The 57671-nt window shown below is 34.8% G+C and carries 56 protein-coding genes, 4 tRNA genes and 1 rRNA gene (1 of these 61 running past the window's edge); 40 read left to right on the forward strand and 21 right to left on the reverse strand.

The features are described from left to right. Positions 1–51: 51 nt before the first annotated feature. Both DEF52_RS00005 and DEF52_RS00010 read right to left on the reverse strand, forming a co-directional pair. Complete coding sequence (locus DEF52_RS00005; RefSeq protein ID WP_151807511.1) at positions 52–441, reverse strand: DUF1284 domain-containing protein; 390 nt, start codon at positions 439–441, stop codon at positions 52–54. Then, positions 438–965 carry a biotin transporter BioY gene (locus tag DEF52_RS00010; RefSeq protein WP_151807512.1) on the reverse strand — a complete coding sequence of 176 codons (528 nt, stop codon included), beginning with the start codon at positions 963–965 and terminating at the stop codon, positions 438–440. Before DEF52_RS00010 ends, DEF52_RS00005 begins: the two co-directional genes overlap by 4 nt. Positions 966–1050: 85 nt before the next feature. On the opposite strand from DEF52_RS00010, the gene DEF52_RS00015 reads away from it, so the two are divergent. Together DEF52_RS00015 and dapF are read left to right on the forward strand one after the other, a co-directional pair. Beyond that, entirely contained in the window at positions 1051–1638 is a 588-nt protein-coding gene (locus tag DEF52_RS00015) for a nitroreductase family protein (protein ID WP_151807513.1), read from the forward strand. Next, entirely contained in the window at positions 1619–2407 is a 789-nt protein-coding gene (dapF, locus tag DEF52_RS00020) for a diaminopimelate epimerase (protein WP_179951353.1), read from the forward strand. The genes DEF52_RS00015 and dapF overlap by 20 nt, the downstream gene beginning before the upstream one ends. A gap of 8 nt (positions 2408–2415) precedes the next feature. On the opposite strand, the gene sucD is transcribed toward dapF, so the two are convergent. The 8 genes from sucD to hemF all read right to left on the reverse strand — a co-directional run bounded on the left by sucD (position 2416) and on the right by hemF (position 8148). Then, positions 2416–3291 (reverse strand): succinate--CoA ligase subunit alpha, encoded by an 876-nt coding sequence (sucD, locus tag DEF52_RS00025; protein WP_151807515.1) that lies wholly within the window; start codon positions 3289–3291, stop codon positions 2416–2418. A 3-nt stretch (positions 3292–3294) separates the two neighbouring features. Then, complete coding sequence (gene sucC, locus DEF52_RS00030) at positions 3295–4446, reverse strand: ADP-forming succinate--CoA ligase subunit beta (protein WP_151807516.1); 1152 nt, start codon at positions 4444–4446, stop codon at positions 3295–3297. 37 nt (positions 4447–4483) lie between these two features. Continuing rightward, entirely contained in the window at positions 4484–4684 is a 201-nt protein-coding gene (rpsU, locus tag DEF52_RS00035; protein WP_006279819.1) for a 30S ribosomal protein S21, read from the reverse strand. Positions 4685–4883: 199 nt separating this feature from the next. After that, positions 4884–4957, reverse strand: a tRNA-Pro gene (locus DEF52_RS00040). Between the two features lie 218 nt (positions 4958–5175). After that, the gene (locus DEF52_RS00045; protein WP_006279818.1) at positions 5176–5862 is read right to left on the reverse strand and encodes a 16S rRNA (uracil(1498)-N(3))-methyltransferase; all 687 of its coding nucleotides are present in this window, start codon (positions 5860–5862) and stop codon (positions 5176–5178) included. A 28-nt stretch (positions 5863–5890) separates the two neighbouring features. Beyond that, positions 5891–5962: transfer RNA gene (locus DEF52_RS00050), tRNA-Glu, on the reverse strand. Between the two features lie 68 nt (positions 5963–6030). Beyond that, entirely contained in the window at positions 6031–7242 is a 1212-nt protein-coding gene (locus DEF52_RS00055; RefSeq protein WP_237357306.1) for an ankyrin repeat domain-containing protein, read from the reverse strand. 81 nt (positions 7243–7323) lie between these two features. Then, positions 7324–8148 carry an oxygen-dependent coproporphyrinogen oxidase gene (gene hemF, locus DEF52_RS00060; protein ID WP_151807518.1) on the reverse strand — a complete coding sequence of 275 codons (825 nt, stop codon included), beginning with the start codon at positions 8146–8148 and terminating at the stop codon, positions 7324–7326. Between the two features lie 160 nt (positions 8149–8308). Here hemF and DEF52_RS00065 point away from each other — a divergent pair, with 160 nt between their 5' ends. The 3 genes from DEF52_RS00065 to DEF52_RS00075 all read left to right on the forward strand — a co-directional run bounded on the left by DEF52_RS00065 (position 8309) and on the right by DEF52_RS00075 (position 12570). Continuing rightward, positions 8309–10789 (forward strand): response regulator, encoded by a 2481-nt coding sequence (locus DEF52_RS00065; RefSeq protein ID WP_151807519.1) that lies wholly within the window; start codon positions 8309–8311, stop codon positions 10787–10789. Positions 10790–10879: 90 nt separating this feature from the next. Further along, on the forward strand, positions 10880–11722 hold the full coding sequence (locus DEF52_RS00070) for a ParA family protein (protein ID WP_006280226.1): 843 nt from the start codon (positions 10880–10882) through the stop codon (positions 11720–11722). Then, positions 11719–12570, forward strand: coding sequence for a ParB/RepB/Spo0J family partition protein (locus DEF52_RS00075; protein ID WP_151807520.1), 852 nt, complete (start codon positions 11719–11721; stop codon positions 12568–12570). The genes DEF52_RS00070 and DEF52_RS00075 overlap by 4 nt, the downstream gene beginning before the upstream one ends. Positions 12571–13381: 811 nt before the next feature. Here DEF52_RS00075 and DEF52_RS00085 read toward each other — a convergent pair. Then, a complete protein-coding gene (locus tag DEF52_RS00085; RefSeq protein WP_151807521.1) occupies positions 13382–13996 on the reverse strand; it encodes a hypothetical protein in 615 nt (204 codons plus the stop codon). Positions 13997–14149: 153 nt separating this feature from the next. Between DEF52_RS00085 and DEF52_RS00090 the strand changes: the two genes are divergently transcribed. The 18 genes from DEF52_RS00090 (at position 14150) to rnc (ending at position 33326) form a co-directional block, all read left to right on the forward strand. Next, positions 14150–15654 (forward strand): 16S ribosomal RNA (locus tag DEF52_RS00090). 100 nt (positions 15655–15754) lie between these two features. Beyond that, positions 15755–16132 carry a succinate dehydrogenase, cytochrome b556 subunit gene (gene sdhC, locus DEF52_RS00095; protein WP_010963112.1) on the forward strand — a complete coding sequence of 126 codons (378 nt, stop codon included), beginning with the start codon at positions 15755–15757 and terminating at the stop codon, positions 16130–16132. Further along, entirely contained in the window at positions 16129–16485 is a 357-nt protein-coding gene (gene sdhD / locus DEF52_RS00100; RefSeq protein WP_007548461.1) for a succinate dehydrogenase, hydrophobic membrane anchor protein, read from the forward strand. Before sdhC ends, sdhD begins: the two co-directional genes overlap by 4 nt. Positions 16486–16569: 84 nt before the next feature. Then, positions 16570–17808, forward strand: a complete 1239-nt coding sequence (locus tag DEF52_RS00105) for a hypothetical protein (protein WP_010082038.1) — start codon at positions 16570–16572, stop codon at positions 17806–17808. A 112-nt stretch (positions 17809–17920) separates the two neighbouring features. Then, the gene (locus DEF52_RS00110; protein ID WP_006280310.1) at positions 17921–19210 is read left to right on the forward strand and encodes a sugar phosphate nucleotidyltransferase; all 1290 of its coding nucleotides are present in this window, start codon (positions 17921–17923) and stop codon (positions 19208–19210) included. Between the two features lie 133 nt (positions 19211–19343). Next, positions 19344–20573 carry a lipoprotein-releasing ABC transporter permease subunit gene (locus tag DEF52_RS00115; protein ID WP_012673387.1) on the forward strand — a complete coding sequence of 410 codons (1230 nt, stop codon included), beginning with the start codon at positions 19344–19346 and terminating at the stop codon, positions 20571–20573. Further along, positions 20566–21297, forward strand: a complete 732-nt coding sequence (locus DEF52_RS00120) for a hypothetical protein (RefSeq protein ID WP_151807522.1) — start codon at positions 20566–20568, stop codon at positions 21295–21297. The genes DEF52_RS00115 and DEF52_RS00120 overlap by 8 nt, the downstream gene beginning before the upstream one ends. Next, positions 21294–22514, forward strand: coding sequence for a tetratricopeptide repeat protein (locus DEF52_RS00125; protein ID WP_151807523.1), 1221 nt, complete (start codon positions 21294–21296; stop codon positions 22512–22514). Before DEF52_RS00120 ends, DEF52_RS00125 begins: the two co-directional genes overlap by 4 nt. A gap of 198 nt (positions 22515–22712) precedes the next feature. Further along, positions 22713–23576 (forward strand): ATP synthase F1 subunit gamma, encoded by an 864-nt coding sequence (atpG, locus tag DEF52_RS00130; RefSeq protein WP_151807524.1) that lies wholly within the window; start codon positions 22713–22715, stop codon positions 23574–23576. 18 nt (positions 23577–23594) lie between these two features. Beyond that, positions 23595–24929: a TldD/PmbA family protein gene (locus tag DEF52_RS00135; protein WP_151807525.1), complete on the forward strand. Its 1335-nt coding sequence runs from the start codon at positions 23595–23597 to the stop codon at positions 24927–24929. A gap of 174 nt (positions 24930–25103) precedes the next feature. Beyond that, on the forward strand, positions 25104–25355 hold the full coding sequence (locus tag DEF52_RS00140) for a cold-shock protein (protein ID WP_006279919.1): 252 nt from the start codon (positions 25104–25106) through the stop codon (positions 25353–25355). A gap of 35 nt (positions 25356–25390) precedes the next feature. Next, entirely contained in the window at positions 25391–26617 is a 1227-nt protein-coding gene (locus DEF52_RS00145) for a DEAD/DEAH box helicase (protein WP_151807526.1), read from the forward strand. 203 nt (positions 26618–26820) lie between these two features. After that, positions 26821–29127: an AAA family ATPase gene (locus tag DEF52_RS00150; RefSeq protein WP_070357007.1), complete on the forward strand. Its 2307-nt coding sequence runs from the start codon at positions 26821–26823 to the stop codon at positions 29125–29127. A 63-nt stretch (positions 29128–29190) separates the two neighbouring features. Beyond that, entirely contained in the window at positions 29191–30201 is a 1011-nt protein-coding gene (locus DEF52_RS00155; RefSeq protein ID WP_007548702.1) for a hypothetical protein, read from the forward strand. A gap of 58 nt (positions 30202–30259) precedes the next feature. Next, positions 30260–31156 carry a class I fructose-bisphosphate aldolase gene (locus tag DEF52_RS00160; protein WP_151807527.1) on the forward strand — a complete coding sequence of 299 codons (897 nt, stop codon included), beginning with the start codon at positions 30260–30262 and terminating at the stop codon, positions 31154–31156. A gap of 5 nt (positions 31157–31161) precedes the next feature. Then, positions 31162–31233: transfer RNA gene (locus tag DEF52_RS00165), tRNA-Cys, on the forward strand. 130 nt (positions 31234–31363) lie between these two features. Next, entirely contained in the window at positions 31364–32440 is a 1077-nt protein-coding gene (locus DEF52_RS00170) for a quinone-dependent dihydroorotate dehydrogenase (RefSeq protein WP_151807528.1), read from the forward strand. Between the two features lie 187 nt (positions 32441–32627). Then, the gene (gene rnc / locus DEF52_RS00175; RefSeq protein WP_006279914.1) at positions 32628–33326 is read left to right on the forward strand and encodes a ribonuclease III; all 699 of its coding nucleotides are present in this window, start codon (positions 32628–32630) and stop codon (positions 33324–33326) included. Between the two features lie 338 nt (positions 33327–33664). On the opposite strand, the gene DEF52_RS00180 is transcribed toward rnc, so the two are convergent. Both DEF52_RS00180 and DEF52_RS00185 read right to left on the reverse strand, forming a co-directional pair. Beyond that, positions 33665–34207 carry a hypothetical protein gene (locus DEF52_RS00180; RefSeq protein WP_151807529.1) on the reverse strand — a complete coding sequence of 181 codons (543 nt, stop codon included), beginning with the start codon at positions 34205–34207 and terminating at the stop codon, positions 33665–33667. A gap of 109 nt (positions 34208–34316) precedes the next feature. Continuing rightward, the gene (locus tag DEF52_RS00185) at positions 34317–34847 is read right to left on the reverse strand and encodes a phospholipase D family nuclease (RefSeq protein WP_151807530.1); all 531 of its coding nucleotides are present in this window, start codon (positions 34845–34847) and stop codon (positions 34317–34319) included. A gap of 531 nt (positions 34848–35378) precedes the next feature. Between DEF52_RS00185 and DEF52_RS06400 the strand changes: the two genes are divergently transcribed. Next, positions 35379–35519, forward strand: coding sequence for a hypothetical protein (locus DEF52_RS06400; RefSeq protein ID WP_153296786.1), 141 nt, complete (start codon positions 35379–35381; stop codon positions 35517–35519). Positions 35520–35704: 185 nt separating this feature from the next. On the opposite strand, the gene DEF52_RS00190 is transcribed toward DEF52_RS06400, so the two are convergent. Continuing rightward, positions 35705–36529, reverse strand: a complete 825-nt coding sequence (locus tag DEF52_RS00190) for a hypothetical protein (RefSeq protein WP_022626161.1) — start codon at positions 36527–36529, stop codon at positions 35705–35707. 167 nt (positions 36530–36696) lie between these two features. Here DEF52_RS00190 and DEF52_RS00195 point away from each other — a divergent pair, with 167 nt between their 5' ends. Genes DEF52_RS00195 through DEF52_RS00210 form a run of 4 tightly spaced genes read left to right on the forward strand, consistent with a single transcriptional unit; the run spans position 36697 to position 38975 of the window. After that, positions 36697–37335, forward strand: a complete 639-nt coding sequence (locus DEF52_RS00195) for an HAD family hydrolase (RefSeq protein WP_151807531.1) — start codon at positions 36697–36699, stop codon at positions 37333–37335. Further along, positions 37335–37820, forward strand: coding sequence for an RDD family protein (locus DEF52_RS00200; RefSeq protein ID WP_151807532.1), 486 nt, complete (start codon positions 37335–37337; stop codon positions 37818–37820). The genes DEF52_RS00195 and DEF52_RS00200 overlap by 1 nt, the downstream gene beginning before the upstream one ends. A gap of 59 nt (positions 37821–37879) precedes the next feature. Continuing rightward, positions 37880–38356, forward strand: a complete 477-nt coding sequence (gene bfr, locus DEF52_RS00205) for a bacterioferritin (RefSeq protein WP_007549093.1) — start codon at positions 37880–37882, stop codon at positions 38354–38356. A 1-nt stretch (position 38357) separates the two neighbouring features. Continuing rightward, positions 38358–38975, forward strand: a complete 618-nt coding sequence (locus tag DEF52_RS00210; protein WP_006280475.1) for an SURF1 family protein — start codon at positions 38358–38360, stop codon at positions 38973–38975. Between the two features lie 30 nt (positions 38976–39005). Here the strand turns inward: DEF52_RS00210 and DEF52_RS00215 are convergent, their stop codons facing one another. Continuing rightward, positions 39006–40724 (reverse strand): monovalent cation:proton antiporter-2 (CPA2) family protein, encoded by a 1719-nt coding sequence (locus DEF52_RS00215; RefSeq protein ID WP_151807533.1) that lies wholly within the window; start codon positions 40722–40724, stop codon positions 39006–39008. 5 nt (positions 40725–40729) lie between these two features. After that, complete coding sequence (locus DEF52_RS00220) at positions 40730–41302, reverse strand: thioredoxin family protein (protein ID WP_151807534.1); 573 nt, start codon at positions 41300–41302, stop codon at positions 40730–40732. Positions 41303–41410: 108 nt separating this feature from the next. Between DEF52_RS00220 and tmk the strand changes: the two genes are divergently transcribed. After that, a complete protein-coding gene (gene tmk / locus DEF52_RS00225) occupies positions 41411–42001 on the forward strand; it encodes a dTMP kinase (protein ID WP_151807535.1) in 591 nt (196 codons plus the stop codon). Here tmk and DEF52_RS00230 read toward each other — a convergent pair. From DEF52_RS00230 to DEF52_RS00245, 4 genes are all read right to left on the reverse strand, one after another. Beyond that, on the reverse strand, positions 41994–42662 hold the full coding sequence (locus DEF52_RS00230; protein WP_010081999.1) for a hypothetical protein: 669 nt from the start codon (positions 42660–42662) through the stop codon (positions 41994–41996). The two genes, tmk and DEF52_RS00230, sit on opposite strands and share 8 nt — an antisense overlap. 155 nt (positions 42663–42817) lie before the next feature. After that, on the reverse strand, positions 42818–44656 hold the full coding sequence (ftsH, locus tag DEF52_RS00235) for an ATP-dependent zinc metalloprotease FtsH (RefSeq protein ID WP_151807536.1): 1839 nt from the start codon (positions 44654–44656) through the stop codon (positions 42818–42820). A gap of 12 nt (positions 44657–44668) precedes the next feature. Next, entirely contained in the window at positions 44669–45964 is a 1296-nt protein-coding gene (gene tilS, locus DEF52_RS00240) for a tRNA lysidine(34) synthetase TilS (protein WP_007548788.1), read from the reverse strand. Between the two features lie 184 nt (positions 45965–46148). After that, complete coding sequence (locus DEF52_RS00245) at positions 46149–46628, reverse strand: OmpA family protein (RefSeq protein ID WP_151807537.1); 480 nt, start codon at positions 46626–46628, stop codon at positions 46149–46151. A 275-nt stretch (positions 46629–46903) separates the two neighbouring features. On the opposite strand from DEF52_RS00245, the gene DEF52_RS00250 reads away from it, so the two are divergent. From DEF52_RS00250 to DEF52_RS00295, 10 genes are all read left to right on the forward strand, one after another. Continuing rightward, positions 46904–48316, forward strand: coding sequence for a gluzincin family metallopeptidase (locus DEF52_RS00250; RefSeq protein ID WP_151807538.1), 1413 nt, complete (start codon positions 46904–46906; stop codon positions 48314–48316). Positions 48317–48339: 23 nt separating this feature from the next. Continuing rightward, positions 48340–49416: a rod shape-determining protein gene (locus tag DEF52_RS00255; protein ID WP_151807539.1), complete on the forward strand. Its 1077-nt coding sequence runs from the start codon at positions 48340–48342 to the stop codon at positions 49414–49416. 202 nt (positions 49417–49618) lie between these two features. Then, positions 49619–50731, forward strand: a complete 1113-nt coding sequence (gene mnmA, locus DEF52_RS00260; protein WP_151807540.1) for a tRNA 2-thiouridine(34) synthase MnmA — start codon at positions 49619–49621, stop codon at positions 50729–50731. 867 nt (positions 50732–51598) lie between these two features. After that, complete coding sequence (locus tag DEF52_RS00270) at positions 51599–52822, forward strand: WD1261 family protein (RefSeq protein ID WP_151807541.1); 1224 nt, start codon at positions 51599–51601, stop codon at positions 52820–52822. A 59-nt stretch (positions 52823–52881) separates the two neighbouring features. Then, positions 52882–53388: an inorganic diphosphatase gene (gene ppa / locus DEF52_RS00275; protein ID WP_151807542.1), complete on the forward strand. Its 507-nt coding sequence runs from the start codon at positions 52882–52884 to the stop codon at positions 53386–53388. Between the two features lie 44 nt (positions 53389–53432). Continuing rightward, entirely contained in the window at positions 53433–53594 is a 162-nt protein-coding gene (locus DEF52_RS06020) for a hypothetical protein (RefSeq protein WP_153296787.1), read from the forward strand. Positions 53595–53686: 92 nt separating this feature from the next. Continuing rightward, positions 53687–53777, forward strand: a tRNA-Ser gene (locus DEF52_RS00280). Between the two features lie 184 nt (positions 53778–53961). Continuing rightward, a complete protein-coding gene (locus tag DEF52_RS00285; protein ID WP_151807543.1) occupies positions 53962–55107 on the forward strand; it encodes a SurA N-terminal domain-containing protein in 1146 nt (381 codons plus the stop codon). Between the two features lie 87 nt (positions 55108–55194). Then, a complete protein-coding gene (locus DEF52_RS00290) occupies positions 55195–55815 on the forward strand; it encodes a ferredoxin reductase domain-containing protein (protein ID WP_151807544.1) in 621 nt (206 codons plus the stop codon). Next, on the forward strand, positions 55799–56350 hold the full coding sequence (locus DEF52_RS00295) for a 5-formyltetrahydrofolate cyclo-ligase (RefSeq protein WP_151807545.1): 552 nt from the start codon (positions 55799–55801) through the stop codon (positions 56348–56350). The genes DEF52_RS00290 and DEF52_RS00295 overlap by 17 nt, the downstream gene beginning before the upstream one ends. 44 nt (positions 56351–56394) lie before the next feature. Here DEF52_RS00295 and DEF52_RS00300 read toward each other — a convergent pair whose 3' ends face one another. Next, a complete protein-coding gene (locus DEF52_RS00300) occupies positions 56395–57468 on the reverse strand; it encodes a hypothetical protein (protein WP_151807546.1) in 1074 nt (357 codons plus the stop codon). Positions 57469–57604: 136 nt separating this feature from the next. On the opposite strand from DEF52_RS00300, the gene elbB reads away from it, so the two are divergent. Further along, positions 57605–57671 carry the 5' portion of an isoprenoid biosynthesis glyoxalase ElbB gene (gene elbB / locus DEF52_RS00305; RefSeq protein WP_039963711.1) on the forward strand. Its footprint extends 641 nt past the window's final position, so 67 of the gene's 708 nt are visible here — the first part of the coding sequence; its start codon is at positions 57605–57607; its stop codon lies beyond the right edge, outside the window.

Below are 57671 nucleotides of genomic sequence, written 5' to 3' on the forward strand. Positions count from 1 at the left end.
GATTTTCACCAACTGTTCCTTACGCACTTCTTGGCGCACACATTTTGTCAACTACCTTTGTAGATTTAAAAGGGCATTTTTACATATTCCATATGGCTGCCAGTTGCACCCCTCGCATGCGTACTCGAATTTCTTTAAAGACATTTTCTCTCTAATCTTTTCTACCGCTTCACTCCAGGTCAAAGTCTCGCCAATTTTAATTCCTAAAATTTCCATATGCCTTCTATCTAGCTCTAAAACTTTAGCTTGTTCGGTGCATTTACCTTGTTTAGTCTGGTTTGGGCAAGCACTACAAATACTATCAAGGTTACCAACTACTTCGATTTGAGTACTAACCACTTCACTTGCTATCTTCCTATAATTTTCTACAAAACCCTGAGAATACCCATATCCCCGAAACGCGAGGGTGCACATAAAATGATGAGGGCGAAATTTTATCATTTTTTCAAATATTGCAAAGCTGCTACAAGTAGAAAAATTTTTATCAAACCAGGAAGGATAAATGGTAAAACACCCACCATTATTGCTTGTTCCAGACCCAAGTAAACAGCAAGCCAACTAACACCACAAATAAAGATTACAACTGTACCAGCCAGACAACTTAAAGAATTACATACAAATGATTTATACTTAGAGTTCAGTAATTCATTTACTTTGCTCATTACCATAACAGCAGCTAAACAGCCAATTAAATATCCACCTGTTGGTCCAAGGAGAGCGTGATAACCACCAGAAAAATTTGCAAGAACAGGCAATCCTGCTGCACCAAGTGATAGATATGTAAGCACAGAATAGAATGCTGTTCTGCGGTTAAATTTAAGCCCAATAAGCATTACTCCTAAAGTTTGCAATGTGATAGGCACAGGCTGCAATGGTATACTTATTTGAGCCATCAAGAATAAAAGTAAAACGCAAGACAATATTTCAGCCAGTGTTGATCTGCTGCTAGATTGTGTTATAAACATACCTTCCCAATAAAAATAACTTATTAAATGTAATATATGTGTATGAGAGGTTTTGCAATTTAAATTTTGCTTATATTGTGCTACAATGAATTATTTATGCACTATTAAATTAAAAATGATGAGTAAACAAGATCTATTATCGTTGATGAAAGCAAGACACAGCGGACGTTCATACGATCCTACAAGAGCAATATCTCAGGAAGACATGGATATTTTAATGGAAGCTGTAAGGCTGACTCCCTCATGTTTTGGTGATGAACCCTGGAGATACGTAATATGCAACAAACAGAACAATCAAAGCGCATGGGAAAAGCTGCTAAATTGCCTTGATGAATCTAATCAAAAATGGGCAAAAGATGCACAAGTGTTAATCATATCTTTAAGTGCTAAAAACTTCCGTAAACAAGGTAAAGGAGAAAATCTTTGGGCTAATCATGATACTGGTGCAGCAAATTATGGACTTATGTTACAAGCTGCAGTTATGAACTTAATGGCCCATCAAATGGGTGGATTTGATAGAGATAAAATAGTGAAAGAGTTCAATATACCCAATGACTTTAACGTAATGTCAGTGATAGCGGTTGGTTACGAAGAAGAGGGCGCTGAAACAAGTAAGAAAAAAAGGAGACCAATAGAAGAAATGTTTTTTTATGATGAGTGGCCAAGGTCCTGAAAATTTTATCAAAATGCACGGCACTGGTAACAACTTCGTTATCATAGACTCACGTTCAACAAACAATTTAGACTGGAACCATAGACAAATTGCTGATCAAAGCAGTTGTGATCAAGTGATAATTATAACAATGTCTAATGCTGCAGACTGTTTTATGCATATCTATAATGCTGATGGCAGTCGAGCTGAAATGTGCGGAAACGCAGCACGCTGTGTTGGATATTTGATAATGTCAGAAAAAGGTACTGAGTATATCACTATTGAGCTGGTAAACAAACGCATTTTAGAGTGTTTTAAAGTGGGTGATAAATCCATAAAGGTTAACATGGGCAAACCTTTGCTAAAATGGCATGAAATTCCCTTGTCTACTGAGTGTGACACTCTTCACTTACCTATAGAGCTTGAAATGCTAAAAGATCCTGTTGCAGTAAATATTGGTAATCCTCACATAGTTTTTTTTGTTGATAACGTAAATGAAATACCATTGCAAAGTTTAGGATCAAAGTTGGAAAGTCACGTATTATTTCCTCAGAAAATTAATATTAGTATTGCACAAGTTGAAAAGTCTGGAGAAATAGCTTTAAGAGTTTGGGAAAGAGGTACAGGCATTACTGCATCATGCGGTAGTGCAGCCTGTGCAGCACTTGTTACATCCACACTACGTGGATATCTGACTGTCCAACAGACTTCAGTAAATTTACCAGGAGGGAAGTTATTAATCGAATGGGCAAATAACGTATTCATGACCGGTGATATAGGGTTTTTGTGACCCTAATTCTAGTGATGCATTACTTCCAATACCTTCTTACCAATTACTGCAGGGGTTTCAGCAATTGCAATCCCGGCACTCCGCATAACTTCTAGTTTTGCACCAGCACTTCCACCGCTGGAAGAGATGATTGCTCCAGCGTGTCCCATACGTCTTCCTGGAGGTGCCGTTTGGCCTGCTACAAAACCAACGATTGGCTTTTTAGTTTTTTCTGTTTTCACAAAATGTGATACATCTTCTTCTTCGTTTCCACCTATTTCACCAATAACTACAATACCATGAGTATCGTTATCTTTTAAAAAGAGCTCCATACAGTCAACAAATGTCATACCATGAACTGGATCCCCCCCAATTCCGATACATGTGGATTGACCAAGACCAACAGCAGTTGTTTGTGCTACTGCTTCGTAAGTTAAAGTTCCAGAGCGAGACATAATTCCTATGTGTCCACGCTTATGGATATGGCCAGGCATAATTCCTATTTTGCACTCTTCAGGCGTAATAATTCCCGGGCAGTTGGGACCAATCAATCGACTTTTTGAATCAACAAGCGCGCGCTTAACTTTCACCATATCAAGTATAGGAATGCCCTCTGTAATACAAACTATCAATTCTATTTTTGCATCTATTGCTTCAAGTATTGCAGCAGCAGCAAATTTAGCAGGTACATATATAACTGTAGCATTTGCACCGGTTTTTTCTTTGGCTTCTGCTACAGTATTAAAAACCGGTAAACTAAGGTGAGTGCTACCACCCTTTCCAGGAGTTACACCGCCAATCATTTTCGTTCCGTAATCAATTGCTTGCTCTGAATGAAATGTGCCTTGTGCACCAGTAAAACCCTGGCATATTAATCTTGTATCTTTGTTTACTAAAACGGACATGCTTTATTTTACCTCTTTTACTATCTTTTGTGCAGCATCACCCAGTTCATCTGCAGCAATAATATTTAATCCCGACTCTTCTAAAATTTTTTTTCCTTCTTCAAAATTAGTACCTGATAATCTAACCACTAGAGGAACTTTAATGCTCATTTCTTTTGCAGCAGCAACAATTCCACTTGCAATAATATCGCAACGCATTATACCACCAAATATGTTAACCAGAATTCCTTTTACGTTGCTATCAGACAATATAATTTTAAATGCTTCAGTTACAGTTTCTTTACTCGCTCCACCACCAACATCCAAAAAGTTAGCAGGCTCTGCTCCGTAGTATTTTATTATATCCATTGTTGCCATAGCAAGACCTGCACCGTTTACCATGCAACCAATACTGCCATCCATTTTGATGTAACTGAGCCCATACTTTGAAGCCTCTATCTCTTCTTTCACTTCTTCATCATAATCACGAAGTTCCATAATTTCTGGGTGACGATATAAAGCATTATCATCGAAATTAATTTTCGCATCGAGCGCAATAAAATCTCCAGAATTTGTTTCAACCAGTGGATTAATTTCAATTTGGCTCGCATCAGTTGCAATAAACGCATCATATATTTTTTTTGCAATGTTCGATATCTTTTCTATTTGTTCTGGACTCAAATGAAAACTGCTGCTTAACTTGCTGCTATCAAAACTTGTAGCAGAATCAATATCAAATTTCACAATTTTTGCGGGAGAATTTTTCGCCACTTCTTCAATGTCCATTCCACCTTCTGAGGAAAATATGAATATTGGCCTACTGAGCTTCGGGTCGATTACCAGGCTTAAATAATACTCTTTCTTAATGCTTGAGCCTTCTTCAACGTACACTTTTCTTACTTGCTGCCCGCTTGGCCCTGTTTGATGAGTAACTAAAGTCATACCAATCATGTCCTTTACAAACTGTTGAGCTTCTTCAACTGACTTTGCTAGCTTTACGCCACCGGCTTTACCCCTACCACCTGCATGAATTTGAGCTTTAACTACAAACACGTCAGATTTTAATTGACTTACTTGAGTCTTTACTTCTTCCGCAGATGTAGCAACAAAACCTTTTGGCACTGGGACATTAAATTTATGCAAAACTTCTTTCGCTTGATATTCGTGAATATTCATAAGATAACCAATGATAAACTATTAACTTGAGTACAAACTACCAACCATAACGCTGCCTTCTGCACTCTTGTTGGTACCTCTTTTTTTTAGCTTCAGCTTTCTTTTTAGCTCTTTTTTCTGATTTTTTTTCATGATATTGTTTTTTCATTTTCAACCCTCTTCCTTCCTTTTGAATTGTTTTTTTCAATACTGGAAGAGCTCTGTCTACATCACCATAATGGACTGATACTTCTATCAAACTCTATACCTCCTTCGGTAATCATTTCAAAATCTATTTATAAATTAGAAAATTAACATTGTCAATTATTTTATAAACTTGAGCGTTAAAATGTAATATGCCGTAATTTACATGGCAAATGATGTCATTCCAGTGTCAGCTACTTGCTTACTGATGGAGATTGCTCTTATGTTACAGCGTTCTTACAATTATACTAACATCGGGGCGGAGAGATTTGAACTCTCGACCCTTTGGTCCCAAACCAAATGCGCTACCAGGCTGCGCTACGCCCCGACTTCTTTACTCAGAGTATCAATAACTCAGGCAAAATGCAAGATTCATTTGTTTACTTTAGAAAAAATATAATATGAGATTTAATATTATCTTAGAATATGTTTTTTATTAGCTCCTCTTTAACAACAGACTGCTTCGTAGAAAGTCTACAGGGTTTTTGTGCGCGCAACACTGAACCAGATTTCTTTATGACCCAAACCTTAGTCATATTTAAAAATCTAGCTACACCAATTGGTGAAAGTGAGTGCAGCAACTACAGCAGTATCGACCCTTAAAATTCTTTTTCCTAGACTCAATTTTTGACAAAACTTATCGGCAAGATCAAGTTCATAAGATGAAAAACCACCTTCAGGGCCAACAATAATAGCAACATTTTTTTTGCCTTTCAGCACTTTGTCAGCTTTACCTGTTTCATCACACAAAACAAAATTTTTACTCTGGGAATCAGGTAACTCACAAAAGTTAATAGGAGGCAAAATCTCTGGTATACTTATCCTACCTGATTGTTCCGCTGCTTCGATTGCTTGTAATTTTGCTCTACTTAGGTTAATATTTTTTACCACTGTACGTTCCGTTGAAATAAATTGAATGCAGATTACTCCCATTTCAGTTGCCTGTCTTACTATGTTGTTCAAAGCAGCACTTTTTACCATGGCACAATACAGGTATAAATTTTCCTCATATTGCTGTTGTTTAGTGCATTCTTTGGGTGTAACTTCTGTCAATTTACGCGATATATTAACTACTTCTCCTAACCATTCTCCATCTTTTCCATTAAAAAGAGAGAGATTATCATACTTCTTAAGCCGCATTACATTGCAAATATAGTGACTTTGTTGTGGATTAAGTGCTAAACTCACGCCTTGTGATAAAGCTTCTTCAACATAGAGCCTAATTTTTCCCATTCAAAACTTTAATTATATTCTACTTGAGTGACTCTTACGGGATTTGAACCCGTGTTACCACCGTGAAAGGGTGGTGTCCTAACCACTAGACGAAAGAGTCAACTTGAATCTAACTAGGTTATATCGATTACATATATAAAGTCAATTCAATTATTTTGAATCACATAGTTAGAGGGATATATCAGTAATCTTATATCGACAGCCTCCTATTACTCCATGCTCAATACTCACTGAACCTATCTCAGATTTAGGAGCTAATTCTAATTGTTGTTCAACTTTTGTATCGGAATCATAGCCAGAATCGTAGCCAGAATCTCTACGCTCATATTTCTGCCTTATTTCTTCTACACTAAAGCCAGCCTTGGTCTTAATTTTTTGATCATTAGTCTGTTGCTGACTTATCGACTTATTAGCACTTAGCTCATTTAGCTTCACTTGCCAATCATTCACTTTATCTTGCACTAACCCATGGCAAGTTCCAGAATTAGCTTTTATGTCTTTTGCTTTTCTTTCTGCTCTTTTCTTGGACAAATCTACCCTAGCATAAATAGGTTCTGACGACTGTTCTGGCTCTTTCTGTTTTAGGCTAGTAGGCTTTTTTTGTTCTGAAAGATCATCTATAGTGCAATAAATAGGTTCTTCTGATATACTCAAATAACCACTATCTTCCAATGATAAATTTTCAGTGGATTTTTTATGTGAATCATATATTTCAGCATAAATAGATTCTTCTGATACACTCAAATAACCATTCTCCCCTAATGAGTTACTAACCTTAGCATCATACACCTCAGCGTAAATTGGCTCTTTTGAAGGCAAAGCATCATAATTAGTGCTCTTTGGCTTATACTCAAAAGTTCTAGGAGGTTTTTGAGGTGGTATTACATTGTTGTTCACCTCAGCGTACATAGTTATTGGCTCATATTCAGAGGTTCTAGGAGGTTTTTGTTGTATAGCTTCAACATTCAAATCATCTGTAGAATAATACTCTGCGCCTTTTCCTAGTAAAAAGGAAACTGTGGGGTGAAGAATTATCTCTGCTGGTAAGTTTTTCTCACTATCCAATTTTAGATTTTTTGATTCTGCTAAACTCTCAATAACACGAATTATAACATTCTTTCCATTCTCATCTATTGAGTGGATATCAGCTCCACGATTAATCAGCAATTCCATTATTTTGTGATCTGTAGCATGTCCTAAAGCCTGATTTAAAGCTTGATTATTATTTATATCAAATGATCCTGTATTCTTGAGAGACATAGTCTTTGAAAAGAATTTTCTAAAACTATTTAATGCATCATAGAGAATTAGAGTCAGTTTAACACCTTTTATGTCATTGTTTTTGACAGATTTAATTAAAAAATTATCTATTATGCCCATGATTATACCCCCTATATAAAAGCTCACTACCATGGTACAATTTTAAACTATGATGATTTATTTTCTACTAATAGCAGCTCTCTATAACCACTTAACAAGTGGTGGCATTGACATCATAATTGCATCTGGATTGCCGTCAGTCATTAAACCAAACCTTGTGCCACGATCGTATAACAGATTGAATTCTACATATCTGCCACGTTTTATTAATTGATTTTCTCGTTGTTCTTTTGTCCAAGATTTTTGTATATGTTTACGTATGATGTGCAAATAAATTTCCAAAAAGGCTTCACCTACTGCTTTTGTGAACTCAAAATCGTTTTCCCAGTTGCCAGAACTCAGATTATCATAGAAAATACCACCAATGCCACGTGGCTCTTTTCTGTGTTGTAAGAAAAAATAATTGTCACATTGCTCTTTAAATTTTGGATAATATCCGGTGTCAAATCTATCACATGTCATTTTGATTGATTCATGAATATACTTGCAATCTTCTTCATTTCTATATATTGGCGTAAAATCCATTCCTCCACCAAACCATTGTTTTGAAGTATATATCAGCCTTGTGTTCATATGCGCTGCAGGGATAAGGGGCGATTGCATGTGAGACACTAAAGATATACCGCTTGCCCAGAACTCTCCGTTACTTTCACTTGCACCAGGAATTTCATTGATGGCTGAATCTGCAAATTTTCCGTGTACTTTTGAAACGTTTACTCCAACTTTTTCAAAAATATTACCAAAAATAATTGTAGATTCACCACCTCCACCACCTGGGCGATCCCACTTTCTCTTTTCGATCTTTGGCTCTGCGGATGATTGTTTTTCAATTAATAAGAAAGATTCTATGATCTTATCTCTTAGTGCACAGAACCATTTAAATGCTTGTGTTTTTTGTTTTTCCATAATATCCTCTTGCTAGCTTATTAACATTGTTATATCTGATATTTAAGGAACTTAATTAGATTTGGATGATAATTATCTATCAAAGACGTTAATAAATCTATAATAATTAAATCAATATAATAGAACATTTTCGTATGTACAACAATGCCAAGTAACAATAATGAATAAAAGATACATAGATAACAAAAAAGAGAACAGGGTTGACTTCATACTAAGAAATTATGGAATGTCAATTGTTGTGATGGCAGTTATTATGCTCTTACCTCCAGTAGCAATATCGATACTCTACTTTTTTGATATATATAGTCAGCATATTAATATAGAGATTAATTTATTAGTTAGCATTCTAACAACTCTCTTTATGATGTATAATGTAAAACGCTACAGATACCTACTTAATACTATAGAATTTCAAAATGCAATATTTGCAAATGCACTAAATCATAATACAGAATTTTGCCTTATTTTACATAAAGATGAAGGTATTATTTATGCTGATGCAAGGTTCTACGAAAGGTTTAAAGATCATATAGATGATGACATTACGTTAGACAAGATTCTTGAAATAGGAGATGTTTCAGAAGCAGACAAAAAAGTACTCTATCATGCACTAAAAAATAACTCTTCTGTACAGGTATGCATTTCCTTAAACAAGAAGAATAGAGTATCTAACTTTCTTTTGCTCTTTGAGCCGATACCAGATAATCCCCAAATTGCTATAAATAGTAATAAGATTTTAAATTTATCATTAGTGCCAATAGCAAGGCCAGATGGGTATTTTGTATTAAAAGCAACACAGATAAACAAGGAGCAGATATATGAAGAGTTAATAGAAAAACACAGCATAGGAACTTACATTGCAAATGCCAAAGGGGTGATTTTATCTGTAAATAAAAGATTTTTAGACATATTTGAACTAAAAAAACTGGAAAAAGGTAGCTCAATCAGTGATTTTATATCTCAATCTAAATATAACAATACAACAACCGATAATGAAATTTTGTTTTTTACTATAAGTGGTATTCCATTCAAGGCTTATATGAGCACTGCTATATTTTGTGATAAATACAACCATAGCTATATATATGGCTTTATAACACCAACCGAATCAAATATTGTTGATTATCAATTACACCCTTGTTTTGCAAATTCATCAATTGCTATTGCACAATGTGACATAAACGGCAACTTTGTAAAGAAAAATACGGCACTAATAAAGCTTGCAGGGTCAGATAATAATTCAATCTTTACGTTGATATTGGATAGTTATCATGTGAAAATACGTGAATATTTTTCGAGTAATAGAATAAATAATGCGTCTTTTGATGTACAGCTCAACGGCGGTAATAACATAAAAATATATTTCAATAAGTTTCTTCATAATAAAATGATCTTCATACTTTGTTATTTTATTGACAATACTGAACACAAAAACCTAGAGATAAAGCTTGAGCATTATCAAAAGATGCAAGCTATAGGGCAGTTAGCAGGTGGTATTGCGCATGATTTCAACAATATATTGACTGGGATAATAGGATTTTGCGATTTGCTTTTACTCCAACACTCAGCTGGTGACCCATCTTTTGGAGATATAATACAGATACAGCAAAATGCAAAGCGTGGATCAAATTTAGTAAGACAATTGCTTGCTTTCTCAAGAAGACAGACCTTGCAGCCAAAAATTATTGATGTAAATAATACTATAGCTAATCTTTATGAAATGATAAAAAGATTAATAGGTGAAAATATAAAATTTAATATTTATTATGGTAGAGACTTGGGTGCTGTTAGGGCTGATCAAGGGCAATTAGAGCAAGTTATACTTAACTTAGCAGTCAATGCTAGTGCTGCTATGGAAAAGGGCGGAGAATTAACTATACGAACCTTTAATCAAAAGATTGACTCATTAAATTCTACACCTCAGGATATGTTTTCTCCAGACAAGGAAGCGATTGAACATGGAAATTATGTTGTGATTGAAGTAATTGATACTGGATGTGGAATGACGAGTGATACAACTGAAAAGATCTTTGATCCGTTTTTTTCTACCAAAGATATTACCTCTGGTACAGGTCTTGGCCTCTCTACTGTATATGGCATTATTAAACAAACTGAAGGATACATCTATGTTGCTAGCAAAGTAAATCATGGAACTAAATTTAGCATATTTTTGCCCATGGTTTACATATCAGATGAAAATGATAGAGAGGAAGATAGTGAAGAAACAGAAAAACCGGTAGTAAGTGAAATTAAAGGTAATGGTATAATTTTATTAATCGAAGATGAAGATTCAGTAAGGGAATTCATCTCTAAAGCACTCAAAAGAAAAGGATTTGATGTAATAGAAGCAAGCATAGGCAGCGAGGCGCTAGAAATAATCAGTAAAAAAAGTCAACACATAGATCTTATAATCACTGATGTAATCATGCCAGAGGTGAGCGGCCCAGAAATAGTTAAAGAAGCATTGATCCATAGGCCAAATATCAACGTTATTTTTATTTCTGGGTATGCAGAAGATGCTTTTTTAAAGAGTGATGACATCAATATAGAAGATTTTCACTTTTTGCCAAAACCATTCACTCTGAATGAATTAGGAAACAAGGTTCAAAGTGTGTTACACAAAGCAAAAAAGACAGTCTAATTTTAGTGTGGTTAACAACAAAAAAATTTTCTAATGCAAAAGTTTCTTGCATATATACAATAGAATTATTTTATACATAAGATAAAAGGCGTGAGCAAGATTATTGCAATAGTAAATCAAAAGGGTGGAGTTGGCAAAACCACAACTAGTATAAATTTATCGACAGCCTTTGCTGCTGTGGGAAAAAGCACTTTATTGGTAGATCTTGATCCTCAAGGAAATGCTAGCACCGGACTCGGGATTTCTTATCGTAGTAGGGAAGAAAAAAACATATACAAAATACTACTAAGCAGCGAAAATAAATTGATAGAATCGGCAATTTTCAATATAAAGGAAATTCCGAATTTATCGCTAATTTCGTCAGTAGTTGATTTGTCAGCTGCAGAAATTGAATTATCGCAACTTGAGCGAGGAAAATTCGTACTAAAAAGCGCATTGGAGAAGATACGCGATAATTATGAGTATATAATCATCGATTGCCCTCCATCACTTGGGCTTCTGACCATAAATGCTTTGACTGCTGCTAATTCTATTATTGTTCCTCTTCAGTGTGAATTTTTTGCTCTGGAAGGATTAAGCCATTTAGTTAAAACTGTGGAGCTAATAAAAAGGAATAACCTAAACCCTTTTTTGGCAATAGAAGGGATAGTGTTAACAATGTATGACAGGCGCAACAAACTTAGTGAGCAGATTAAAAACGATATTTGTCAGTATTTAAATGATAAAGTATACAAAACTATCATCCCATTGTATGAGACTGTTATTCCACGTAACGTACGGTTATCAGAAGCACCTTCTCATGGAAAACCTGCTATTGTGTATGATCTTAAATGTCCTGGTGCACAAGCGTATATAAGTTTGGCAAGGGAAATTTTAAAAAAGCACGCGAGCAGTTGTAAGGAGAAGAAGCTAGTAAGCGAGGGCGTGGTATGAAGGATGATAGACGCCTCGGCAGAGGTCTTGCCGGTCTCATAGGCGATAATTATGATAATAAAGAAGATCGACAAGAGTATTTGCCTATTTCATTACTGCACCCAAGCAAATTTCAACCGAGGAAACATTTTGACGAGGAATCATTAAGAGAGCTTGCAAATTCGATAAAGAAAAGTGGCATTATACAGCCTATCGTGGTACGCAAAGATTCAAATGATGATGGTTACGAAATAATAGCTGGGGAACGTCGTTGGCGAGCAAGCAAGATTGCAAATCTTGATAATGCACCGGTTATCATAAAAGATCTGAGCGACAAGGAATGCTTGGAAGTATCCATTATTGAAAATATACAAAGGCAAGATATTAATCCAATAGAGGAAGGTGAAGCTTACAGAAAACTGATAGATGAGTTTTTCTATACACATGAGGAATTAGCTTCAGCTATAGGCAAAAGCCGCAGCCACATAACCAATATGATTCGGATGTTGTTGCTCCCTGATAGGGTGAAAACAATGATCAATGAGAAAAAATTGTCTATGGGTCATGCAAGAGCGTTGATTAATGTTGAAAATGCGGAAAGTATTGCAGAAAAAATAGTTTCTCAGGGCTTAAGCGTTAGACAAACTGAAAAACTGATAAAGGACCTACATCAAAACAACAATCAAAAAGAGCAGAGATATACTAGAAATCAAGATATGACAGTAATAGAAGGCGCTATATCTTCTCAACTTGGTTTAAAGATCAAAATTAATGACAACAATTCTAAGGGTAAAGTTATGATACGGTATGATAATCCAAATGAATTGGATTTGATATTGAAAATTTTGAATAGGAAACTTGAGGCATAGCTAGTAGTTGGCTAGCAAAGCAACAAACCAATATCAACTGTTGGTGTCATGAAAGTAGCTGACACTGGAATCCAGGAATTTTATTAAGTTGGTAAGCATAAAAGTATAACTTCTACGTCATACCGCCGCGGTATCCGCTAACAAGCAGCGGGGTGACGATTGTCAGGGTAGCTGTCATCCCAGTGCCCTGACTACTTGGATCCAGGAAAAAGAATGGTGTCATCCAAGTAGCTGACACTGGGATGACACCCTAGTAGAAATCGTTTTTGTAATTGCAACATTCGTGCAATCTTTAGCCATAAATATTAAGAAATTTACCAAATGAAAAAAAAGGCAAAAGAAGCCCTGGGGTTATTATCCGCTTTAAAATATTGGCGTTTTTTATGTTTTAAACGCTTGACAAGCAAGATTAAGCTGCTTTTAATTGCAACTAACTTACGCTGCAAATGTTTAAGAAATTTACTAAGCAGAAAAAAAGACAAAGAATCCCCGAGTTAGCTAGTCTTTTACTATCTCTGTCGAGTATTGGCATTTTTTGATGTCTTGTAACGCTTTATAAGCGCGTTCAGCTTATTTAGATAAAAATCTAGATGTAGATGAAGTTTTGTAAAGACATACAGTATCTATATACTGCAAAAAATTGAACATAAGACGCCGATACATTAAGTAATCCTTACCTTTTAATCTGCAGATTGGCGAAAGCAAATACAATAGCTTCACTATCATGATAAGGGGGCTGGCGAAGGGTGTCAAGTAAGTTTTTTCGTTTCATCCGATGCGCTGCCAAAAGCTATGCAAAAAGTCCAATGAGTTAACTCCCATATATCCTGAGTAATTCTTGTGCATTAGCTTTGATTAGGATAGGGCATTTTCTATCATTTAATAGGGAACGCAATATTTTAGTTGCACCTTTAATGTCGTTATTATGTATCTTTACTACAGCGATAGCTTCTTGGCTTGAATAAGGATACACTGCACTTGATTCTAAATTATCAATTTTATCTTTATTTATTTTTTCACCGTTGGAGTGAAGTAAGCTCATTACTTCTAAATATTGTGCTAACTCACGCAAAACACCAGGAGCATCTTTATCATCTGCCAAATCATTATAAATAGATGCTGTGTCTGTTGGCATTGAATCTGAGATATGATTGAATGCGCGTTCAAAATTTGCTAAATACTCCCAATTTGAATCTATTTCTTCTAGCAGCGGCTTATTATCTTTTTTTAAGAATAATACTTCGTAAAACTTGTCACCTGCAGTTATAGATTGTTTTGTGTTATCAATGTTGCGCAATAAGTATAATGTGATGCCAACTAACATTGGCGCGAGTGCAAGCAGAAAGATGTATTTTTTCATGGTAATATTCCAAATAGTTATATATTTATACATTAATGCTTTTGATTTGCAAAAACATATTGACATAGTGATTATATCACATAATAATATTCTTAAAGTTGTTTGAATAGTTGGAGATTAAAATATTTCTAAAGTAGAAATAAAGACAGCAGTATTAAGCTAAATTATTTTTTGTCGGATTTATCCGATGTACCCTCAACCTTTTATAGGTTGAAGTCTAAATTTGAGAGTTTGATCCTGGCTCAGAATGAACGCTGGCGGCAGGCCTAACACATGCAAGTCGAACGGAGTTATATTGTAGCTTGCTATGGTATAACTTAGTGGCAGACGGGTGAGTAATGTATAGGAATCTACCTAGTAGTACGGAATAATTGTTGGAAACGGCAACTAATACCGTATACGCCCTACGGGGGAAAAATTTATTGCTATTAGATGAGCCTATATTAGATTAGCTAGTTGGTGGAGTAATAGCCTACCAAGGCAATGATCTATAGCTGATCTGAGAGGATGATCAGCCACACTGGAACTGAGATACGGTCCAGACTCCTACGGGAGGCAGCAGTGGGGAATATTGGACAATGGGCGAAAGCCTGATCCAGCCATGCCGCATGAGTGAAGAAGGCCTTTGGGTTGTAAAGCTCTTTTAGTGAGGAAGATAATGACGGTACTCACAGAAGAAGTCCTGGCTAACTCCGTGCCAGCAGCCGCGGTAATACGGAGAGGGCTAGCGTTATTCGGAATTATTGGGCGTAAAGGGCGCGTAGGCGGATTAGTAAGTTAAAAGTGAAATCCCAAGGCTCAACCTTGGAATTGCTTTTAAAACTGCTAATCTAGAGATTGAAAGAGGATAGAGGAATTCCTAGTGTAGAGGTGAAATTCGTAAATATTAGGAGGAACACCAGTGGCGAAGGCGTCTATCTGGTTCAAATCTGACGCTGAGGCGCGAAGGCGTGGGGAGCAAACAGGATTAGATACCCTGGTAGTCCACGCTGTAAACGATGAATGTTAAATATGGGAAGTTTTACTTTCTGTATTACAGCTAACGCGTTAAACATTCCGCCTGGGGACTACGGTCGCAAGATTAAAACTCAAAGGAATTGACGGGGACCCGCACAAGCGGTGGAGCATGTGGTTTAATTCGATGCAACGCGAAAAACCTTACCACTCCTTGACATGGAAATTATACCTATTCGAAGGGATAGGGTCGGTTCGGCCGGGTTTCACACAGGTGTTGCATGGCTGTCGTCAGCTCGTGTCGTGAGATGTTGGGTTAAGTCCCGCAACGAGCGCAACCCTCATCCTTAGTTACCATCAGGTAATGCTGGGGACTTTAAGGAAACTGCCAGTGATAAACTGGAGGAAGGTGGGGATGATGTCAAGTCATCATGGCCCTTATGGAGTGGGCTACACACGTGCTACAATGGTGGCTACAATGGGCTGCAAAGTCGCGAGGCTAAGCTAATCCCTTAAAAGCCATCTCAGTTCGGATTGTACTCTGCAACTCGAGTGCATGAAGTTGGAATCGCTAGTAATCGTGGATCAGCACGCCACGGTGAATACGTTCTCGGGTCTTGTACACACTGCCCGTCACGCCATGGGAATTGGTTTCACTCGAAGCTAACGACCTAACCGCAAGGAGGGAGTTATTTAAAGTGGGATCGGTGACTGGGGTGAAGTCGTAACAAGGTAGCAGTAGGGGAATCTGCAGCTGGATTACCTCCTTAGGCTTTGCACATAATTTACCATTTTTAATGATGGTGTTGTTATGTGCTATACTGCTGTCTTTACTTCTACTTTATTTTAATTTCCCGATAACGGAATTTTATGAGTGATAGACCTCTTTCTCCACATTTACAAATATATAAAGTACAAGTTACTAGTTTTTTCTCTATTATGCATAGATTGACTGGTATCTTGCTATTCCTTTTATTAATGATACTTTCTTGGTATTTCATATTACATGTTTACTTTCCTGAGTTACTTATAGTAAGGTACTTAAATGCATTATTATTCACTCCTGTTGCTAAATTAGCTTATGTCTTATGTTTTATAAGTTTTGTATATCATTTTCTTAATGGTATTCGTCATTTATTGTGGGATGTTGGGCTTAATTTAGAAATTACTGGCGTTTCAAGGAGTGCTATACTGCTGACAGTAACGCTACTTCTTTCTACTATGGCTTTTTTATTTATGTTTATATGAGTCAGTCTGGAAATTCAGTACATCATTGGTGGGTTCAGCGTGTTTCTGCGGTAATTTTACTGTTCCTGTTTCCTTGGTTTATCTATTCATTTTCTTGCACATTTTATACTGATAGCTCTTTGTCTTTTAGTGAAAAATTTATTAATCACCCTCTAGAGCTTTTATTTTTTGTTGTATTGTTGTTTTGCATTTTTTGGCACGCAGTTCTTGGAATGCAGGTAGTATGCGAAGATTATATACACAGCGTACCTTTGAGGATTTTTACAATTACATGCATAAAGTACTTATCAAGCATTACTTATATAACCCTCGCTTTTACAATCTTTATCTTCTACAGGCGTATTTTCTTGTAAAATCACCGGTGCTGTGTTAATATATTATTAGTGTACTAGTTTTATTATTGAACTATAGCATTATAGCGATTTTGGTTTGACAATATGTTTGAAGCATTAAAAAAGGGAGCAATAGATCTTACACTTAAAGCAAAAGGTCTGCTTACTTCACCTGAATCTCAAGTTTACGTCGAAGACCTTAGAAAGGTAATGATGTATGATGGAAGGAAATGCCAGTATCCAAAAAATTATGATCAAATTGTACAGTCTGCTAAAATCATAGAAAACAGGGATATGCATGGAAATGCTATACTAGATAAAGATAAAAATCCAACCTATAAACTTTTGTATGGTCAAAAAGATGAGAATGGAGAACAACCAAGTTTCAGATTATCTTTAGTTACCAAAGATAAAGATAATGATAGATCTTATTTTACTATCAATTATATAGACAATCAGGGTAAGCAAATTCCGATAAATGAGTTGCATAAGTCATATTTTGAGCCATTAGGCTTTTCGAGAATGGATTTGAAAAAACACGTGCCAATTTTTGAAGCTGAAAAAACTAAGGATCCTCAATATCCATTTGAATTAACTAATTCTTCTGTGCTAACTAAAGAGGTAAAAAATAAAGAAGGTAAAGTTCAGGAAGTTGTTGATGAAAAAGGAAGAAATGGAGAATTATTATACACTAGTGATTACAAGAAGCTAAGCACCCATTTTTCAGAAATTAGAGATCAGAATGGTAATCTAGAGCTAGATAAAAGTCTTATATCTGTTCCTATCGTTTTTGCTACAAGTTTAGCTAAAGTTTGTACTAAATTGTTGACTTCTCTTCCTATAAAGTTAGGGGAGCATTTAATAAGCGAACAAAACCCAATTGCAAAGTCTTTTGGTTATCTTTTATTTACTCCTGCAATGGCAGTAAAAAATTTAGTGGATATGGGAGCTACCATACTTAAGGCTCCAATTTTATTGTTTGTAGCAAATGAGAAAAAATATGGTGATGCTTACTACACCATGTGGAAACACCAACTGAAAGGATGTTTGGAAGAAGCAAAAAGTGACTTTAATGTTATTAAAGGTGAAGAAAGGCTAAAGCCGGATCATGGGAATCGTGATTCACTAGTGGGCACATGGGATGAGCTTAACGCTAGAAGGCCAAAGAAACAAGGGGATGATAAAGAAGTTAGCAAGAGTAATGAAATACTAAAGAGTCCTGAGGAAGAACAAAATAAGGGTAATGAAATATTAAGTGATAAAAGAAAAGGTCATGTTGAGGAATTACAAAATAGAAGAAATTCACAGCAAGGGCAAGGCGCTACACATGATCACTCTCATTAGCAATTACTTTAAATCAACATTTACTTTCTTTATTAACTATTCCACAACAAAAACTTGCATGTATTTTGCCCTCAGTATAAGATATTAATTATTTAATTAATATCTTAACTAAATGCGCCCTGTAATATTGTGTGGTGGTAGTGGTAGCAGACTTTGGCCTTTATCTAAGCCAAAGCAATTTCAGAAAATATTTAGTCAGAACACTATGTTTCACAACACTTTGTTGAGGCTAAAAAGCGATTATATGCCGCCCATAATTGCTACAAATATACAGTACGAGTCATTAGTGATGGAGGAATTGCATGCACTGCAAGAATATAAAGTGATTTTCGAACCAGTGAAAATTGGAACAGCAGCGGCAATATTAATTGCTGCACTTCTCTGCAATGAAAACGAGACAATGTTAATTCTGCCTTCAGACCATTTTATAGGTGATTTGAATAGTTTTTATGCTTCTACTCAAAAAGCGTCTAAGTTAGCCTCTGAAACTAACTCTATAGTCACTTTTGGGGTTAAGCCTCATGAATTCAATTCTGAATACGGCTATATAAATGCAGTATATGATCAGAAAGAAAAATGTCATATAGTGAAAGATTTTACAGAAAAGCCCGAGCGTAAGTTAAGTAACGATCATTATTGGAACTCTGGAATATTTGTGTTTAAAGCAAAACGCTACATAGATGAGATTAAAAAATCTGCCCCGAATCTTTACAATTTATGTTTTAAATATTTCACACCGCAAGAGAGATTTCTGTATTTAAAACAACGAGATTTTGCAGGAATTGAAGGCATATCCATTGATTACTTGGTGATGGAGAAAGCAAAAAACGTTGCAATGATAGAAGCTAATTTCGATTGGTTGGATGTTGGAACTTGGAATTCAGTTTTAGAATTGAGTGAGAAGTTTAGTAAAGAACCGGTGTCATTTCAGCATGTGATTAGAGAAAAAGAACCAGTTTCAACGACAAAAAGTAATAAAAATTTATTGGGTGGAGCTTGTAAGCAACCAAACAAAAGTCTAATTTCATTTATTCATAAAGTTAAGAAAGTAAAGGTGATAAGGAAAGAAGTTAAACCATGGGGATTTTGTAGTATAATTTTAATGAGCGAAAATTTTCTTATAAAATATCTTTTTATAAATCCATTAAGCTGCACTTCTAAGCAATTCCATCACTATAGAGATGAATACCATATAGTGCTATCAGGAGTTGGGTATGTTAGTTTAGAAGACAAAGAATATGCTATAGCAAAAGACCATATGATAGAAATCCCAAGGGAAGTTTCCCATAGGATTGAAAATAGAAGCATAAGCTCTCCACTTGAAATAGTTGAATTTCAGATAGGAGAGCATTTATCTGATAATGATATAGTGAGGTTGGATGATGTATATGGAAGATTTTGAAATTCTAATGTTAAAGATACTCTATAAGCCTGCTAAATTTAAGGAAGCAAAAATCTCTAGTTTTCAAATAAAGAAAAGTCTACAATTATACGAAGTTTCAAAAATATAATGTTTAACCTCAAAATATTTTGTAATGTCCATTGCCTTTGAAATTACTATGGCTGCTTGCTATTTGCGAGCGAAAAATGCCAGATTTTGCTCTATAATGACTTTGTTCTCTATTATCGGCATTGCCCTTGGAGTTGCAACACTAATAGTGGTGATGTCTGTGATGAACGGATTCAGAGCAAAGTTGCTTGACTCAATACTTGGCATTGATGGCCATATTAATGTTTATTTTGATAGGAACATAAATTCAGATTACTACGCAGTTTCAAAATCTATTGAGAGAATTCCTGGTATATTAAAAGCTACTCCTATGACCAATGATCAAGTTATTATTGTAGCAAACGGTAAAATTGCAGGTAGCGTAGTGCGAGGTGTATCAACTAAAGACTTGCTTGATAGTACTGCCGTTACAAATAATGTAATTATAGGTGATGTAAAAAAATTTGATGAAGGAATAATAATAGGAGCACGCTTAGCAGAAGCTTTGAACGTTGACTATGGCGACGAAATTACGTTTATATCATCTGAAGAATTTGATGCATTACTTGGTGAAATGCCGCGAATGAAAAAATATAAAGTTATAGCAATATTTGATATGGGTATGTTTGAGTATGATAATACCTTGATATATATGCCTCTAAAATCAGCACAAGCCTTTTTTAATTATAAAAATAGCATAAAAAATATAGAAGTACTTGTAGACGACGTTACTAGAGCTGATAAGCTGGCAGATGCTATAGAAAAAGAAATAGGAATGGAAGCTGAAAGTTGGCAATCACAGCAAAGCCATTATTTTAGTGCTTTAAAAACTGAAAGAAATGTGATGTTTTTAATTCTCACTTTGATTATAGTTGTAGCAGCGTTTAATATTATCTCAAATTTAATGATGATAGTGCAAGAAAAGAAATCCGCGATTGCAATTATGCGTACATTTGGTGCAACAAGTGGAAGCATTATGCGTATATTTTGCGCTTGTGGTCTATTAATCGGTTTTACGGGAACTTGTCTTGGCTGTATTATAGGTGTCGTTTTTTCTCTCAATATCGAAAGCATTAGAGTGTTTTTAGAAAACATTACTAACGTCAAGCTGTTTGATCCTATGATATACTTTTTTTCAAGTTTGCCAGTGATATTAGTACCCCAAGACGTAGTAAATATTTCTGCACTTGCGTTACTCTTATCATTTTTAGCGACAATTGCTCCTGCGTTGCAGGCAGCTGCACAAGATCCTGCGGAGATACTACGTTATGAATGATACTCAGCAAAAGTACATAGGTTGGTTCTTAATTGTATTGTTATTTACCAGTTACATCACAATAAATAACATAATCTTTTTAAAAATAAATCAGCAAGAGAGTGAAAACAATGTGAAAGCTTTAACGGAAAACATGGATGAATTTAGAATGTTGCTTGAAGTTAATCAATCTAGAATAGAAAAAAAGATATTTGACCTCAAGAGAAGTCAGCATACTCAGTGTGAGCAAGGTGATAATAATTCAAGATGTAAGAACCTTGCAAAATTGCTATTACTTGTGATTAAAATGAAGAATTCGTTATTGCGAGAAGCAAAATTTGATAACCATATAAATTCAATAAAGCCTTTGATATCAGAGCTTGATGATCCAGAGATAGAAAATGCAGTAAATGAATTGGAAAGTTTGAAAGAGGTAGATACTTTACGTGAGTTGAAGTTATCTTTTGAGAAGACCATTGCTGTTATTAACTACAATAAAAGTACATTGTCTAAAAAAATCATTTCAAACTGGATTAGAATACAAGATAAAAATGACCCATTAAGGGCAAAATTCGCAGAAATTGAGGAATCAATAAACGATAGTGATTGGCAGAGCATAGCTACTACAATAGGAGATTTAGCACACCCAGAATTCAAGCCATGGCTGAATAAATTGAATGGTCTTATTGTAGCTTCTAAGAATATTTCAACAATATATCATCACTTATTACAATATATCTCATGATTTATTTTATAATTTTCGCTCTTTCGTTTTTATTTGGCATATGGGTCAAGGTAAGTGGTGAAGTAATAAAATTAGAATTAGGCAATTACACTATAAGTATTGATCTATATTTTATTATTTTTACTTGTGTAGTTTTATTATTTTTGTTAATTGCACTTGCACGCTTTTTTTCTTCCATTTCATCAACATTTGCCAACATAAGAAATAGAAGAAGGGATAGGGAAGAATTGCTTCTCTTTGAAGCTTTCTTTAGCATAGACTTAGACAATATAGAGAATGCCCAAAAGCTAGTTAAAAGTCTGAGTGAGGAGAGCGATAGGTTGTCTTTAATAAAGCTCTTTAACTCAGGTAAGACGGGAAATTACAGCTTTTTCAGTAACGGTTTAACAAACGTTGCAAATAAAAATCGTAACTTAGCTCTACTTCTGGCCAATAAGCTGATCGTTCACCTCAAACAAGAAAAAGTAGTCTTTCAAAAATTTATAGAATATTGCTCTAGTTCAATTAATGATAAAATGCTATCTATTCCCTTTCAAATAGAGCATTGCATATTGAAAGAAGATTGGATTAATGCAATTTTAAGGTTGAAGGAAGCAGTTAAGTTCAATATTTTTCTTCCCTTTGACCATAAAGAAATGTTTGCAGTTTTTTATTGTGCTTTGGCAAAACAATATGAAAGTAAAGGGGATTTTAAAGGGGCTGTAAAGTCTTTATTCAGAGCGCAAAGTTATTATGCAACTTTTCGGCCCATCAATTATTTAAAGGCAGAATTATATATTAAACTTGGAAAAATCAGAAAAGCTTCTGCAGTGCTAGAGGCAGAATATGCAGTAAATCCTACTCTTCAGTCAGCTAGAATGTACATCAATTTAAATAGTAAAGGTGCTGAAAGACTATACAACTTACGCCCTGATTATTATTTTAGTTACTGTTTACTTGCTTTGTCCTCAATGAGTTCAGGTAAATATGATCTTGCAAGTCAATATTTAGACACTGCTATGAAAAAAGCTAATTACATGTCAATCTACTTTGTTGTAATACAACTTAAGGTTACATTGCAAGAACACGACAAGGTAATTTATTGGCTAAACAAGATGGGCTCAGAAGCTTTGCCTGATCCAGGCTGGAAGTGTAAAAGTTGTAACAGAGAACTAAAGCAATGGGATCATAAATGTTCAAATTGCAATAGTTTTAATTGTGTTTATTATATATTATAAGATTCCACAAAGTGTAGAAATGACCATTAGACTACTTTCACATTGATATTGCTGAAGTTAGAACACTTTCTTAATATAATCCTTATCTCCAAACAATAAACCTGCAAGTTTCTTAGCTAGACTTGGTTTTAATGTCAAAAAAACTTGCTTTTAGACACTAACAGTTATATATTTTTAATAAATAGAGTTGTATACAAAATGAAGAGCTTAAAGGAATTATCCTTAAGAATTAAGAATATTAAGTCTGTACAGAAAACCACGAAAATAATGCAAATGGTTTCTGCAGCAAAGTTATTACAAAGCCAAAAGAAATTATCAAATTCAAAATTGTACATATCTAAGCTGCATAGCATTATTTCTTCATTAATGCTATCAGCTGATCAAGAATTACTGGCAAAAATTCTAAATGTCAGTAACAACGGTTCTTACCTAGTATTCATTGTTGCGTCTGATCGTGGCTTGTGCGGCAACTTTAACTCTTCTATTGTCAAATTTAGTCAAAATAAGTTAATCGCAAATGGCAAAAAAGTAGATATTGTATTTCTTGGTAAAAAAGCTTTTGATGTAGGGAAAAATAGATTTGACTCTAAAAGTATCTTAAAAATTGAAAATAGTAAGGGAATCACGTTAAAGCACGTAGAAGCTTTGGTTGGTGGTATAGATCTAAGTAAATACGATAAAGTTAAAGTTTTTTATAGCAAATTCTATAATACCTTCACGCAAAAACCAATGTTGGAAACAATAAAACCATGGAGTAAAGACTCATCCTTGATTGATAACTCTCTGGCTGGTCCAATAACAGATTACGGCTATGAGTATGAACCACAAAATATTGAATTTATTTTAAAATCTTTGGTTCAAGATTACGTTGTAATTGCTCTTTACTCTGCTTTACTTGAAAGTGCAACGAGTGAGAATAGTGCTAGAATGGTTGCTATGGAATCAGCAAACAGAAACACTAAAGAGATACTGAACAAATTAGCATTGCTTTATAATCGTTCTCGTCAAGCAGCAATTACAACTGATTTAATTGAAGTTATAGGTGGTGCAGAGTCTTTATAAAAATCTAAGGAATAGAAAATGAATATATTAAATATTGCAGCAGATATTACTAAACTAATAAAAAAGCAAAATCAAGATGCGGAAGTTACAATATATGAAACTAATAAGACTTCAGTTTCTCAGCGTCTATCAAAAATTGAGCAAATATCACAATCTAAAAATTGCACTGTAGGAATCAGAGCTATAGCAGGTAAAAACAAAGCTGCGTATATTTCTACAAACGATTTGAATAATCTGAGTGATACAGTAAGCCAAGTGGTAGAAATGGCAAAGAATGCACCAGAAGATCCTCACATTAATTTTGCTGTAAATGGTAGTAATTATACCTCTTCTGTAGATTTAAGTATCTCAGATAATAATGTTGTAACCGTTGATAACCTAAAAGAAATTGCTGAAGCTGCAGAAAATTCAGCCCTCGCACATAAGAGTATCACTAATTCTGAAGGAGCCTCTTCTTCATACGCTTTAGTGAATACAGTATTATCAACTGTTTCTGGTTTTATTGGCTCGTTTAGTAAATCAACCTTTGTTAATCAGGTCTCTGTTGTTGCTGGAAGAGAAAGTGAAATGAAGGTTGGTTACGATTATGATATAGCATGTAATTTTAGTGATTTAAAGTTGCCAGAGTTAATAGGAAAAGAAGCAGCAAAAAGAGCAATTGATCAATTGAATTCACGTACAATTAAAACTGGTAAGTTTCCGGTTATTTTTGAAAAAAGAGCAGCAAAGGGGCTAGTAAAAAGTTTCGCTTCTGCTATAAATGGCGACAGCATTGTGAGCAACAGTTCTTTCTTGAGGAGTAGTTTAAACGCTCAAATTTTTAATGATAGAATTAGCATTATCGATGATCCGTTATTGCCAAGAGGCATAGCATCAAGACCATTTGACGGGGAAGGGATAATTAGCAAGAAAAATATATTTGTAAAAAACGGAATATTACAAAATTGGATTTTAGACTTATACTCGGCTAAAAAATTAAACTCGGAAACAACCGGAAGTGCAACTCGTGCAAGTAATGCTGCAATTATTCCTGCAGCTAGTAACCTCTACATTGAGAATGGTAATGTATCATTTGAAGAATTAATTCAGGAAGTGAAAGAAGGAATATATGTAACTGATTTGTTTGGTTTTGGTGTCAATTTAATCAATGGCAATTACAGCCAAGGCGCTTCCGGATTTTTTATAGAAAATGGAAAAATAGTGTATCCAATACATGAGATTACCATTGCTAGTAATTTGAAGGATATGTTTAGCAATTTAGTCGTTGCAGATGATCTAACTTTTTGTGGGCAATTTAATTCACCGACGATTAAAGTTAGCGAAATGACGGTTGCAGGTTCGCTTAACGGTTAAAAATTTTATTTGCATCAAGTGCAACAATTGTGTATTATTGTCATGTAATGTTAAGAATAGACTATGGAGTATAAAGGTTTAGTTTCAATAGCTAAGCTTAAAGCATTCTCAATCGTAATTTCAAAGTTTTTCATCACATTAGTAATGTTAGTTAATAATTTAGGAGTTGTTTAAATGGAATTTGGTAATGTAAAATGGTTTAATGCCGAAAAAGGCTATGGTTTCATCAAGCCAGAAGGTAAAGGGGGTGACGTTTTTGTACATATTAGCACATTGGAACGTTCAGGAATAAGGCCTGAGGCACTTAAAGGAGAGAATAAAGAGAAAGGAATAAAAGGGGAAAGGGTGAGTTATGAAGTTAAAGAAGAGCGCGGTAGAAACGGAGAAGATAAAAAATCTGCAATAAACTTAAGATTGGAAGATTAATCTATTATGAAGTCTTTTAATAGGATTAACGTATTGTGAATAATTTTCATGAGATGGGTCTACCAGCTTCGCTTACACAAGCTCTAGATAAAAATAATCTTTTCGTCCCAACTCCGATTCAAATACAAGCGATTCCCTTAGCGCTACAAGGTAAAGATATTCTCGGATCTGCTCAAACGGGAACTGGAAAAACTTTGGCATTTGCTATTCCGTTGGTTGCTAAGTTGCTGAATGAGCCTAACGCTGGTTCAGCTTTAGTCATTGTGCCAACCAGGGAGCTTGCGCATCAGGTAACAAATGAGATAAAAAAACTCTTATTTCAAAATTCTGCACTAAGGGTCGCTTTGTTGATTGGTGGTGAGCCTATTTTTAGGCAGCTAAATCAACTTCAGAAAAAACCACAAATTGTAATAGGTACTCCTGGTCGTATTATGGACCATATTGAGCGTAAAACTTTGATTACTCGCAATGTTAGCGTTCTTGTGCTTGATGAAACGGATCGTATGTTTGATATGGGCTTTGGAGTTCAGATTGAAGAAATTATGAAGCATTTGCCTAAAATAAGGCAAACTCTTATGTTTTCTGCAACTCTTCCTGGAGATATAGTAAAACTTGCTGAGAAGTACCTTAATCGACCAGAACGTATTTCTGTTGATTGTGAGGTTACAACTTCTGTAAAAATTAAGCAAGAAATTGTTTATGCATCAGAATCAGAAAAATATGAAAAGCTTGTTACACAACTATGTCAGCGCGAAGGATCAATCATTATCTTTGTCAAAACAAAGCGAGGAGCGGATCAGCTAGCTAACAGATTGCACAAAGATGACTATAGCGCTTTAGCAATTCATGGTGATTTAAGGCAGCACAAGCGCGAAAGGGTCATTAATTCTTTTCGTCGTGGCCGTAATCAAATCATGGTTGCAACAGATGTTGCTTCTCGCGGCCTTGATATTCCCCACATTCAACATGTTATCAATTATGATGCACCACAATCGCAAGCTGACTATATTCATCGTATAGGTAGAACTGCACGCGCTGGAGCTGAAGGGTATGCGCTATCTTTTGTTACACCTCAAGATAAGAGAAGACTGCCTGCACTGGCAGACAAAGAAGGAGAGCTAAATTTTGATTGTAGTGTGCAATTTAAAAAACGTAACAGCAAAAAGGTCTTTAAAAGGCCAAGTACGTTAAAGACTAAATACGGTAGAAAAAAGATCAATGCATTTAAGAAGAAAAGCAGAGTACTAGAAAAAGCGTATTAAATAGGATTTACCTACAATTTGATAAGCGTAAAACTCGTCATTCCGCTACTCATTAGCGGAATCTATGCTGAGATATTGCGGTGCTATGACGTAGATCCAGAGTGGGATTCAAATTGGCTACAGCGAACTGCTGGATTTCAATTTTTTTAATAATTGTGTGCTATTCATTATATATGAGTTCCCACTTTTAAAGAGAATAGGAGATGATTTCCAAAAACTTAGAGGCAAGTTTGAATAGAGCACTATTCATTGCTTCTAATTTTAATCTTAAATATGCGAAAGTAGAACATTTATTGCTGGCGTTAACTAAAGACGTGGATGTAAATTACGTTTTATCAAGATGTAATATCAGAGCCGATGAAATCATCAGTATGGATAACATTCTATCAAGATGCAATATTAAGGCTAATGATTATAATAATAATATAAAAGGGTTTTTACAAAGCAGTTCTGAATTGATTATCAGTGGAGTTAAACCTAGCTCAATGTTTCAATGCATAATACACAGAGCAATAATACGGGCTCATAGCTTGGGGAAAAAAGAAATAAATGGAGCAAGTGTTCTAGTAGAAATTTTGTCTGGGCAAGATTTATACGTTGAAGATCTATTGCAGAAACAAAGTGCGAAAGATTCCAATTTGATTTACCACATATCTAACATGAAATACTCTAACGATATAGATGAATACACCACTAATCATAAAGTAAAACTTGATAAAAATAATGATGCTCCTACTACAGTAAATAAAGGTGAGCTACTAAAAGATGAGGAAATTCTACAAAGTTATTGTAAAAATTTAAATGACTATGCAAGAAGCAAAAAAATAGATTATGTTATTGGTCGTGATTATGAATTAAATCGCACTATAGAAATATTATTGAGGCGTAGAAAAAACAACCCTTTATATGTTGGAGATCCAGGTGTTGGCAAAACCACAATAGTTGAGGGTTTGGTACTCAAAATCATTGAAAACAGTGTTCCAAGTGCGCTCAGGTCCAGTATAATTTATGCTTTGGATTTAGGGTCACTCCTTGCAGGGACACGCTATAGAGGTGATTTTGAAGAGAGAATAAAATCTATAATAAAAGCGATTGAGGCAAAACCAGGTGCTATCCTTTTTATTGACGAAATACACACTATCATTGGAGCAGGTTCTACAAGTGGTAGCTTTCTTGATGCAGGTAACCTACTCAAACCTGCGCTTGCAAGAGGTACACTGCGTTGTATAGGTGCAACTACATATAGAGAATACAGCAATAGTTTTGAAAAAGATAAAGCATTAGCGAGGAGGTTTCAAAAAATTAATGTTAAGGAATCTTCTGTTAACGAAACGATAAAGATACTAGATGGTATAAAGCACTACTATGAAGGGTATCATGGAGTATATTATACAAAGAATGCCATTAGGTCTGCGGCTGAACTTTCGCATAAGTATATTACTGGGCGAATATTACCTGATAAAGCGGTTGATGTTATTGATGAGGCAGGGGCATATTGTAAATTGCTAAGAAACAGGGGTAAAATTGTAAATAGTAGAGATATTAAGAATACCATTACTAGAATTACAAATGTGCCTTGCGGATCTGAATCTGATGATTTGCAGAAAGTAAAGTCTTTAAAAGCTAATCTAGAGAAGGTGATTTTTGGCCAAGAGCAGGCAATAGAATCTCTTGTTAATTCTATTAAAATTGCTAAATCTGGGTTGAGAAATTACAATAAGCCTTTAGCAAATTATCTTTTTGCAGGGCCAACCGGTGTTGGTAAAACCGAGCTAGCAAAACAATTAGCAGAAAGCATGGGCATGAATCTTATACGCTTTGATATGTCCGAATATATTGAGTCTCATACGATATCAAGGATGATTGGTTCTCCTCCTGGATATGTAGGTTATGATCAGGGTGGATTACTCACAGAGTCTGTATCTAATAATCAATATAGTGTTGTGCTGCTTGATGAAATTGAAAAGGCTCATAGCGATATCTATAATATATTGCTACAAATTATGGATTATGGTTGCGTTACAGACACTTACGGACGTAAAGTTAACTTTTCCAATATAATCTTAATTATGACAACTAATGCAGGAGCAGCTGAACGCAGCAAAAGTTTTGTTGGCTTTGGGCATAAAAAATTTAACACTGGTGATAGTGAAAAAGCGATAGAACAGGTTTTTAGCCCTGAATTTCGTAATCGTCTTGATGCGATTATTTCTTTTTCTGACTTAAATGCGGATATAATTCTGCATATTGTAGATAAATTTATTCAGGAACTGAAAAAGCAGCTGACGCAAAAAGGCATAAACTGCTTGGTAGAAGATGAAGTGAAATCTTATCTTGCACAAACAGGTTATAGTAAGGAAATGGGAGCACGTCCGATAGAGAGACTTATTGAAAAAGAGATAAAAAGTTACTTAGCGGAAGAAATACTGAATCGTAAATTAATAAAAGGAAAGAAATTAAGAATCTATATGAATAAAGTAGAAAATAAAATTGCTTTTGATATAGTTTGAAATTCTTGTTTTTTTATTACACTTATAGTATACTTGTTTTATTTTAAGAATAATGAGGCTATAGTGGCAAGTTTAACTAGAAATCAGTATTACAGTAATCGCGATTTACAGAATTTATTTTCAAGACTAGAAATAAAAGCAGAAGAAGTAATAAGCCAGGAGTTTGACGATATACTCAAGTTAGTTGAACGGAGCTTTAGAAAGCTTTCATTAAAGTGCCACCCTGACAAAGAAAAAGATGAAGAGAAGAAAAAGATAGCTACAGAAAAGTTTCAAAAACTTAGTGCAGATAAAAAAGAGCTAGAGAAGCATCTCAACGCTTTAAAAGAAGGAAAAACTCCTAGTCAATATGAAAGGCTATCAAGTGAAGAAGAACGGAGGAGGCAAACAAAAATTTATGGAATATTATCACGTAGAAGCAAAGCTATAAATAGAGCACTTTTATTTTTTATATTAGCAAATGCGGTGTTTACTCCATCGCTGAAAGTTGAGTATTGCTTATCGCAACTTGCTAATAGTGGCACGGTGCAAAGCATCGCTTATCAATTTTATGCATTTAGCATAGGGATTTGGCCGTTGTTATTTATTATATCCTTTTGTGGTATTATTTATGCAGCAAGTAAACAAAAAGGTTCACAAGAGGAAAATCTGGATAGATTAAATCGAAGATACAATCTACTTATTGCTGCTGATAATTATGTGATATGTATCGCAGCAACATTTGCTATATGTGGTCTAGTGTCAGAGGTAGCACAAAATGGCTGGCCTGCTCAATATGGAACAATGCTGATGATTAATTTAGCATTGGATTTATTACTTATTGCTTTACTTAGAACTTTTACAAAGGCATCTGAACTATATAGTGAACATTGCATTCAGCGCTTATATGAAGAAGATGCAGAATTTAGCTATAAAGAAAAATTTGCATGGTATGACTACAAGCTAGTGCTTATGCCACTTGTTCTTCCTATTGTCAAAATGTATTTTAGAGATTTAATCCAAAAAAAGCCACAACAGCACACCACCAATCCTAACGTTACATCTTTAGGTACACCTGCAGGACAAGAACCATAAAAAGATCTTTGCTTCAACTGTGGTTTTTGCTATACTTTAAATGAACTTCATAGCGTTAATGAGTAAAGAAATAAGACAAATCTTAAACCACTACGAAAGTGAAAACCCCGGGGTAAAAGCAAATCTTACTCGTATTCTCATGCATGGAAAGCTTGGCGGCACTGGCAAATTAGTAATTCTCCCTGTAGACCAAGGGTTTGAACACGGGCCAATAAAAAGTTTTGAAGTTAACCCTGATGCTTATGACCCACATTATCATTTTCAGCTTGCAGTTGATTCGGGAGTAAGTGCATATGCTGCTCCACTTGGTATGATTGAAGCTGGTGCTTCAACTTATGCTGGAATGCTCCCACTTATTTTGAAACTTAATAGTTCCAACTCCTTACATTCGAAGAATCTGACTTCTGATCAAGCAATAACCTCTTCTGTGAAAGATGCACTGCGTTTGGGCTGCTTGGCTGTTGGATTTACTATATATCCTGGTTCTGCTAAGTGTTTCGATATGATGGAAGAAGCCCGTGAAATCGTAGCTGAAGCCAAATCTTATGGGCTTGCAGTAGTGTTATGGTCTTATCCACGCGGTGAAGGAATTTCCAAAGAAGGTGAAACAGCGGTTGATGTTATTGCCTATGCTGCACACATGGCAGCTTTGCTTGGCGCTAATATAATAAAAGTAAAACTTCCAACTAAATATTTGGAAAGGGAGAAAATAGAAACAGAAAATATTGAATCATTACCTAAAAGAATTGAATATGTTAAAAGATCTTGTTTTGCAGGAAAAAGAATAGTAGTTTTTTCTGGTGGCGAGTCGAAATCAGTGAATGACATATGCAATGAAGCGAAAGAAATTAAGCAGGGTGGTGGTAATGGTTCAATTATTGGACGTAACACTTTCCAACGCAAAAGGGAGGAAGCTTTATCTATGCTAAAAGATATAATGGATATCTACACATAAAAAACGGCTGGGTGGCAGAATGGCTTATGCAGAGGACTGCAAATCCTTTTATACCGGTTCAATTCCGGTCCCGGCCTCTTTCATTTTCTATATCTTGTAAAAGTTGCTCAATTTAACAGTAGCTTTAAGTGTGTAACCTATAGAGAAAATTATTCATAAGTAAAATCAATTTCTTTTCAAGTTATGGTTATACTCTTATAGCGTTTCATGGTAAAAAATAAACTAAAAATAAGCAAAGTGTTTTACAAAATGATATTACGTGATTTATTGTTTTTACTGCCGCCCGAAGTTGCTCACTCTTTGGCAATTATGGCATTAAAGAAAATACCTTATAAGAATCCTATAGAGCTACCAGAATCTTTGAGTGTGAATTTTTTTGGTAATAAGCTCAGAAGCCCCGTGGGTCTGGCTGCAGGTTTTGACAAGAATGCAGAAGTTATAAGGCCTATGCTTTCATTTGGTTTTGGATTTATTGAAACTGGTACTGTAACTCGTAATCCACAATATGGAAACAAAAAACCAAGAATTTTTCGGTTAATTAAAGATCAAGGGGTAATTAACAGATTGGGATTTAACAATAAAGGAATAGACTACTTTCTTAAACAAATAGATAAAACCAAGCTTGATGATTGCATTTTTGGCATCAACATAGGAAAAAACAGTACATCAAAGGACCAAATCAGCGATTATGTTGACTTAATAAAGATAGTATATGGAAAAAGCAATTATATAGTGCTGAACATCTCATCCCCAAACACGCCTAATTTGCGCAATCTGCACAATAAGCAAGAATTATCGGAATTGTTGAAATCCGTAACTCTAACCCGGAAATCAATTGATAATTCTAAATCCATACCAATAATATTAAAAATCTCACCAGATATAGATCAGCAAACGAAAGAAAATATCGCTGAGCTTGCGTTGGAATATAAGATTGACGGATTAACAGTGAGCAACACTACGATCAGTCGGAATAACTTACATTCCCACCACAACGAGAGTGGTGGGTTGAGTGGCAAACCGCTGTTTAAACTTTCAACCGAGTTATTGAGCGATATGTACAAACTTACTAAGGGCAAAATATTGTTGGTAGGATGCGGAGGAATCTCAAGTGGTGCTGATGCATATAAAAAAATAAAGGCAGGAGCTTCTTTGGTGCAGTTGTACACTGCTCTCATATACCACGGACCTCAAGTTGTAAACAAAATTAATCTAGAACTTGCAGAACTAATAAGGAGAGATGGATTTAGTAACATTAGTGAGGTGGTGGGTTGTATACATTAAACATCTTCTCTGTCACCTAAGTAGCCGACACTGGAATAACATCGATGAATCATTATTCAAATAATGGTTATGCAAGAAGTCTATTAAACTGTATATTTTGGAAGTTGTTGGTATTATTTTAATAAAACAAAACTAATTCTTTGGTATAAAGGTGTGGTAGGAAGTGTTATTCTTTTAAATAATGGGTATGAAGAGTTTGAATGATGCAATATCTAAGATCATTGATTATAAATTTACAAATTATGCAATATTAGAAGAGGCACTAACTCACCCAAGCGTAAATAAAAGGAATAGCAAAAACCAGATTGTAAGCTACGAAAGACTAGAGTTTTTGGGCGATAGTGTTTTGAATATGGTTGTATCTGCCACACTGTTTAAACTATTTCCTGAAGAAAAAGAAGGAGCATTGGCAAAAAGAAAGACGGATTTAGTTTGTGGCAACACCATTGCTAATGTTGCTAAAGAAATAAAATTAGGCAGCTTTATCATCATGAATAATAGTGAACGCTGCAATGGAGGGAGATGTAACTTAAAAAATTTAGAAAACTCGCTTGAAGCACTAATAGGTGCAATTTATATTGATGGCGGGCTTGAAAATGTTGAAAAATTTATTATCCAATATTGGGAAAAGCTAGCTAAAGGCATGCTTGACCCCCCTCAAGATCCTAAAACCTCACTGCAAGAGTGGACTCAGAAAAACAAATTGCCTTTACCAGAGTATGAGCTTGTAAAACAAACTGGACCAGCGCACAATCCTGAATTTACTATATCAGTTTGCATAGAAGATTATGGTAAAGTTTCTGCATGCGCTTCTAGTAAAAAGATTGCTGAACAAAAAGCTGCTGAGTTGATGCTAGAAAAAATTGGAAAAGACGCTTCAGTTTAGGCAAAATAGGCATTAATGTAAATTTTAAGGAAGCTAATAGCGTTTAGGGTAAATGGTCAATTTAAGGAGAAGCATAGTATTATTCATAAAAAAGTTGATCTACCAAAAATCAAGCCTTATGTAGTGGAATATCAATGGCTGTTGTCGGAGATGCGGAAAAAAAGAAGTAGCAAGTTACCAAAAGGTGTTATGCCAGATACATTTGGTCCAAGAGTTGTTTTGTGAAGTTGACAGAGTCAAGGAGAATGAAAGTTTTAAAAAATAGCATATTTTTTAATTATAAAAATTTGATATTAACTGTTGTTGGTTGATTGAGTAAAAACCAGTGAATGGTCACGTTAAAACATATTTTTAAATTTCTGCCAAAATCCTGGTTTATTATCATTAACCTTTGTAAATGTTATATTTAAACTGTATTTCGGATCATTTGGCACGTCGTATTTTATGCTAAATGTTGAAACTTTATCGTTATTGTAAATATGTACATTATCATATGATAGCTTTGTTGTGTAACACTTTACATACTTTTGCTTATCATGCACTAAATCACCTGACTCCCTTTCTAGTTCCACAAATTTCGTTTTTTTCTGACATTCCTTCATTTTTATTAAATCCTTATCTAGTGATATTGAAACTGGCAACGTATTTCCAGCATATTCTTTAGCTAAAAGTTCACTTTGAGGATACATTTTTATTTCCCTGCCAAAATGTGAGTCTATGAAATTATTACTCCAAAATTTATCGCCAGAATGCACGTACTCATCAGTAGCATACGGCACCCCACCATAATTGCATTGAACTTTGTAATCTCCAACACCGTTGTTTTGAAAAAAATCATGAATAGCAGTGTAGCTACCGGCAGCATCATTTATATAATCCATTACTTTATTCCTTAAATTTTTAGTTCATTATATCATAATCATTATGCCAATCAATCAAAAAAGCTCTCCCTTGCTGTTTTTAAAACTGATTTTGAGCAAGCGCTCTCGATTAGTTGGGAGCGTATTTGTAAGATTGTGACATTCGTGCCTCCCAGTTTTTCACATACTGCTGAATCAATTCAGGATAATCTGTAATAATTAATAAATTTTCAGCATTTCCTTTTTTAGCTGTCTTACTAAGGTTAAATGACCCTGTGATGACTTTTTGATTGTCAACAATCATTATCTTATTATGAGCAATCTTTGGCTTATCATCGATCCAAATTGGTACTCCACCTGAAAATAATTCATTTATAACACTATATTTTGAGTAGAGTTGCGATTTATCTAAGATGACTTTAACATCAACACCGCGTTCTTTAGCATTAATCAAAGATTTTGCAATTGTTCCAAGAGTAAATGTATATTCTTGAACTAAGATAGATTTTTTAGACTGATCTATTACGTTGATTATCGGTACAGCACAATCTTCTCCAGGTGAAAAGCAAACCGTAGCTTTTGGGCAGGGCGAAAATATAAAACCCGCATAGTAATACAGAGAAAAACACATTAACAAGAATAAAAAGTGAAAAAGCCTCACAACAACCCACCCCCGGATATACGGCGATAGGCTACATTATAATTTAATCACCTGTCAATAGACTTCTTGCATAGTTTTTGGCAACAACCGTTAGAAACGAAAAAACTTACTTGACAAACTCCGCCAGCCCCCTTATCATGAAACTGAAGGTATTCAGTTATCTTCATCTGTGCAGATTAAACAGCAAGAAAACAACGTAGTTGGCGTCTTATTTTTAATTTTTTGCACTATGTGCACCTTATGTCTTCACAATATTTCTAGGTTTTTACCTACACAAGCTGAAACGCGCTTATAAGTCGTTTAAGACAGTATAGTACGCCAATTTGCAGGATTAGGGAGTGACAACTAGCTAACACGGGGTTTCTTTTGCCTTTTTTTCTGCTTAGTAAATTTCTTAAACATTTAAACTAAGGTGAGTTGCATTTAAAAGCAGCTAAATTGCAGTGTTTAAGACTTAAAAAACGCCAATGTTCTAAAATAGATATTAGCTGGGGCTTCTTTTGCCTTTTTTTTCGCTTGGTAAATTTCTTAATGTTTATAGCTAACATGAAGCTAAGTACGAACTTTGTTAAATACAACAAATGGTGTCATCCCAGTGCTCCTTTTTTTGTCATCCGAGTAGCTGACACTGGGATCTATTTTGCATGTAACTCCAATTGTGTTTTGGCATAAAACGCGACGCGTATTAGACTTATTTGCAAGCAAAGCTTGCTAGATCCAAGTAGTCAGGGCACTGGGATGACATCATAGGGACACTGGGATGACACCCTGACAATCGTCATCCCGCTACTTGTTAGCGGATGAGATACCGCGGCGGTATGACGGTTCGTGGCGGTATAATGAAGCTTGAAAGCGGATCACCTTTCACGACCCGTGTTTACTTCATTCACTTTAGGAGTATTAACAGGCGTTATTGCCGGGTTCTCAAGCTTTGTTGCCTGCTTCAAACCCTCGCTTACACTTTTGTCCTTTAAAATTTCATCAAGCTGCTTACTCTTTTGTTGCTCTTCGTTATTTGACGTATCTCTTTGAGCATCTTCTTTCATGCCACGAGCATTCTCTACATCCTTTTCACCTTCACCTAAAAATTTTTCTAATATTTTCTTAACAAAGCGCTTCAGAAGACTCAAAAACCCTTCTTCTTTTTGATTTTCTTGTGGTTGAGGCGTGTTATCTTTTTTGTCCGGCTCAGTGTTGAGCTTCTCTTTTACAGAACTCTTGCTCACTGAGGGATTAACGGTTTGTGAATCGTGCTCTGATGCTGTTTGCACAGAAGCTTCAGTAGTCTTTTTTTGTGTATTATGTTCAAGGTCTTTAACTGCTGTTGTAGTTTTTCTCGGAGTGTCTTGGAGCTTTTTGTCACTTTTTGGCTCTGCAACTTTTTCACTTGTGAAGATGCCCTTCCCTTTATATTGTTGGTCAAGCTCAGCAATTCTTTCAAAATCTTGACGTACTTTTTCATCTGCACGTCCTTTTTGACTTTCAAATTTCTGACTCAATTCTGCAACGTTTTTCATTTTGTTCTCAAGCTCCTTACTTTTCACAGCTTTTAGAGCCTCTGTTCCTTTTGCGATATAATTAACCTTCTTTTCTAATGAGGTACCTTCTGGAAAAGCACCTGGAGAACGTTCAAAAACATCTTTAAACTTTTTTTCAACACTTTCTTTAGATGTCTGGGCCATACCTGTTACCTATTAAAACATATCATATAATCAGTATATTAGCTAATTATATAAAAAACAGTTAACATAACTTGTGGTAAAAAGTGTTTATCAAGGGCGTCCTATTTATATCTTTTTCATTAAAATGCTATTTACTTATTAAGTTAAAATGTATAATTATATAAGAGATGAAAGATAGCTCATTAGCAGTAGTATTCGATTGGGATAATACCTTAGTTGACACTCAAGATAATATTTTTAATGCTATTAAGCATACCATAAACTCAATGGGGTATAGTAATAAAGCTGCTGATAGAAATTCCCATGAGTCGAGAAAGAGCTATATGGTCAATTTATTTGGCGATCAGTGGAAAAAAGCAAATCAGATATATCAACAATACTTAGATAATGCGCTATTACAAAACATTGCTCTGAATCAAGGAGTAGAGGAAATGTTGCAGACACTGAAAAGCCACAATGTTTATCTAGCAATAGTAAGTAATAAGAAAAATACTAATTTACGTAAAGAAGTTGCCTATTTTAAACTAGATTCTTACTTTGAAAGAGTGGTTGGGTCATGCGATACTGCAGAAGATAAACCATCTGCAACCCCACTGCTATTTGCACTAGAAGAGAGTACGTTGCCTATAAATAGAGAAAATGTGTTTTTCGTTGGTGATAGCATCACAGATGTTCTGTGTGCACAAAATGCCAATTGTTTACCTATTATATACGGTCAATCAATAAGCGGTTATGAAGATTTGTTATGTTTTCAACATTTTGATAAGCTTACAGATTTCATAATAAAATATTTGGAAGATAGGTAATGACAGAGATTGCCAGCATAAAAAGGCGCTTTTGCGCATATTTAGTAGATGTAGCAATTTTATTAATTCCAACTTTATTAATTATACTGCTATTAGAGGATTCTCCGTTGATCTTACATCTATCATACATGTGTGTAAATTGTAGTTACTTCACATATTTTATATCTTCAAAGGCCCAAGCAACTCCTGGTCAGCAGTTAATGAATATATATACTATCAATTTAGATAATTCTAAAATAGACTTGAATTTAGCGTTTGACAGAAGCACTTCCCAGTTTTTTCTTCCTCTGTTAAACAGTGTAGTAGTTGTCCTTACTGAACTTTTGCAAGATCAGGAAGTATTAGTGAATGTCTTGAGTGCATTGAAAGTAATGATGGTGCTGCTCACCCTCTATTGGTATCTAGTTGCTTGTTTTTCTAAAAAGAAACAGACATACCACGACATGCTATTTAATACGGTTGTTATCAAAGGAACTATTAAATGAGTTGCTATAACTATCGTTATCATATAAATTATGCTGATGAATTGAACTAAGGGAAGATTATGAATGAAGAGATAGTAAAACATTTGAACAAATTATTGACCAATGAGCTGACTTCTGTACGCCAGTATCTTTTGCATTTTGCGATTCTCAAAAACAATGGAATTAATAGACTTGCAGAAAAGGTAAAAAATGAGCTTAACGAAGAACTTGAACATGCAAACAAGTTGGCAGAAAGAATTTTGTTATTCAAAGGAGTTCCAAATTTTCAGGATACAAACGAAATATCAAAGCATGATGGAAAGTTTACAAAAGACACAATACGGAAAATCTTAGAAGCTAATTTGAAATTAGAGGGAAAAGGTATTAAGGATATCAAAGAAACGATTTCTATCGCTGAGAAAGAAAAAGATTTTGTTAGTGTAATGTTATTAGAAGAGATGTTAAAAAATGAAGAAGAGCACTTCCATTGGATTGAAAAACAGATTGACCTTATTGAACTAATGGGTGTTGAAAACTATTTAAGAACACAAATATAGAGTGTTAAAAAAAATAGTATTTATTTTAATTGTACCTTGCTTGCTCCTTTTTTTATTAGGATTATGGCAAGTATTCAGATTGAACTGGAAGAATAATATTATCAAAAATATGAGTCTTCCAGTTGTTCATCTATTGCCCAATAACGACCTTGAAAAATTTAACTATAGGCATGTCAAGATTGATGGGATTCTAAGTGACATAGAACTATATGTTTTTGCAGGACAACATGGCTATCATGTGTTATCTCCTATGCTACTTACTACTGGAAATTATATGCTAGTGAACAAAGGAATAGTTAAAGAAAAAAAAGAGGAAAGAGCAAAAATTGAAAAAGTAGCTGCAGGTGGAGTTTTATATTGCAATAGCAGTAAAAGCAAAAATTGGTTTATCAAGAACGATACTGCTTCGAATACATGGTTTACCCTGAGTACAGAGGAAATTTCCAATGAGTTAGGTATTAAGCTAGAGAAGTGTATATTGTGGCCGAACAATTTTGGCAGCAAATTAGCTATACAGCCAATGAAGCATTTGGAATATGCAATCACTTGGTTTGCACTTTCCTTAACTTGGTTGATTATGTGCATAATTTACCATAGGCAAAACCTCAATAAAGCTTGAAGCTTTCTGTACATAAAATTAGAGAAGTAGTTATTCATCTTTATCACTACCAAGGTCTTTTAACATACTGTAATTGCCTTTTCTGAATCTACTTTTTAAAGACGTAACTCCACTTTCGCTAATACCACTAAGGCTCAGTGCAGCTCCACCTAGCTGCAATCCTATCTCAGATGTTTCAGGAATAATTTTACTAGCTCCTAGATCTCTATAAACCTCCACATTACTCAGATCTGGTAAGCGTATTACAATATTTACATGCGGAAAATTTGCTGCAACTAAAGAAACAACTTTTTTTATAGTAACTTCATTCTTTATTGAAATAACGAGAGCTTGAGCTCTTTCTATTCCTACCGATTTTAAAATTTCACATCTTGTAACATCTCCAAGATATATAGGAAAACTATCACTTTTTCCTTCTTTGACTATTTTCGATTGAATATCTACAACAACGTAACTTAAATGCTCTGCCGTAAGCATTTTTGTTACCATATATCCCACTCTACCAAATCCAGCAACTATCACATGGTTATAAAGATCTTGTGTATCTGTTTCAACAGCTTCATCATCTAATATTGTTTTCTCAGTGCTAAATGAGTTTGCTATCCAATCTCCAAGCCCCGATAAAAGAGGAGTGAAAGCCATGGTTACTGTAGTTACCATCATAAGTACTTGAGCGATTTCACTTGGTAGCACATTTAGCTCATCTGCTAAGCGAAACAAAATAAACGCAAATTCACCGCCTTGTGAAAGCAGTAACCCAGCTTGTATAGCAGGTGCACTCTTAAACCAAAAAAATCTACACAATATATATATAATAGATGTTTTTAAAACGATAAGGATAATCGATAATAAAGTAATTAGTGGTAACTTATTGAGTAAAAGTTCGGTATTGATGGACATACCAACAGTCATGAAAAATAAGCCAAGAAACAAATCTTTAAATGGCAATACTGCGTGTTCTACTGAGTGTCTATATTCTGTTTCTGCAACTAACAATCCAGCAACAAATGCACCTAATGCTAACGATAAATGGAATTGCTCAGTAATAAATGCTGCTCCTAATACTATTAAAAGCGTTGTTGATATAAAGATCTCATTACTTTCCATTTTAGCAATAACCGAAAATAAAGGTCTAAGCAATAATCTACCAGTTATAAATATCAGCACTAATGCAATAGCTGCTTGCACCAATGAACCTGCCAATGAGCTTATCAGGCTGTGCTCAGAATTGCCAGTAAGTAAAGGTACCAATACTATTAATGGTACCACTGCAAAATCTTGCATTAATAGCACTGCTATCGACAACCTACCAACCTGACTTGCTTGAGAACCTTTTTCTTGCAGAACCTGCAACACTATTGCTGTTGAGGATAGCGCAAGCCCACCACCAATAACTGTTGCTATATTCGTATTCACTCCGAAAGCAAGAGCGATGCACCATATTGCTACCATGGTAACTATAACTTGAAGAGAACCGAACCCAAATACATGAATACGCATAGCGATCAGGCGTTCAAATGTCAATTCAAGGCCTATAATGAATAATAGAAAAACTACACCAAATTCTGCAAGATTATCCATTGCTTCAGCTGAGTGTATCAGATTAAACCCATGAGAACCAATAACTGCACCTGCAACGAAGTAACCGAGCACTGGGCTAATATTCATTTTCCAAAACGCTATGACTATAAACACAGCAGCAGAAAGCAAAATTATAATATCAAACAAATGCTGAGAGCCACTGTGCATGATATTTAACCCGTAGAATTAGACCATTTAATTGAGCAGCCAATACTTGATTTTTGGTCAATTGGAGAATTACCAGTTTCTGCAATAAATTTCATAGCTTGAGATAAGTCACTACTTCCTACTTCATAGCTTTGAACCTTTTCTTTTTTTGTGTAGTTAAAACGTCCACGATAGCAAAGGTTTAAATTGGAATTAAAGCCGAAAAAGTCAGGAGTGCAAACAGCCCCGTATTCTTTAGCTATTTTCTGTGTACTATCAATTAAATATGGAAATGTAAACTTATTTTCCTTGGCAAAATTAATCATATTTTCAAAGGAATCCTCTGGATATTCATTTACATCATTTGGCATTATTGCAATGGTGTTTACCTGATAATCTTTTTTCAATTGATCAACATCGCTTACCAGATTGCTAATAATTGACTGAACGTAAGGACAGTGATTGCATATAAACATTACAATAAGACCATTTTTTCCACAACAGTCACTTAATGTATAGTATTTATTGTCTACTCCCAAAAGATTAAAATCTTTTGCAGTAAAACTAAAATCGACTTTAGGAGTATTCAGAGCAACCATAGACTATCATTATACCATATGTAATTTACGGTCTTATTATTTAAATGTCAAACGGTTTCTATGTATACTGTTTGCATATTCTTTTTTAGTATTATAATTATAAAACTTATGTTCATAACTTTCGAAGGAATAGACGGCTCTGGTAAAACAACACAATCTGAGCTACTTGCAAATCATTTTAAGCAAATTCGCGGTGAAAATAGCGTAGTATTGACTCGGGAACCAGGCGGCACTGATTTTGCAGAAAAGATAAGAGGAGTGTTGTTAACAAATAATATTGATCCTATTTCTGAACTCTTGCTGCTTATCTCGATGAGGCACGAACATATGAAAAAATTAATATTACCAGCTCTTGCAGAAGGAAAAATAGTGATTTGTGATCGGTTTATTGACTCAACTATTGCATACCAAGGATATGGGTTTGGAGTTGACTTAGGGCTAATAAGGGACTTACATAAGCTAGTGGAAATTAAATATCCAGATATTACATTCATTCTAGATATTGATGTTAAAGTTGGGTTAAGTAGAGCAAAAGACAAGAATAAATATGAAGAAATGAATGTTAATTTTTACAATAAGGTCAGAAAAGGATTTCAGGAAATAGCCATAAAAGAGCCCATTAGGTGCAATGTTATCACTAAAATTGAAATAAAAAATGATAATCACGTACACAATGAAATTATTGATAAAATCACCTAGCTTGTGATAGAAAATTATCAATTTCAGGTAACATTATTTCATATGAATAACTTTTTGTTTGAGTAGCTAAAAAATCCTGTATTTTGTCTGGATCTTCTTCACTTATCATCTTATATGCCCTTGCGAGGTTCATTAATTCACTTCTATTTTTTTTATTGCTTACTTCAGTAATAGTAAAAAATTGATCAAAATGGTCTAAGAGGTCTTTATTTTTTATTGAAGACACAATATCGTCAATTTCTTTCACATATAATGCAAGTTTGTGTGCTTTACTACGATCTTCAAAACACAGATTAACAAGCACGTTGCGAAACCTATCTTTCGTAGTACTTCTCACTTCTGCTAATAAGGACTTAATATTTTCTTGGCAATGCACTCTCTTTACCGATTCAGCCGGTTCAACCATACCAAGAACATTCTTTACCAAAGATTTTTCTTCACAACTAAATATGAACATGTAATAACCCATCGATAAAGTGAAGAGCAAGAACATAGCCGGAAGTAAAAACGGAGCTAATACATTTTGTGACGCAGGGAAAATAAACCAGGTAACAGTTGCTATTGACACAGTTACAAATAATCCTGATAAACATAATTGTGCTTTTCTTCTATAATTCTGATCAATAACTGTACTTACACCAATAGAAGCTATATCAATCATTACTCACACCTCATTAAACATTAATACTAACTGAATGATAGCATTATTGTGATGAAAATGCAATATTATGAATATTTTAATACAATTTATATTGACAGTTACAATTCTAAATTGTTTTATTGCAGCGTTAGCTGATTAACATTTTTAAGATGAGGTCAACTCTCATAGAGAGAGGATTTTTTTATTTTCTCATTCTTCTCATTTTCCTCTCTAACAATTTTTTTTCCATTTAATATGTCCTTTATTTCATCTCCTGTTAAAGTTTCAAACTCCAGTAGATTTTCGGCAATGAGATCTAAGCCTTTCTTATGCTTGGTCAAAATCTCTTTTGCTTTTTCATAGCAAGAAGACACAACTTTCTTCACTTCTTCATCTATAAGTTTTAACGTATCTTCAGAAATTATGTCAGAACCATGCATGGTTTGTTCGCGATTGTGATAGATCGGACCTATTTTGTCACTCATTCCCCATTTTGTTACCATAGCGCGTGATAAATCAGATGCTTGTTTTATATCCGAAGATGCACCGCTTGTGACTTTATCGTAGCCAAAAATTAGCTCTTCTGCCACTCTTCCACCCATTGCAACAGTTATATCTGCTAGCATCTTTTCTCTTGTGAGGGACACTCTATCTGTTTCTGGTAGTCTCATAACTAAACCGAGTGCCCTACCGCGTGGAATAATTGTTGCCTTGTGTATAGGATCAGAAGCAGGCATATTAACAGCAATCATCGCATGACCAGCTTCATGGTATGCAGTCAGTCTCTTTTCCTCTTCTGTCATAATGAGAGATCGCCTTTCTACGCCCATCATCACTTTATCACGTGCATATTCGAAATCATCCATGGTAACAATCTTCTTGTTTCTTCTTGCAGCGATAAGTGCAGATTCATTCACCAAATTTGCTAGATCAGCCCCTGAAAAACCTGGTGTTCCTCTTGCAACTGTTTTCACGTTTACATCTGGTGCTATTGATATTTTCTTTATATGAGTATTTAATATCTTTTCACGCCCATTTATATCGGGTAAAGAAATAGTAATCTGTCGGTCAAAACGACCAGGTCTAAGCAGTGCTGGATCTAAGACATCCGGACGGTTAGTCGCAGCAATTATTATTACACCTTCATTAGACTCAAAGCCATCCATCTCAACTAATAACTGATTTAATGTTTGTTCTCTTTCATCATTGCCGCCACCAAGACCAATGCCACGATGTCTACCCACCGCATCTATTTCATCTATAAAAATTATACAAGGAGCATTTTTCTTGCCTTGATCAAACATATCACGAACACGACTTGCACCAACACCCACAAACATTTCAACAAAATCAGATCCAGAAATACTAAAGAATGGCACATTAGCTTCTCCTGCAATTGCACGAGCAAGTAAAGTTTTACCAGTTCCAGGAGAGCCAATCAAAAGGCACCCTTTTGGTATTTTTCCACCTAATATTTGAAATTTTTGCCTTTGTTTAAGAAAATCAACGATCTCTACTAGCTCTTCTTTTGCTTCATCAATTCCGGCAACATCATCAAATGTTACTTTTTTTCCACTAGTCATGAGTCTAGCCCTTGACTTGCCAAAGCTTATAGTTCTGTTGCCCCCCGCTTGTGTTTGTTTAAGAAAGAATAGCAAGAAGCCAATAAAGATAAATGTTGGGACCCATGAGATAAGTAATCCACCAATTACGTTCATGGCAGAATCTCCAGTTGAAAAGGAGAATCTCACTTTTCTATCATGTAAATTTTTTATTAGGTCGCTATATATGACACCGCTTGAATTGAAACTTGAACCGTCCCTGAACTTGCCTTCAATGCTCTGGTTTTTTATGACAATATTTTCTACATCATTGTCTTCTAGTCTAGTTAAAAATTCCGAAAAAGGTATAATTGTTTTACTTTTACCTACATTTCCGCTGAACTGAATATAAGCAACTGAAATAAGAACAATAATTACTAACCAGATCAATAAGCCTTCTAAAAATTTTTTCATTTCTATTTCTAACTAAATACTAATCAAGCTTACCAAATTTTGTTTTATCGTGCTATTAATAATGCATTGAACCTTATCGTCATTGGTATTTTTTCCGTTATAATTTACATCAGGATAAGCAAGCACCTTTCCATCTTTTAGCACTACAGGCAAAGAATAGAAAACTTCAGGGCAGCAGTTGTAATCCTTCAGAAATTCAGGAACTTTTTGTGTTTTTTTTAATGGAGCGATGATAACTGAACACTCTTGATTTCCGAGTATTGTGCAGCTAAATCTGTTATCCCATTGAGTAGGTTCATTTAAAGGTAGGTTTAAGGTAATTTCTTGTATCTTTGACGATTCTCTAATTATCAAGATATTTTCTCCATGTTTTCTTATTTTACACCCAGAAAGTGTACAGTTAACATTACTATCCTTTTGCAATATTTTATTAAATATTACGATAAGGCTGTTGTACCTTGGTTTATAATGTTTACTGGCAATTGCCATTATGGAGTAAAGAAGAAGCCTCAAGGCTATTTCCTCTGGCAATTGATAAAACTCACTTAGTTTAATTTCAATATAACCAAGATCATGCACATTAACGCAGTCATTAAACGCAAGGCGTGTGTAGTGCATCAACGCTTTTGCAGCTCTTTTCATATGAAGGGCTGTGAGGCATATTCGCTCTGTTAAAATCTCTTGATTATCACTTGCTTTAAGTAAGTTACGGTATAAAGTTCGCCTGTATTTTAAGTCATAGTTGCTTCTATCTTCGATCCATTTTAACCGATGAAGCTTAGCGTACTTTTCTATTTCACTACGACTAAAATTTAACAATGGCCTAAATATATAAATACCATTTAGGAAAGACTTGTAGTCCATTGATGATAATCCATCTACGCCACTACCTCGCTCTAATCTTAACAAGAACGTTTCTGCTTGATCATCTTTGTGATGAGCAACAAGTAAATATTTAACATTATTATTTTTACACCACTCTGCTAGTAACTTATACCGTGCTTTTCGTGCCTGTAACTGAATATTGCCTTTAATATTTTGCTTCTCCCAATTTAATATGAACGATTCCTTTGCTCCAAGTTCCTTTGCATAACTTACAACAAAATCAGCTTCTTTTTGAGACTCTGGACGTAACCCATGATTTACTGTTAATGCTGTAGGAAGTGAAAGCTTGTTTTTTTTTGCCCAGTTAGTCATTAAGTGCAGTAAGACTATACTATCTACACCACCTGATACTGCAACTGCAACTTGATTGTTATAGAAAGCAAAACTATTAACCACATTTTGAAATAATAACTCTAATTCCATTATGTCTCTTGATGGCCAGACAGGTCAGATCTCTTACGTCATACCGCGACTTATTTGTGGTATATATAGATCCCGCTAACAAGCAACGAAATATGACAAGTTTGTCCTTTTTTGTCTACCCCAGTGCCCTTTCTTTATGTCATCCCAGTGTTTGACACTGGGATCCAGGTTTTAATGCAAGAAACTATTTCTTTATTCCAGAAAATGAAAATTCCACTCTACGATTTTTAGCATGCTCTTTTTCATATTTAGAATTTCTAGAATCATCTTTTACATTAACCAAAGGCTCAGTTTCACCTTTAGAAGCAGTTTTTATTCTGTTTTCTATGTAGGGTGTACAACTAACCATAAATTTTTTAGCTGCATCTGCCCTTCTAGCGCCTAGCGCAAGATTATATTCATGAGAACCACGGTTGTCAGTGTGACCAGTTAAAGTAACCTTCGCGTCAGGGTTATCTTGTAACACCTCTATTACGTCAAGTAATGCATCTGCACTTACTTCAGCAATACTAGATTCATCATAACCAAAGAAAACTCTTTTATTACCTATCTGCTTAACAACAGAATTTATTTTATTTGTTGTATTTGCTCCTTTTTTTGGGCAAGAACTTACACCAGTAAGTAATAAACAAAAACAGCACATTATAACCAGTCTACTCCACATTACTAAACCTCCATAAATTTTAAATAGTGCGTAACTTTAATTTCAGTAGCTAATATCTCTCCATATTGTAATATAGTCAAGAGAAATAAAATACTAAATACTTTTTCTACAACCTTACAATTAATTTTCCTATAATATGCTGGACTCTGAGTAGAAAAATCCAATAAAAGAATAAAAAGTACAATTTTTTATTGTACTTTAAGCAAATATACTTTTAACTTTATTATTAATCTATTACGGTATTAAACAGATGTTTTCTAAAATAATGAACAAATATGCAATCTTATAAGTTTTTAGAGGAAGTATTATATAGGGTAAAGAATATCGAAAATACGCTAAAAGTACTAAACCAAAGCCAATTGAATATAGAGGACAAAGTTGAACAAATGAGTCTTCTAGAAGAAATCAGACATGAAATTATCTCTCATGACGCAATAAAGGAATCATTAGCAGATGCTCTTGGTAACAAAAAAAGTGCAAATACTCAGCAGCTAAAGTTAATAGAGAGAATACATAAAAGCAACAGTGCTGTTCCTATTGATTTAGTAAAGTCTTTATCCAAAGCTAAGGTTGAATGCCAAAATTTATGGAAGCTATCTCATTCTGAAACCAGTAACTTAGAAAAACTAAAAGAACGTTTTACTGATTTAATCACACTCATTCGCGAAGTAGCTTCTATAAAATCGCAGCAATTAAAATGCTCAAAATACGACTCACTGCTTGCTGACTATGACTCTGATATCACAGAAAAGAACATAAAGGAAATATTTCCCAAGGTAGGCAAATTTTTTAGCGGAAATGTAGATAAAATAATTGAAAAGCAGAAAAAGGATAAGGTTACTAATATACAAAAAGTTGCTACTCAGAAGCAGATTGAACTTGGCTCGTTATGTTTACAGCAAATGGGCGTTGCACTGTATGAGGTTCGTACTTCTTATTACTGCCCTATAGATTATGATGAGTCTGATTTTTGTTGTGGTTTATTTTCACTTTTACGGCATAGTGGTTATGCAATTTATCAAAAATGTTTAGCGCAAAATTCTATAAATAGCCCAATTACGAGACATGTTATGTATGAAACTCAAGGGTTATTCATGGAAAGGATGATTGGAACATCCAGAGAATTTATTGAGTTCATTCAACCACACATAAAAGAGAAATTTGCTATAAAAGGCAAAACTAATAGCAGTGTTGAAAATTTGTACTTGGTTTTCAATGAAATAAACCTTTCTTCTTTTTTAAAAAATGCAGATGAATTTAGTCTGTTAGCTCATATTATGTTGAGAACTAGGTTAGAACAAGATATAATAAATGGTACATTGGAAGTCAAAGACCTGCATGATGCGTGGCTGGAAGGTATGAAGCACTATAAAATTCCAGTAAAAGCTGAAAATGAGCTAAACACTTATTTTCAAGATGAGTATTGGGCAAGCGGTGTTATGGGCTACTTTCCTATAAAAATTATTGCTTTAATTGCTGCTGTGCAGATTTTCTCTTGCGTTAAAAAGAATCATTACGAATCATTAAGTGCTATAATAAAAGGAGATTTTAGTTTACTTATCAGTTGGTTATCTCAAAATATATACAGTGCAAAGTGTGGCCTGGAACTGCTAAAAAAAGTAACAGGTAAGGGTTTGGACGTTGAGTGCTGCATTAGCTACTTATCTGAAAAGTATAATTTGTCTTAATAAATGATTTTCTTGAGTTGCGTATGAATTTTGTTCGAAAATTAACCGGAAAGTTTTGTAGCCTTTTCACTTTCAAAGGTTTATTCGCTAGCGATATTGCTATAGATCTTGGCACTGCAAACACTTTAGTTTATCAGAAAAATCAGGGAATAGTGCTTGATGAGCCTTCAGTTGTAGCAAGAATAAAAGAAAAAGGAAGCTACGTTCCTTATGCTTTTGGTAAAAAAGCTAAAATGATGCTTGGAAAAACGCCTGGAGAAATAGAGGCGATAAGGCCCTTAAAAGATGGAGTCATTGCTGATTTTAAAAGTGCGGAAGAAATGCTAAAATATTTCATACGCAGTGCAAACACAAAATTCACTGTTAATAAACCTAATATTATCATATGCGTTCCATCTGGATCCACGCCAGTTGAAAGGCGTGCTATACAAGATGCAGCAGAAAGTGCTGGTGCAAATGAAGTATTTTTAATTGAAGAACCAATGGCTGCAGCAATCGGAGCTGGGCTCCCGGTTACCGAACCTGAAGGTTCTATGATTGTTGATATAGGAGGCGGTACAACTGAAGTTGCAATTATTTCTTTAGGTGGAATTGTTTATTCACGTTCTGCCAGAGTAGGTGGCGATATTATGGATGAGGCAATAAAGTCATATATTCGTGAAAATCATAAGTTATTAATCGGTGAAACAACCGCTGAGAAAATTAAGAAAAGCATAGGTTCAGCCAGTCTGCCAGGTGAAAATAACAAAGAGGGAATGATAATTAAAGGCAGGGATTTAGTGAGTGGCATGCCAAAAGAAATGCTTTTATCAGAATACCAAGTTGCAGAGAGTTTAATAGAGCCTGTACATCAGATAATTTCTGCTATTAGGACTGCACTGGAGAGCACTCCACCTGAACTTTCTTCTGATATAGTCGATAAAGGAATAATTTTATCCGGTGGCGGCGGATTATTGCGTAACTTGGGCAAAGTTATCAGTGAAACAACAAAACTACCAGTTCGTGTTGCAGATGACCCACTTTGTTGTGTTGCTCTGGGTAGCGGAAAAGTGCTTGAAAACATGGATTATTTTGGCCATGTTTTATTTAAGCAGGATTAAATTATTTTTAAAGGTAGTTCATCGAATTTTATAGCAAATTTTACCTCAAGCATAAAGATGTCATCCAAGTAGCCAACACTGGGATCCAGAAAAATTGACTATAAACAAGTATGCTGTTTCGATGAAATTGTGTAATAGAAACTAGATTCCAGTGTCAGCTACTTGCATGACACCAAGTTTGTGTTTATAAATTAAGGCGATTATGCTAAAAGAATTTGAAATAGAACCTCTGCTAAAAGATAAAGCTCCGCACCAGACCAAGGCTGTTGTTGCAATGTCCGGGGGAGTTGATAGCTCCGTTGCTGCAGCACTGCTATATAACTTTGGGTACCAGGTGATAGGTGTAACTCTTCAGCTATATGGCACTGATGGCAATGCTAACGCAAGAAAGGGCGCATGCTGCGCTGGACAGGATATTTACGACGCTAAGCGTGTAGCTGAAAGTGTTGGCTTTCCTCACTATATTTTAAACTACGAGGAAATATTCAAAAAGGAAGTAATAGAGGATTTTGCGAGTACCTATATGCGTGGGGAAACTCCCATACCATGCGTGAGATGTAACCAAACGGTAAAATTTCGTGATCTATTGCAAGTTACAAAAAATCTTGGTGCGGATGTGCTCGTGACAGGACATTACGTGAGAAGGTTAGAAAAAAATGGTGAGGTAAAGTTGTGCAGAAGCATTGATAAAAGTAAAGATCAAAGTTATTTTTTGTTTGCAACTACTGAGGAGCAGTTAAAGCTTTTGCGATTTCCACTAGGTGGGTTCTATAAAAGTGATATAAGAAAATTAGCAAAGTATTTTGGCTTACAAATTTCTGAAAAGCCGGACAGTCAAGATATATGCTTTGTTTCCGAAAGCTATAGTAAAACAATAGCGAAATTAGCTCCACAATCTGTACAGAAAGGTAAAATAGTGGATGTAAATGGAAAAGTGCTAGGTGAGCACAGTGGCATAGTAAATTTTACAGTAGGACAAAGAAAAGGCTTAGGTGTCGGGTACAGTGAACCTCTTTACGTGATAAAAATCAATACAGAGAATAATGAGGTTATAGTAGGCCCGATCAACGCATTAATGCAAAAAAAAATATTGATCAAAGAGTTAAATTGGTTAGAACAACCAAAGGAAGGTATGGAAGTAACTGTGAAGCTGAGATCATCACATGCTGGAAGTTTAGCAACAATACATTCAGCTGACGAAAAAAATAAAGCCTGTGTCATTTTAAACGACGATTACTTTGGCATCAGTCCAGGTCAAGCCTGTGTAGCGTATAAAGATGAGCAAGTTATCGGCGGTGGATGGATATGCTCTTAACTAAAAGCTTTAATGCAGAGTGTAAACATACAATAGACTTCTTGCATAACCATATAACATTGGGAATAGAAACAAAAAAACTTGCTTGACAAACTCCGCCAGCCCCCTTATCATGAAACTGAAGCTATTTATTTATCTTCTCTGTACAGATTAAATGACAAAAAAACTCACGTATCTGGCGTCTCATGTTTAATTTTTTGCACTATGTGCACCTCATGTCTTTATCAAATTTCTAGCTACACAAGCTGAAATACGCTATTTAAAACATTAAAAAACGCCAACTTAAAAAATGGATAGTGAATAACTAGCTACCCTAGGGTTTCTTTTGCCTTTTTTTCTGTTTAGTAAATTTCTTAACGTTTATAATTTAGATTAGTTGCGGCTTAAAAGCAGCTAAATCGCGGTTATTAAGTGTTTAGAATAAAAAAACGCCATACTTGAAAGTATAATGTAAGTAATTAGCCAACCACGGGGCTTCTTTTGCCTTTTTTTTCATTTGGTAAATTTCTTAATGTTTGTAGCTAAACGACAACCGTCATCCCGCTGCTTGTTAGCGGCTAAGAGATACCGCGAATGAATCGCGGTATGACGGTGTAATGATGGTTAAGTAATTCGTCATCCCGCTACGTGTTAGCGGGATCTATGTTGAGAGATACCGCGAATGAATCGCGGTATGACGGTTCGCGGCGGCATAAAGATAAGTCTCGTCATCCCGCTGCGTGTTAGCGGGATCTCTTGTTAGTGCCGCGGCGGTATAGCTATACCTTTTTCTACTTAGTTTGGGTTATGCAAGAAGTCTAATAACATTTATTGCTATTTTGCCATGTATCCCTTATACTATGAAGTAGAACATTATAGGTTTCAGCAATGATAAAAGAAATTGAAGAACTAATAAAAATTGTTGGTAAGGGTAATTTATTAGAGACGTTATTTATTTTTTTAGGTAGCTTTCAACATGCTGACTTAGATCGTTTTATGGATCACAGGAATCACATAGGTCTGTCTGCATTCATACAGAAGCAAGATGAACAGTTAGATTACTATTTTAACTTAAAATTTAGTCTACAAGGGCTGTTTTTAATTTATGCTCTAGCTTATCGAATTCTAAGTGAAAACAATAACCTGAATACTAAAGATGTCATAGATAAAATATATGAAGTTATTAAAGGATCTGAGTTAAATGAATATATAAATGAAGTAGTAGATGGAAGAAAATTAGATTTACTTAACATCTTAGCAAATCCAAAGAGAGAACCAATATTTAAAACAGAAGAAGATTTTGAAAATAAAGTACTCATTGGTCTTAGAAAGTTACTAAGTGAAGGAAATACATTAAACAAATATGACAGAGAATTTGCATTAAATAAGTGCGTTATCAGCAGCTATTATTCCATTCATGACATAAAAGCAGATAAAGATATAGCATTGTTCTTTTCTTTGGGTGGTCACTATAAAGAACTTTCGTCATCTAACAAAACAGTAAAAAGAGAAGTATTAGAGATATGTGAGAATCAGTTAATAGAGAGCTATATAATGTTCTTAGCTGGCAAACTACACATGATCGTATTATCAAGTAGAGATAAATATACAATCAACCATGAGAATGTGGATCGACAAGAGAAAGAATTAAAAATGGATGGATTAATATATCCTATAAATACAAAAAACACCCTAGAGCAACTGTTAAAAAACCAAAATAGTGATGAATTTGAACAATTAATAACGAGCCCTGATAATATATACTACTCAGTGCTGCAAGAAGAGAATGAATGTAGGCCAAATCCTATCACCAGCAAGAAAAAAGAAAAAGACCATAAAAACACAGTCTGTAAACTTATTTTAGGTATGTTTGTATTATCTGTTGGGTTATACGTTGCTGATTATTTCTTTATGGAGCAAAAATTATTTAATCCAATAAAAGGTGTCCTACCACAGGATAATTTTGCTAATCTAGTAATTGCTGCAGTGCTTACTATCGTAATAGTATATGCTTTATTTCAATTATCACAGGAACCACCACTTTCAACAGTCAATAAGATGACGAATGAAAATTTAGGACAGCCCGTGCAAAATAAGTTTAGAATTACATAAATGTAGCAACTTAAAAGCATATATTGTATAATGCTTATTCTTAAGTTAAGAGGTAATTTATGGATTTAAGTAAAATAACAGCGGGGCCAAATGCGGTGAATGTGGTAATTGAAATAAGTGCAAATGCTGAGCCTGTAAAGTATGAATTTAATAAAGAGCTTGGGTTGTTACAAGTTGACAGATTTTTATCTACTTCAATGACTTATCCTTGCAATTATGGGTTTATACCAAATACCTGCGCAGGTGATGGTGATCCTGTGGATGTTTTGGTGCTAACTCAATTTCCCTTAGCATCTAGTGTTTTAATATCGGTGCGTCCAATAGGCGCATTACTCACTAAAGATGAAAAAGGAGAAGATGAGAAAATATTAGCTGTGCCTGTTTCCAGTGTTGATAGCTATTATGACAATATAAAGGACTATTCTGACTTATCTAAAAGCCTACTGGATAAAATTACTCATTTCTTTTCTCATTATAAAGATCTAGAAAAGGGAAAAACGGTAGCAGTTGGAGAATGGGTTGGTGTGGAAGAAGCAAAGAAAATCATTGAAAAAAGCAGAAATTAGTTTTTATTGATTTATAGCTAAAGTGGCTTAGGTTTGCCCACAATTTGAAAAACAACAAGTTCGTCATTCCGCTACTTGTTAGCGGAATCTATACCGCGCACAACTGTACGAACATTGCAATATGGCACATAGTAAACGATGTCATTCCAGTGCGTGACGCTGGGATGACAAGAAAGGGAGCACTGGAATTTTTGTTTCAGCATTAGCCATGCATCTGAACAGATACAAATATTGCAATTAAAAGCATTAGACAGGTGGTAGAGGTCTTGGTATTATATAATCTTTAGGTTCTAAATTTGGAAGGGTGGCCGAGCGGCTGAAGGCGGCGGTTTGCTAAACCGTTATACGACCCAAAAGTCGTATCGAGGGTTCGAATCCCTCTCCTTCCGTATACTGTTTTTAGCACGGTTTAAATTCGCTATATTAGCATGTTTTTAGCCTATTTACCAGCGTACCTGATTTTGTTGCAATGGTTTTTATTTCCATTGTCACTGAGATCGCTATTAAAAAGTTGGCTAGCATTGACTCAGTATTTATTATAGAATTGGTTATTAACTAAACAACTTTGCTTGTATGTATAGAATACTAATTTTACTGTTAATAGTGTTGCCACTTAGGTTGCTTGCAACCGAGATTGAAATTGTTGCAGATGTAAATGGTGAACCAATTTCAAATTTAGATATCGAAAAGCGCATCAACTTTATAAATTCATTGTTTGGCACTCAAAGCGTTAATCAAAAAGAAGCAAAGCCTCAAATTCTTAGGGAGCTAATAGACGAAATTATCATTATCAATGAAGCGCAGAGGCTGAATATAAAATTGAGCAACGAGGAGTTAGATAATGCTATCATGTTATTTTTAACCCAAAGTTTTAAACTTAAGGCTAATGAAGTTGATCAATACATAGAGAAGCATAATATAGATCTTGGTATTTTAAGAAAACAAATAAAATGTCAGTTACTGTGGAGCAAAATTATTGAAGTAAGAATTGTGCCATTTATTAATATAAGCGATAAAGAAATAAATGATGTAAAAAGGCAAACAGAAAAGCCGGATTATCTTATCACGTTCCAAGAGTTTATAATTCCTGATCAAAAAGACAAGGACGTTTATGGTATAGCTGAAGATTTAGTAAAAAAATTACGCAACAGTAATAACCCAGAATCTCCAATAAAGATGCGTAAAGCAACAGTTAATTTAAGTCAGCTAAAAGGAAAACTCAAGAACGTTTTAGAAGGATTAGAAACCAGCGACATAGCAGGTCCATTCAGTTTTAGTGAAGGTTACTCTGTTATAAAAGTAATAGATAAAGTACAACTTAATCATGCACTGCTGGAAAGCACTTTAAAATTAAAACAGATTGTGGTTGAAGGTTCAGAAAGTTTATTAGATAATCTCAAGGAGCAAAAAGTTAATTGTTTAAATTTTGATAAATTGGCAGATAATTTTAAGCTGCCAAACGCAAAGGAATTTGAAATAAAAATGCGAGATTTAAATCCTGATTTACAGATTTTATTTAGTAAAACAAGTGTGAATGAAATAGTAGAATTGAGAGAAAATGGCACTGCAAAGTTGATGATGTTGTGTGATATCAAGAGTAATGCAGCGGATATAGAAGCAATTAAACAGCAGATGTACCAACAAAAGATTATGATACAAAGCAACTTGTTATTGGATATTATACGTAAAAGTGCAGCTGTCAGTTATCGGTTTAGTTGAAGTCAGAGAGTGTCCTTGTCTCTGTCTTTGTGTGCCTTTGTTCTACAAAATTTCAAAAAATTTGAACAAATGTAGTTAAAGTAGCACATGAAGAATATAATGCTAATTGGTGGTGGAGTTGGAAATGCAGTGTTATTTTCGATAGGGAAGGCATGTCTTGAAAATAATAACAAGGTTTTGTACTTCGCTGGCTATAAGAAGTTAAGTGATGTATTTAAACGAGCACTGATAGAGCGTGCATCAAATGCGGTAGTTTGGGTATGTGAAGAAGGATTGATAGAAACAAGCAGAGATCAAGATAAATCCTTTCATGGTAATATAGTTGATGCAATAGTCTCTTATCAACAAGGAAGATTAGGTATTAATTTGAACGTTATAGATAAAATTATCACTATTGGTTCTGATAAAATGATGAAAGCTGTGAATGAAGCTAGAAAAACAATTTTAAAGCCATATCTAAAATCAGGCCACATAGCAATATCATCAGTTAATTCTCCTATGCAGTGTATGATGAAAGAAATCTGCGCTCAGTGTGTGCAGCAACACATAAATGCGAAAACAGGAGAAAGAAGTTTTGTTTATAGTTGCAGCAATCAAGACCAGGATATGGAATTTATTGACTTTGACTTTTTAAGTGAGCGCTTGAAGCAAAATAGTTTACAAGAAAAACTCACTGCGAAATGGATAGATCATGTTCAAAGATATTAAACAGCACAAAAAGGAAATAAGAGAGCAATATAGAGCTATAAGAAAAGATATTGATGAAAGTTATTCCAGTTATGCGGCAAATTCCCTTATTAATCTCTTTAATCAGAACTTAAGCTACGTTAAAGGCAAAACAATAGCAGCTTACATTCCAATGGACGGGGAAATAAATGTTGTACCTTTGATGCATAGTTTACTCGATTTAGATTATAAAGTAGCAATTCCTAATAAAAATAAGTTACTAAAATTTGAGGAATGGAACGAAATAAATGAAGATGTAATTCCCGACACAATCATTACTCCTGTTATTGCTTTTGATGATCATTTTAATAGATTAGGTTTTGGCGGTGGTTGGTATGATACAATGATAAAAAAATTACGGCCGCTTGGAAAAATATTTATAGGTGTAGCCTATGAGAAACAATATTGTAAAGATTTACCTGTAGAACAACATGATCAAAAATTGGATATTATAATCACTGAAATGTGTGTTAGATTTGAAAGTGGGTTGCCCAAGAAAGTGGATAGAAAGGAGTAGCGTAACCCCGCTTTCTGATAGTAATTTTTGCGTAAAAAAATGCATCAACTTGGTCCTGTGATTCCTCCTTCACTAACTCGTGCAGCACTTGAAATACCTAAGTGAGAATTTGGCTTCATTTCCTGAGCTTTCTCATTAACTTTTTGCTCTACATCTTCTATTTTACCGTCACCAATGGCCATAATTGCAAGTTGAAATTCATCCATAAGACTGTGAAATCCTTTCTTTTTAGATTCTTGCGTGTCTTTAGATCTTTCCATATCTGCTACATGAGTACTGAGGCCCTTTTCCAGAAGTCTGCTCATATCATCTTTTGAAAAATTTTGAATGGTTCCATTCTTTACTAACTCTTGTATAGCAGATCGCTGCCCTTCATTTTGAAGCATTTCTAATATTTTTTTCCCATCATCAAAACCTTTTTTAGTGTCAACGTTTTTGTTATCTTTAAGACTAATGTTTGCAATAGTTTCAAGCACGTTTGTTCTTAATCTGCTAAAGTTATTCTCTCTTGCTTGAACTGTAGGTAATTTATCTATTAAATCCTTATATGAACTTTTCACTGCTTTTCCTGTTTCAATCGCACCTTCTTTTATTTTTTCCCCTGCCTTTCCTATACCTATTCCTACATAACGTGCTCCAATAGCTACAAGCGCTACTAATGTAGCAAGCACAATAAGCGGAGAAAATGCTGCTCCTAATACCATTCCAGCAGAAGCTATTCCTATTTTTTCATTTGCAGATGCTGATTTAAAATAATTGACTAGATTATCCAGTGGACCTTTATTATTATTTATAACATTACTTATTGCTTGTTGGTTAACAGATTCTAACGCCTCTTCTATTATTTTTGAGTTAACATTTTCAGAAGTTAAACCTTCAAGCGCTTCTTCAATGAATTTTATAAATAATTCTTTGTTGACCTCCTTTTGCAAGCCTTGGTCATTAATCGCTAAACCTAAATCTTTGAGGTTCATCCCTTTAACTTGTTCTGATAGGGTTGTAAATAACTCTTTTTTCCCCTCTTGTGAGGATTGTGCAATACTTTCTATTATATCTGAAATAGCTTTTCTTAGTTCTGGATAGTCAGTGTCAAAAAACATACTATTGCTAGATTCCATATTCAGCTTCGTTGATTATAAATATGCCTAATTATACATACTAATCATTAATTATATTATAATTGATATAACATACCCCTTTCCAAATATAGAATTTGTATTAAAATATCTAGATTATATGAAATCAAGGTACTTTATGGGTGAAAAAAAATTAAAAGCTGCTGTGGTCTTATCAGGGTGTGGTCACCTTGACGGTGTAGAGG

Source organism: Wolbachia endosymbiont of Nasonia oneida, assembly GCF_009012935.1.
In the GTDB taxonomy this organism is placed as follows: domain Bacteria; phylum Pseudomonadota; class Alphaproteobacteria; order Rickettsiales; family Anaplasmataceae; genus Wolbachia; species Wolbachia pipientis.

Bases quoted from the DNA above. Each gene is read 5' to 3' on its own strand.
- ftsH (WP_151807536.1), bottom strand. From the start codon at position 44,656: ATGAAAAAATTTTTAGAAGGCTTATTGATCTGGTTAGTAATTATTGTT.
- DEF52_RS00085 (WP_151807521.1), bottom strand. From the start codon at position 13,996: ATGTCAATATGTTTTTGCAAATCAAAAGCATTAATGTATAAATATATA.
- mnmA (WP_151807540.1), top strand. From the start codon at position 49,619: ATGCTAAAAGAATTTGAAATAGAACCTCTGCTAAAAGATAAAGCTCCG.
- DEF52_RS00245 (WP_151807537.1), bottom strand. From the start codon at position 46,628: ATGTGGAGTAGACTGGTTATAATGTGCTGTTTTTGTTTATTACTTACT.
- tmk (WP_151807535.1), top strand. From the start codon at position 41,411: ATGTTCATAACTTTCGAAGGAATAGACGGCTCTGGTAAAACAACACAA.
- ppa (WP_151807542.1), top strand. From the start codon at position 52,882: ATGGATTTAAGTAAAATAACAGCGGGGCCAAATGCGGTGAATGTGGTA.
- DEF52_RS00295 (WP_151807545.1), top strand. From the start codon at position 55,799: ATGTTCAAAGATATTAAACAGCACAAAAAGGAAATAAGAGAGCAATAT.
- DEF52_RS00150 (WP_070357007.1), top strand. From the start codon at position 26,821: ATGATTTCCAAAAACTTAGAGGCAAGTTTGAATAGAGCACTATTCATT.
- DEF52_RS00220 (WP_151807534.1), bottom strand. From the start codon at position 41,302: ATGGTTGCTCTGAATACTCCTAAAGTCGATTTTAGTTTTACTGCAAAA.
- DEF52_RS00160 (WP_151807527.1), top strand. From the start codon at position 30,260: ATGAGTAAAGAAATAAGACAAATCTTAAACCACTACGAAAGTGAAAAC.
- DEF52_RS00230 (WP_010081999.1), bottom strand. From the start codon at position 42,662: ATGATTGATATAGCTTCTATTGGTGTAAGTACAGTTATTGATCAGAAT.
- DEF52_RS00270 (WP_151807541.1), top strand. From the start codon at position 51,599: ATGATAAAAGAAATTGAAGAACTAATAAAAATTGTTGGTAAGGGTAAT.
- rnc (WP_006279914.1), top strand. From the start codon at position 32,628: ATGAAGAGTTTGAATGATGCAATATCTAAGATCATTGATTATAAATTT.
- DEF52_RS00110 (WP_006280310.1), top strand. From the start codon at position 17,921: ATGCGCCCTGTAATATTGTGTGGTGGTAGTGGTAGCAGACTTTGGCCT.
- DEF52_RS00290 (WP_151807544.1), top strand. From the start codon at position 55,195: ATGAAGAATATAATGCTAATTGGTGGTGGAGTTGGAAATGCAGTGTTA.
- DEF52_RS00075 (WP_151807520.1), top strand. From the start codon at position 11,719: ATGAAGGATGATAGACGCCTCGGCAGAGGTCTTGCCGGTCTCATAGGC.
- DEF52_RS00105 (WP_010082038.1), top strand. From the start codon at position 16,570: ATGTTTGAAGCATTAAAAAAGGGAGCAATAGATCTTACACTTAAAGCA.
- sucD (WP_151807515.1), bottom strand. From the start codon at position 3,291: ATGTCCGTTTTAGTAAACAAAGATACAAGATTAATATGCCAGGGTTTT.
- DEF52_RS00015 (WP_151807513.1), top strand. From the start codon at position 1,051: ATGAATTATTTATGCACTATTAAATTAAAAATGATGAGTAAACAAGAT.
- dapF (WP_179951353.1), top strand. From the start codon at position 1,619: ATGAGTGGCCAAGGTCCTGAAAATTTTATCAAAATGCACGGCACTGGT.
- DEF52_RS00195 (WP_151807531.1), top strand. From the start codon at position 36,697: ATGAAAGATAGCTCATTAGCAGTAGTATTCGATTGGGATAATACCTTA.
- DEF52_RS00180 (WP_151807529.1), bottom strand. From the start codon at position 34,207: ATGGATTATATAAATGATGCTGCCGGTAGCTACACTGCTATTCATGAT.
- DEF52_RS00120 (WP_151807522.1), top strand. From the start codon at position 20,566: ATGAATGATACTCAGCAAAAGTACATAGGTTGGTTCTTAATTGTATTG.
- DEF52_RS00255 (WP_151807539.1), top strand. From the start codon at position 48,340: ATGAATTTTGTTCGAAAATTAACCGGAAAGTTTTGTAGCCTTTTCACT.
- DEF52_RS00285 (WP_151807543.1), top strand. From the start codon at position 53,962: ATGTATAGAATACTAATTTTACTGTTAATAGTGTTGCCACTTAGGTTG.
- DEF52_RS00200 (WP_151807532.1), top strand. From the start codon at position 37,335: ATGACAGAGATTGCCAGCATAAAAAGGCGCTTTTGCGCATATTTAGTA.
- DEF52_RS00300 (WP_151807546.1), bottom strand. From the start codon at position 57,468: ATGGAATCTAGCAATAGTATGTTTTTTGACACTGACTATCCAGAACTA.
- DEF52_RS00190 (WP_022626161.1), bottom strand. From the start codon at position 36,529: ATGGCCCAGACATCTAAAGAAAGTGTTGAAAAAAAGTTTAAAGATGTT.
- DEF52_RS00135 (WP_151807525.1), top strand. From the start codon at position 23,595: ATGAATATATTAAATATTGCAGCAGATATTACTAAACTAATAAAAAAG.
- DEF52_RS00005 (WP_151807511.1), bottom strand. From the start codon at position 441: ATGATAAAATTTCGCCCTCATCATTTTATGTGCACCCTCGCGTTTCGG.
- sdhD (WP_007548461.1), top strand. From the start codon at position 16,129: ATGAGTCAGTCTGGAAATTCAGTACATCATTGGTGGGTTCAGCGTGTT.
- tilS (WP_007548788.1), bottom strand. From the start codon at position 45,964: ATGGAATTAGAGTTATTATTTCAAAATGTGGTTAATAGTTTTGCTTTC.
- sdhC (WP_010963112.1), top strand. From the start codon at position 15,755: ATGAGTGATAGACCTCTTTCTCCACATTTACAAATATATAAAGTACAA.
- atpG (WP_151807524.1), top strand. From the start codon at position 22,713: ATGAAGAGCTTAAAGGAATTATCCTTAAGAATTAAGAATATTAAGTCT.
- DEF52_RS00215 (WP_151807533.1), bottom strand. From the start codon at position 40,724: ATGCACAGTGGCTCTCAGCATTTGTTTGATATTATAATTTTGCTTTCT.
- DEF52_RS00065 (WP_151807519.1), top strand. From the start codon at position 8,309: ATGAATAAAAGATACATAGATAACAAAAAAGAGAACAGGGTTGACTTC.
- DEF52_RS00045 (WP_006279818.1), bottom strand. From the start codon at position 5,862: ATGGGAAAAATTAGGCTCTATGTTGAAGAAGCTTTATCACAAGGCGTG.
- DEF52_RS06400 (WP_153296786.1), top strand. From the start codon at position 35,379: ATGTTTATAGCTAACATGAAGCTAAGTACGAACTTTGTTAAATACAAC.
- DEF52_RS00055 (WP_237357306.1), bottom strand. From the start codon at position 7,242: ATGGGCATAATAGATAATTTTTTAATTAAATCTGTCAAAAACAATGAC.
- hemF (WP_151807518.1), bottom strand. From the start codon at position 8,148: ATGGAAAAACAAAAAACACAAGCATTTAAATGGTTCTGTGCACTAAGA.
- DEF52_RS00010 (WP_151807512.1), bottom strand. From the start codon at position 965: ATGTTTATAACACAATCTAGCAGCAGATCAACACTGGCTGAAATATTG.
- DEF52_RS00115 (WP_012673387.1), top strand. From the start codon at position 19,344: ATGTCCATTGCCTTTGAAATTACTATGGCTGCTTGCTATTTGCGAGCG.
- DEF52_RS00125 (WP_151807523.1), top strand. From the start codon at position 21,294: ATGATTTATTTTATAATTTTCGCTCTTTCGTTTTTATTTGGCATATGG.
- DEF52_RS00170 (WP_151807528.1), top strand. From the start codon at position 31,364: ATGGTAAAAAATAAACTAAAAATAAGCAAAGTGTTTTACAAAATGATA.
- DEF52_RS00140 (WP_006279919.1), top strand. From the start codon at position 25,104: ATGGAATTTGGTAATGTAAAATGGTTTAATGCCGAAAAAGGCTATGGT.
- bfr (WP_007549093.1), top strand. From the start codon at position 37,880: ATGAATGAAGAGATAGTAAAACATTTGAACAAATTATTGACCAATGAG.
- sucC (WP_151807516.1), bottom strand. From the start codon at position 4,446: ATGAATATTCACGAATATCAAGCGAAAGAAGTTTTGCATAAATTTAAT.
- DEF52_RS00250 (WP_151807538.1), top strand. From the start codon at position 46,904: ATGCAATCTTATAAGTTTTTAGAGGAAGTATTATATAGGGTAAAGAAT.